Raw genomic sequence first — 55,625 nt, 5'->3', positions numbered from 1 at the left:
TCCGCAATCTACTAGCCCGTGCAGTTGATAGTCGAATTCCGAGCTGAATTCCGGCTGCCGATGCCGATAGCTGCTGCTTTCCGCTTGCCCCGAAGCAGACGGAACTGCCAGGTAGATTGCTTGGCGTTGGGGTTCTTCGGGAACGTCCTCCGGTCGAAGCCTGCAGCTAAGAACCGGTTAAAAGCAACAAAGGTGCAGTTCCAACCTTGCGGGGAACTACACCTTTGAAGAAAGTCTCTTAGCGAGCCTGGATGTTGGTTGCCTGTGGGCCCTTTGGACCAGCTTCCAGGGTGTACTCAACAGTCTGGCCCTCTTCGAGGCTACGGAAACCGAAGCTCTGGATTGCGCTGTAGTGTGCGAAGACGTCAGCCGATCCATCCGAAGGAGCGATGAAGCCGAAGCCCTTTTCAGCGTTGAACCATTTCACGGTGCCAGTGGCCATAGTGTTATATCCTTATTTATTGATTGGCCACGATGTGGCCTGGTTGCCGATCCGAAGTTCCGAATCGGAAAATTTAGGGGTTACCTCGCGCAGAGCTGCCGAGAACGATTCGCCTGCCGTCGATACGGAGAATCGAATACTGATTTTGCCGGTATCGGCCAAAACGGGGGTCGCTGCACTTGCTTAAACATCGTCGGATTCCAGGCTGCTAACGGGTAATGACCCCACGCTAGCGGAGTAGAACAAGGAATCCACAGAAAAGTGACGTACGGAGTCGTCGAGATGTTTTATCTGCAGTGAAGAAGAGAAGATGAAGAATTCGTTTCGATAGGAGCTCATTCGATCTGAAGATCGATGAACCGATTTGTAAAGCACAGACGATTTGTTGGCTGTGCTACAAATCCTACTGCTAACAATTACTGGCGGGGACTCACACCTGCAACCGTTGAGGTAACAAATCAAGCGTACCATTGATCGCTGGTCCGTGGGGCGTGATGCGTGATACTTGGGCGTTTTGGCAATGCAAATCGTTGCATCGACATTCGTTATTTGCTTGTTGACTAGTGTTTTAGTAAATATTATTTTTCCGGAAAATTGATGCGGGCTATTTTCATGCTCACCCTGCGGCCCTGGCTCTACCCCGTTTGGGCCGGTGCCCGAAGGGGTAGAGCCAGCAGTTACGGATTCGCTTGCGCCTGGACCTTAGCTAGCTGATGTCCGAGCAGATCCGCATTTATGGCTGCTCCGGCGATCGTTCCGGCTGCGGCTGCTGCCATGACCATCGCACCTAGGTTGCTGGCATTCCCTGCCGCATAAACCCCTGGCAGGGCTGTGGCACCCATTTCATTGACCTGGATGAAGGTGCCAAGCGGGTGCTCGGCAAGCTGTCCGCCGAGCTTCAGATAGAGCGAGGCTTGTGCGTTCATTCGGCTTGCTACGACCAGAGCTTGAGCGCTGATCTTCTGGCCGTCTGCCAGTGTGACTGAATCCAGAGTCCCTTGGGTATCGAAATCGATTGCTTTCACTGGCTGCTCAACCACCGGTATTCCCAATGCGGCAAGTGTCGCGCGATTTTCATCATTCAATGCATCCGGGGTGTGGTTGACGAAGGTGATCTTCGAGCTGAGCTGGCTGAACATCATTGCTTGGTGCGTGCTCATGGGGCCGATTCCGAGTACCAGGATCTCCTGGTCACGCACTTCCCAGCCGTGGCAGTATGCGCAATGGATCGCGGTATCACCCCATGCTTGGGCCAGCCCCGGAATCGACGGCAAATCATCAATGAGGCCCGTTGCCAGCACGATTCTTTCGGCACTAAAGGTATTCCCTGCAGCAGAGACGCTGAATCCGGTGTCCAGCGAACCGGTGAGGTTCTCCACCCCGCCTTCGATGATCCGCGCACCATAGCCAATCGCTTCCTGCCGTCCGCGGGCCAGGAGGTCCAGCGGGTTGATGCCCTCGTTTCCCAGAACGTTGTGGGCATGCTGCGCTGCCGCGTTTCGCGGATTTCCCTCGTCGATGACCAGGACGGTACGCCGTGAGCGGCCCAATGTGACTGCGGCCGCGAGCCCGGCACTGCCGCCGCCGATAATGATCGCTTCGAAATGTTCCATGATTCCTCTCCCTGCTATTTGTGATGTTGTGTCCACGGTATCGACGTTTTGCGCTGTGGGGTGTACCGTTTTGCGCATGACGCAAGAATTTGAAGTTGACCAAGTCATCCGCCAGCGCATAAGAACGTTGCGGCAGAACCTAGGCTGGTCGTTGGAATCGTTGGCGAGCAAGGCTTCCCTGAGCGTTTCCACGCTCAGCAGGATTGAAACGGGAGGCCGGCGTATTGCCCTTGACCAGCTGGTTCCAATAGCCAAGGCACTGAATACCAGCTTGGATGAGCTCGTATCGACCTCTGAAGCCGAGATTATTATCCGCCCGGAGCCGATTTCGATGCCCGGGATAACCATGTGGAAGCTGTCCACCGATGACGCAGTTAACGGGGTGAATGTGTCGAAAATGCGTTTCGACCCTTCGCAGGCGCCTGCTCCCACCGAGCTGCGTATTCATCCGGGCAAGGAATGGTTCACAGTGCTCCTCGGAGAAATCCAGCTAAAGCTAGGAGATCGCACCTATCACGTGAAGGCGGGGCAATCTGCGCAGTTCGACACAATGACTCCTCATGCCCTGTGGGCGGTCAATGGCATTGCCGAGGTGCTCGGAATCATGGATCATGCAGGCCAACGAGCCCATGAGCACGACACAGCCAGCTAGTTTAGTGATTTCAATTACTCTTGGATAACCTGAGGGCAGAGTATTGAACACTGCGAGGCCAGGAGGGCAACGATGACGCACCAGCTCAACGAGGAGCTTGAACAGGTCCTAGCTGATGGCAATTTCTATTTCGAAGCACTCGGTGAAGGTCGCTATCGATCGTCGTGGCATTCCCAAGGTGCGTGGAATCCCCAGGAGCAGCACATGGGTCCTGCCTCTGGAATCTTGGCCTACGCCTTGGAAAATTTCCAGCCTCGTGAAGACATGCGCATCGCACGGATCAGCTATGAGATCCATGGCCTTATTCACGCCGGAGAATTCGAGATCTCAACGCGAATGGTCCGTCCCGGCCGGACGATCGAATTGATCGAGGCCGAAATGACGGCCAAGGGCCGCACCAGCATCGTTGCGCGCGCATGGCGGGTGATTACGGGTGACACCAGTGCTGTTGCAGGGGTTGAAGACAAGGAAATCCCAGGCCCAGAGGCCTGCGCGGTGCGCGAAATCAGTGAGCAGTGGCCCGGCGGCTACATCAAATCCATCGAGATGCGCGCCAATGATGAGCTGCGGCCGGGTCGAGGTTTTGCGTGGCTGCGTACTCCTCATGACCTCGTCGACACAGGAGACGCCACAGCGTTGTCCAGCTTGGTGGGAATGATCGACACGGCAAACGGTGTGGTGCCGCGCGTGGATCCGGGGGAAGGAACCTGGATCTACCCGAACGTGGATCTGCAGATCCACATGTACCGCAAGCCCGAGGGCAAGTGGCTGGGCCTGGATGTCCAGCAGAGCTTCGGCACTGACGGCATCGGCCTGACCTCAACGGTATTGCACGATGAAGCAGGCCCTTTCGGCCGTGCTGAACAGATCCTGACGGTCCGTTCGCGCTAGCTCGATGCGCCGGTTGAAAGCTTGGCCAGCAGCTTCTTGAGCTCAGGCTTGGACTTCAGCGTGAACTGGCGCTGGCGGTACTTTTCCCGGTCTGCACCGTGGGCCCGGAAAAGTGCATAGCCGCGCTTGACCAAGAACAGGACCGGTTTCCGGCGCTGTGCTACATCGCGCACGAACCGTCGAAGAGCAGTTACCAATGCCGGTTCGTCCACGTAATACGCTTGGACGTTAATGCCCTTGGCGCGCAGCGGCTCAAGAATTTCGTAGAGGAAGATGCCTTCGGCGACAATCGGCCCGTCTGCGCAAGCGATTTCACGATGCCCGTTGTAGCTCGAGGTCGTGATCGAGTAGTTAGGGACCCGAGTGGTACCAAGGTAGAGCAAATCATCGATAGCCTGCAGTGCGGCTTCCTGATTCCAGGTAGCCGAATTGTCCCAATCGATTTCGCCGTAACCGGTACGGGGGAAATCAACGGGATTCCCGTCTTCGCTGATCTGGCGGTAGAACTCGTCCAGCGGCAGGTGGGGTCGGCCGAATTTCGACGCGAGATAGGACTTGCCGGAGCCGGACGGTCCGCCGATCAGGATGACAGGGGTAGAAGAATTTGGCACGCCTTTTATTATGGCCCAGAAACCTCGGCCATCGGCAATCGGATGCTGTGACATCTGCTCCGCCTGGAGCGAATTGCTGAATTAGACTCAGATTTATGAGTTTGTGGAACCCCCAGTCAGATGCGCCGTTATCTGTGGAAATCGAAAATCCTAGCGGAGACCCGGCTGTTGACCTAGAACGTGGAGTGCAACTGCTGCGCAGCGTCCAATCTGGCGAAAGCGGCGCGCTGCTACGGCTCTATCGTCCGGACCCGACCCTGGCCTTCGGCCAGCGCGATGTGCGGCTAGAGGGCTATGAGGCGGCTCGTGACGTAGCGCAGCAGCAAGGCTTTGCTCCCTTGGTGCGCAAAGCTGGAGGCCGGGCCGCCGCGTATCACCGGGGTACATTGATCGTTGATCATATTGAGCCCGAAGCCGAGGCGGTGATGCGCCAGCAGAATCGCTTCGAGGTCTTCGCGAGGGTGTATGCCAACGCTTTCCAGCGCCTTGGCGTGAATGCGCAAGTCGGGCCAATCCCGGGGGAGTATTGCCCGGGAGATCATTCGGTGCATGGCCTCCCTGATGGGAAATCGCCGCGCAACTATCCAGTGAAGCTGGTAGGCACAGCTCAGCGTGTGGTTTCCGGGGCATGGCTGTTCTCTTCGGTCTTTGTTGTCGAGGATTCCGCGCCGTTGCGGCAAGTCCTCGATGGGGTCTACCAAGCAATGGGCATTCCAATGGATCCCACGACGGTAGGCGCGGCTAATGATCTGCTCGCCGCTGTCACCACCGAAGCATTTATTTCAGCGCTGCTCGACGAATATGGCGAGCACGCCACGCTGCAAGGCATCTAGCACAGCTTAAAAAAGAATCGGCACCCGATACGGGTGCCGATTTTGGTTCGCGGCCGGATCTAGGCGCCGACTCGCTCAACAACCTCGTCAATGCGCGGGTTGGTGGCTGCGGTGCCGTCCGGGAAGATCAGGGTTGGCACGGTTTGGTTGCCGTTGTTGAACGCCTCGACGATCTCTGCGGTGCCTTCGACTTCTTCGATATTCACCTCGGTGTATGCGACACCCTTCTGGTCCATCAGGCGCTTGAGGTTGCGGCAGTAGCCGCACCAGCTGGTGGTGAACATGGTGACTCCGCCGGCAGCGGGAACGTACTGGTCAAGCTTCAATTCGTTGCTCATACATGGTGTAACGGCAATGATGTTTACTTTGTTCCCGGAGGGGTAGAAAAAGTTCGCTGGATTCTTTTGCTCCGCTCGCTAGACTGGGGAGCAGATTTTCCTTGATGCCGGTTCTAAGGGGTAGGCGATGTGCGGACGATATGTGATGGCCAAAGCCATCGGCGATCTGGTGGCAGAGGCCGAGGCGGAAGCGGACGCCAATCTGGAACTGCGCCAGTCCTGGAACATTGCTCCGACTACCGACGTGCCGGTTGTGCTCGAGCGGCTGATCGACGATGAGCTGCACCGCCAGATCCATGTAGCACGGTGGGGGCTGGTGCCAGGATGGGCCAAGGAGCTCGCGGTCGGGGTGCGCGCCTTCAATGCGCGCAGCGAGACGGCCAGCACCAAGCCGACCTTCCGTTCGGCGGTGAAGAAGCGCCGTGCCGTCGTCCCAGTGGAAGGGTATTACGAATGGAAAAAGGAAGGCAGCAAAAAGCGCCCCTTCTACGTGCATCGCGAGGATGGAAAGCTGATCTTCTTCGCCGGCCTCTACGAATGGTGGAAGGACCAGGACGGGTCCTGGATTCTTTCCACCTCGATCATGACCATGGATTCACCTTCGGCGGAAGAGCCTGGGGTGCTCGGCGAACTTGCGGGCCTGCATGATCGCCTGCCCATTCCGTTGGGCAAGGAGATGATGGGCCGGTGGATGAACCCTGCCGAGGAAGACGGTGAAGGGCTGATCGAGCAGATTCGCGCCGAAGCTTTCGATGTGGCTTCCCAATGGACTATGCATGAGGTCGATACCGCTGTTGGCAATGTGCGCAATAATTCGCCGGAGCTGATTGCGGCGCACAGCAACTCGCTGTTTTAGCCGCGGATGGCTGAGCCGCTGGGCTTGGACCCGAGCCGGAACCCCAGGTAGCTGCTGGCCAGCAGGGTTCCTGCCACAAGTCCCAGCTCGCCCATGACGTGGGCTGCGCTGTCAGGAACGAATGCTGCTTCGCTCAGCGGGGCATAGGCGAACCAGCCGAAGGTTCGAACCTGGTTGTAGTCCCATAGCAGTGCTCCGATGCCACCTGCTGCCAACAGCAGCCCGGCGATCAGGAACCAGGCCTTGAACCGAGCGAGCTGGCGAAGCGATAAGCCGCCGGCAATCCCCAGCGCGCCAACGCCGAGCAAAGCCAGCACCCAACCGAGAACTTCGGCGGGACCCGGGCCAAAGTAGATTTCAGAGTCTTCGACCAGCGGTACATAGGATCCAGAGTAGAAAACTACTTCTTGTTGACTGTCCCACCACAGCACGACGATGCCGACGATGATGAATACTGCTGCGCCCAGGAATAAGGCAGTGGCGGACTTGTAGCGTTTATCTGAAGGCATGTATTTAATCTTGCCATCACCAGATGTTTTGCGCATCAACTTTAAACACGAGCGGCAGCCGGCTCTAAAGGCCTGCTGCCGCTCGATGCGTGGTGCTTAGTGACCGCGCTTGATCCATTCATCCAGGTTCGGCGCTTCTGCACCGATGGAGGTGGCATCGCCGTGGCCGGTATTGACCACGGTTTCAGCTGGCAGGACCAGCAGCTTGGTGCGGATCGACTCGACGATCGTCTCGAAGCTGGAGTAGCTGCGACCGGTAGCACCCGGGCCGCCGTTGAACAGGGTGTCGCCGCTGAACAGTACACCGAGGTCTTCAGCGTAGAAGCAGGTTGAGCCCGGAGAGTGCCCCGGGGTGTGCAGGGCGGTCAGCGTGGTGCCGGCGATGGTGAATGAATCGCCTTCGCTGATTTCTGCGTCCACATCGCGCTCGGGGTAGACAGCTTCCCAGAGCATGCGGTCTTCCGGGTTCAAGAACAGCGGTGCATCCACGGCGTCGGCGAATTCGCCAGCCGCGCGGATGTGGTCATCGTGCCCGTGGGTAAGCAGCACGGCCATGACTTCTCGATCGCCCACAGCTTCGCGGATCTTGGCTACATCATGTGCCGGGTCGATGACCATCACCTCGGAATCATCGCCGACGATCCAGACGTTGTTATCGACATCCCACGTCCCGCCATCCAGGGAGAAGGTGCCGGAAGTGACGACGTTCTCGATGCGGGCGGCCACTAGAGCTCCACCACCGAACGAAGCACGGTGCCTTCATGCATCTTGGTGAACGCGTCTTCGATTTCATCGATCGTGATGCGTTCGGTGACAAAGGCATCCAGATCCAGGCGGCCGAGCTTGTACTGCTCGACGAGCATCGGGAAGTCGTGGCTCGGCAGGCAGTCGCCGTACCACGAGCTCTTCAGCGAGCCGCCGCGGCCGAAGACATCGAGCAGCGGCAGCTCGAGCTTCATCTCCGGAGTTGGCACGCCTACCAATACGACGCGGCCAGCAAGATCGCGGGCGTAGAAGGCCTGCTTGTAGGTTTCCGGGCGGCCCACCGCGTCGATGACGACGTCGGCGCCGAAGCCGCCGGTCAGCGCCTGGATGGCTTCCACGGCGTCGACCTTGGAGGAATCCACGGTGTGGGTGGCGCCGAACTTCTTGGCGCCTTCCAGCTTGTCCGGGTTCACGTCCACCGCGATGATGGTTGTTGCGCCGGCCAGCTGCGCGCCGGCGATGGCAGCAGCGCCCACGCCACCGCAACCGATCACTGCGACGGACTCGCCGCGCTTGATCTCGCCGGTATTGATCGCTGCCCCGATGCCGGCCATGACACCGCAACCGAGCAGGCCTACTGCGGCCGGGTCGGCTTCTTCATCCACGATGGTGCACTGGCCGGAGTGGACCAGGGTCTTTTCGGCGAAGGACCCGATGCCCAGCGCTGGGGAAAGCTCGGTGCCATCTTCCAGGGTCATCTTCTGGGTGGCATTGAAGGTGTTGAAGCAGTACTTCGGCTCGCCCTTGGCGCAAGCGCGGCACTGGCCGCAGACTGCACGCCAGTTCAGGATCACGCGGTCGCCGACCTTGACGTTGGTGACGTTCTCGCCGATCTGGCTGACTACTGCGGTGGACTCGTGGCCCAGCAGGTACGGGTACTCGTCGCCAATTCCGCCGAGCTTGTAGTGCAGGTCGGTGTGGCAGACACCGGTGGTGAGCACATCGACAACTACTTCTCCGGGACCCGGATCCGGAACGATGATGTCTACGACCTCTACGGGTGCGTCCTTGACGCGGGAAATAACGGCTTTGACCTTATGGGACATGGGATTTAGCTCCTGGAACGATTGGCTAGTGCTCTCTCGATGCTATCGGTGTCTCAGGTGCTAATCGAGCATTCGAGACACAATGACGCAGGCAGTTTCGCGCAGAGCCAATTTGTGCAGGTTGATCACGGGTTGCCCCCGGAATGGATGTGACGGGGCAGGAGTGCTGCATCCAGCTCAAACACCGCTGAGCAGGAGGACAGCGCCTAGGCCGGAACCCAGTGCTCGCGCGGCATTGGCCCTGATCCACCGTGGCTCATATTTCGCCCAAGCCAACGAATTCTGCTCCAGTCGCCGATTGAGCGGAACATTGACCCCGATGGTGAGCAGGGCACCGCTAAGCACTAGTGCCGCTCCGATCGATATGCGGATATTTTCGTGGACGATGGAGAGGGCAAGGCATCCGGTGCTGGCGAGCAAGCCGAGGAAGAACAAGCTCAGGAATGGGGGCCGTTGGGCGTATCTGTTCACGTGGACCATGAACGTGCTTGCGGAGCGATCATCCATTCGCGCTAGCGCAGGGAAGACCACGAGGGTGAAGGAAACGTAGAATCCGGCAATGATCAAGCCGGTGGCAATTGTCAGAAGCGGCAGGAAAATAGTAAGCAACGGCAGGTTCATGATTTCATTCAACAGATGTTGGGCTGGATTTTGAATGCTCAAGGCTCGACAATGCATACGCAATCGTCCAGAGTGGTGGCGTGAGACCCGATGCATTTTTCCCTTCTGGCCCACGGGCTCGTGAAGCCTTCATTCTCCGCATGTGCATGGAGGGCCAGTGGAGTGTTGCTGTTCGCGATCATTGCCCGCTGACGATTTTGGCGGTGCGTTCGGGATCCTGCAGGGTGCAACGAGGACAAAAGTCCGTGGTGGCGCGGCAAGGGGAACTGGTCGTCATTTGCGGATCAGCCTCCTATGAGGTTCGCTCGGCCAGCGCACAGACCCTTCCGGGCGCGGCGCCTTGTAATTATGCCATTGCCCCGGGCCAGCAATGCCTGGGGCCATCGGGCCGAGCCATGGTCCAAGAGTTGCGCCATGGGGTGCGTGCATGGGGCAATTCGCCTAATGGCCCCGACCAGCTACTGGTTGGCACCTTCACTACGACCAGCGCTGTCGCTGATCTTGTCTGCGAGGGTACCGATCTGGCAGTTATCGATGACGACGCGGCGTGGCGATGGGCTGAACTGCTGGCGACCGAAGTCGAAAGTGCGGGTCCCGCCCAGCAGGTGGTATTGGACCGGCTGCTGGATATTCTGGCGATCTGCGCCTTGCAGCACTTGCCGGGAACCAGGGTGCTTCGCTCGGCGGCGCCAGGCATTGGGGTGGCGGTGGGGGCGATGTGGGCGCAACCAGCGCAAGCGTGGAGCGTGGAGGGGCTGGCCAGAACAGCTGCGATGTCCCGTTCGGCTTTTTCGCCAGCCTTCCGCCAGGCCATGGGCACCGCACCCATGGGGTACCTCACCAAATTGCGTCTGGCATTGGCTCATGATGCGCTGCTCGCCAGCGATGCACCGCTGTCGCAGATTGCCCGGGATGTCGGATATTCTTCACCCTTTGCGCTCAGCGCTGCCTTTCGCAGGGCTTATTCAACCAGTCCGTCGGCGCTGAGATCCGCTGCACTTGGCTAACCCAAACTGTCGGTCGCGCTGACTAGTGTAACTGTCATTCGAACACGTGTTCGAATAGAATGGTTCTACTAAGTAAGGAGTGCACACGTGGGGATGTTCACCGAGTCGATCGAGGTTACTCGTGCAGCTGATGGAATGCCGTTGCGCGTGAGCTGGCAAGGGCAGGGCTATCGCTTGGTGGCCGAGCCTCAGCGCTGGTTCGAACGCCGCAAATGGTGGGATGAAAACCTGCGGATTCCTCGCGGCGCCGGTGCGGGGATTGCCGACTATGAGATGTGGCGCCTGCAACTGGTCGCGGTGCGCGGATCCCGGCAAGTGCACAGCGTTGATGTGAGTTTTGATGCGCAAACCGAACGGTGGCGTCTGGTGCGTGTGCATGAGTCGCTGGCCCGCAGCGCCTAATTCCCCTGCAGGGGAACATATATTCGAAGGACCTCCATGAGCTTCACCCACCTGAACGTCAGTTCTTCCTATAGCGCCCACTACGGAGTCTCGCACCCAAAGCGGCTGGCCCAAGCGGCCAAAGCGCAGGGTGCCCAGATGCTCGCGCTGACTGACCGGGATGGGCTCTATGGAACGGTCAAGCATGTGGCGGCCTGCATGGCAGAAGGGCTGCACCCGATTCTCGGGGTGAACCTTGCCGTGCTCGATAACCACGGAGAAACCCAAGGGCGGATTGTCCTGCTGGCCCGTGGGCGCTGCAATGGCGCAGGGTATGCGGCGCTGTGCCGAGCCATCACCCTCGCGCACAGCACTGCGCACGGGGTTCCGGGGCTGAAAACCGAGCAGCTGGCACACCTGGGTGCTGCCGGGAACCTGATGATTCTGCTCGGCGGCGAATCAGACGTGGCCCGCGCAATCCTCAAGGGAAGCTACGCCCAAGCCCGGGCACTGCTTGCCAGCTGGAAGAAGCGGTTGGGAAAGATGCTGCGAGTGGAAATCACCACGCACCTCTCCAGCCCTGGATCGCGCTACAGCCTCGGTGAAGCAGCCCGCTTGCTGCGCTACGCCCAGGAGCGGGGGATCAGGGCCGTGCTCACCAACGCCGTGCGCTACGTGGACCCCGATGGAGCGGTTACCGCAGACATCCTGGACTCGGCGCGCGCCCTGCATAGCCTGAAGAACCTGGACTCCTGCCAACCCAATGGCCAAGGGTGGCTGAAAACCCCGCCCCAGATGCGCCAGCTGGCCAAGGAGATCGGCCAAGCCACAGAAAGGAGCTGGGCGCAGCAGCTTTTGCGGGAAACTGAAGCGCTCGCCGAATGGGCAGCGGCAGACCCGGTAGCCGATCTTGGATGGAAGCAGCCGGTGATCCCCGAAGCGAAGATCATCGGCCTGCACCGTCCGGCCATGCAAGAACTCACCGAGCGAGTCCATGCAGCGGTGCCTGGGCTCTTGCCGCACGCCAATCCCAGCCTCATTGAAAGACAGCTGGCTCTGGAACTTGGGGTGATCGACCGGCTGGACTTCGCCGGGTATTTCCTGACCGTCGCCGAAACCGTCAAGCTGATCACCGGCATGGGAATCCGCGTGGCCGCCCGCGGCTCCGGTGCTTCCTCGCTGGTGAACTACCTGCTGGGCATCAGCCAGGTGAACCCGCTGGCCCACGACCTGGTGTTCGAACGCTTCCTCTCCGATACCCGCACCACCCTGCCGGATATCGACATCGACGTGGAATCCGCACGCCGCCACGAGATCTACCGCGAGATCTTCTCCAGCTTCGGGGAAGAGCGCGTCAGCCTGATGAGCATGCAGAACGCCTACCGTGCGCGCGGCGCGGTCCGTGATGCAGGAGCCGCCCTCGGGGTAGAGCAGGAGCAGGTGGATGAGATCGCGAAGCAGCTCTGGCGCTTCTCCGCATCCTCTTTCCGCGAAGCGCTCACCGAGAAGCCGGAGCTGGCCGCATTGGCAGAACGCATTACCGATGACACCCAGCTCGATATCCTCATCGACGCTACCGAGCGCCTGGACCGGCTGCCCCGGCATATCTCCATGCACCCCTGCGGGGTGATCCTCTCCGACGCGAGCCTGCTGGACCGCACCCCGGTCCAGCCCTCGGGCATCGGACTGCAGATGAGCCAGTTCGACAAGCATGACATGGACCTGATGGGCTTGATCAAGCTCGACGTGCTCGGTGTGCGCATGCAATCAGCCATCGCCTACACGCTCGAGGAGATCGCCCGCATGCACCCGGATAAGCAAGCGGCCGCCCGCGCCGGAGGGCACGCCGACGACAGCTATATCTCCGCTACTGGAGCGATAGACCTGTCCAGGGTGCCACTGGATGACGAACCAACTTTCGAATTGATCCGCTCCACCCATACGCTGGGCTGCTTCCAGATCGAATCCCCGGGGCAGCGCGAACTGATCGGCAAGCTCGCGCCCCGCGAATTCAACGACCTGATCATCGATATTTCCCTGTTCCGCCCGGGTCCCATGCAGTCGAATATGGTCAAGCCCTACCTGGAGCACCGCCACGGATTCGCCCCTGCCCAATACCTGCACGAGGATCTGATTCCGGCGCTCGCCGAAACCCACGGGGTGACCGTCTTCCATGAACAGGTGCTGCGCATGCTTGATGTGCTCACCGGATGCGGATTGGGCATGGCCGATGTCTACCGGCGCCTGCTGGGCAACCCGGAGAAGGAACCAGCCGTAGAACGTTATGTGCGCGCTGAAGCGGCCAAGCGCGGTTATAGCCAGGAAACCATTGACCAAGTCTGGGAGGTGCTCTCCGGCTTCGGCTCCTTCGGATTCTGCAAGGCCCACGGGGCTGCCTTTGCCGTACCCACCTACCACTCAGCCTGGCTCAAGGCGCACCACCCCGAAGCTTTCCTTGCCGGGATCTGGGAGCACGACCCGGGCATGTACCCCAAGCGGCTGCTGGTTGCCGAAGCACGCAGAATGGGCGTTCCCATCCTTCCGCTGGATATCAACCGATCCACCGGGCACTACCGAGTCGAACGAATATTCGAATCCGCTCCAGCGAAAGTTCCTGTGGTGCCCCGCGCACCCAGCTCGCTGCGCCCTGGGCGCTATGGAATCCGTCTGGCCTTCCGCGATATCCACCAGATGAGCGAACGCGAAGTACAACGCCTGGTCGCAGGCCAGCCCTATGAGCACCTCGCCGATGTCCGCGCCCGCGCAGGACTCTCGCGACGCACCTACCAGAACCTTGCAGCACTCGGAGTGTTCGATTCCCTATTGGCCGGGACCTCCCGTGCCGACACGATCGCCCACACGCAATCCATGGCGCACAGCTCCCTTCCGGCCAAATACCGGCCGGGACCCGGGCAACTTGCCCTGGATCTGGGGCAGATCGAATATATCGACCAGACCGGCAAAGCACTGGATCCCGCGGAAGTAGTACGTACCGAATTGGACCTCATGCATCTGGACGCCAGCGAGCATCTGATCACCTCGTACCGCCAACGGCTGGCGCACCTGCCCATTACGCAGGCAGCCGAGCTGCTGCACCTGCGCAACGGAACCGAAGTTCTGGTCGCCGGAGTACGGGTGGCCACTCAGACTCCTCCCATGCGCGGAGGCAAGCGTGTGGTCTTCATTTCCGTGGATGATGGGACTGGCTGCATCGACGCCACCTTCTTCGATGACACGCAGCAGCGCACAGCGCCCTTGCTCTTCTCCACACGCATGCTGCTCATCCACGGGGTCACACGCCGTACCGGACCGCGCGGCATCTCCCTCCAAGCGCTGAACGCCTGGGACCTGCATCAGCCGGAGACCCTGCCTGCTGCAGGCTACCTCGCGGAGCTCACCCGGCCGCAACCAAACTATCGGCCAAACCTCGGCGAGGGAGCACGCAAGATCGAAAGTGTCGGGGAACTTGCCAAACGGATGGAAGCTGAAGGCCTGGACCAGAGAGGGGCCTGATGAGCTAGTTCGCTGACAGGGTTTACCTAACAGATACATCGGGTCCAATAGGAGAGATACCTGATGTGAGGGGAGAACGGGCGTAAGCGCAGATGATTGGTGGCTCACTGCAGCTGCACTATCCCAAACAGTTTGGAACGTGCTCGAAGGCAAAGATCCGCAAAGAGGAATTCGTGACTACGACTTCATCTACTTCGATGAAGATACGTCCTGGGAGGCCGAAGATGCGCTCATTCGTGGAGCCAAAGTACTCTTCAAGGGCATGGACGCAGAAATCGAAGTACGCAACGGAGCATGCGTCCAACTTTGGTACGAAGAGCCCTTTGGGGCGCCGGCTATTCCATTCCTCAGCGTCACGGACGCCATCGACCATTTCGCAGCGAAGGCCTGCTGCTTTGCAGGCACTAGTGATGAGCCTGGGCAAATTAGCACCTATGAACACTGGCCTGAACGGGAGGCATCAAGGAAGATCACTGAAAACTGATAATTCTCAAACCGAGGAAACATGCCCATCGGCGTCGACGACAAATGATGGGTTGTGCACAAAATCCCAGCGGAAGCCATCCGGATCAGCCACACAAGCACTCTTGCCACCCCACGGCTGCACCGTCGGTTCGGTGACAGAAGTCGCTCCCGCATCCAGCGCTCGCCGGTAGTGTCGGTCCACTTCTGCGTCAGAGTGCACGTTGTGTCCCAGTGAGATCGGTGGCGCCAGCTGGCTATGCCCGACGTCGCCGTACTCGCTGGGTATCTGCTTCACATCCCAGAGGGCGAGCATCAAGCCATAGCCGGCACGGACAAAAGCGATTTCCGGGTGGGCTGGCTGAACCAGCTCAAACCCCAGGCCCTCGGTGTAGAACTTCGTGGAAGCACCGACATCGCGCACTCCGAGGGTAATGGCACTGATGACAGGTGGGGCCGGTTTGTTCATATTCCTAGGGTAGGAGGGGTTGAAAATGAAAGCCATGGGTTAGCGGATCTTCCAAGACTTTTCCTGCCTCCTTATAGATAGATCCATTGCTCGTTGCGCAGCGCTTGATACCTCGCCTGGGCAACTGCATCGTCGGCTTGGTGCGTCAACGCAGAAGCATGGCGGTATCTTTTTTCGCTGCTGAAGATTCGCTTCCGGGCTGATCGCTTGAGCCGGGAATCGCTGGGCGACGTGGGATCGGAATTCACTTTGGATACTCCTATTCGGTGGAGGCCGTTGGGGCGGGGGATTGTTGAGGGGCGGATGCGCTGGTGAGTTCGGGCGATGCCGCCATCCAATGCTCAGGACGGGGTATGCGCCGTACCTGCGGTGAGAGCCAGGCCAAGACTGCTGCTAAGGAAACGAATGCCCCGAAAAATATCAGCGTTGGTCCCATGCCGACCGATTCCAGACCAAATCCGGTAAGCAGCGGAGATAAGGGCAAAGCGGCCAGTGCCATAAAGGTGATTAGGGAATTAGCGCGCCCAGACATTTGCTTCGGAATGGAGGCCATGAAGTATCCACCCACCGCAGCGTTGAGAGCTGGAACGCTGAGGAAGCTGATCATCAGCATGGTCCCCATCCAGAGCAGGTTCGTATTAAACCCGATGAGCAGCATGGCTACACCCAAAATGGTGAGACAGGTGCAGGTCAGTAAACCACTGCGGAATTTATCGATGAGCTTCGTTGCGACCAACGATCCGAGCAGCATTCCAACGCCCATGAAGGTAGAAGTTAACCCGATAACCCAGGGTTCTTCGGAACGCTGTTGAAGTCCGTAGATCAGCGTTGTCATCAGCCCGTTGACGCCGATGTTGACGACCGTAATCAAAATCAGCAGAGCGCGCAGCTGTGGCCGGGAAAAGCACCAGTGCATGCCTGCCAGAATTCCGTGGGCCACTTCCTCTTCGGAATCATTGCTGGTGCCATTGGAATCTTGCCCAGATAGCTTGGCTGCCCGCAATGGACGACGCAGTGCAAATCCACTGGCCGCAGCGATCAGATTCAGGACACTGACGATGAGCAGGGCAATGCCACCGCCTAATCCCAGAAGCACGCCGCCCAGGGGAGCGGAGCCGAGCATCAGCACCGAGTCGCGGCCTTGATTCGCCGCCATCGCGCGGCCGAGCTGTTTGGGGTGTACAAGATCCTTTAGGGCGGCATTAGTTGTCGACCCAAAGTACCCGCCGCGCAGTTCCATAAGGATGTGGGCAAGGCATAAGGAGGCAACCGGCAGTGAACCGACGCTGCTGCCCAGGGCCATGGCTGCCGTGATTGCAGCACCGGCGAAACTTCCTATGAGAATCATCCGAGCCTTGTCGGTACGATCCGCCATGGCTCCGCCGGCCAAATTTACGCTCGCCCGTGCTGCCATTCCCACTGCGGCCAGGGTTCCGGCCAAAACCGGGGACCCCGTAGCGGACAGCAAGATCAAAGGAAAGATGAACCCGTAAATACTGCCCGACAGCAAAGCCGTTGAGTCCGCCAGCAGCCACATCCGGTAGTTGCGCTGCACGCGCAAAGGCGGCAAAGGCTCCGTGATAATCGCTGTGGTGCCTGATGGATCGTTGGCCTGGATGCTGGTCATGGCACCAACTATAGATTCGCAAATAAAGTTGCGCAATAGAATTTGCGCAACTTTATTTGTGGGATTGCTATGCTGTGCTTATGAGCAACCATGAGCCACCCGTCACATTCACCACCCCCATGCTCAAGGCCATCGCAAACCCCTTGCGTCGGCAAATCCTTGACGCGCTTTCGGCAATGGAAACCGCACGCGCGGCAGACCTCGCGCAGGCTCTTGGCGTACCCGCGAACAAGGTCAGTTTCCATCTGCGTGAGCTGGCCAAAGCCGACATGATCGTTGAAGTTCCGGAACTGGCGCGCGATAGGCGTGACCGCGTATGGAAACCTGCGGCACGCGGCTATACGACCGGCAAAGTGGGAGAGCGCCCGGAGGACCAGACCGGGACGGCTATGGATGCCTACCTCAGCCAAGTGGTCCATGACGAGCAACGCCGCCTGCAAGCGACGCTTCGGCATGCAGAAAGGCACTATCGCGGCGAAGAGACCGGGGAGATTAAAGCGCAGATGCAAACGAGCAACCTGATGCTTACCCAAGATGAATGCGACGAACTCATGCGTCGCATGGAAGAAGTGATTCCGGCTTTCCGCGAGGATCTGAAAAACGGTAAAGTCACCAGTTCGCAGCCCGCGGGCGATCGTGAAATCTGGCATGTCATGAGCCTGTTCAACGCAGATTCGCTGTTGAACGAGTCACAAGAGGGCGATCAATCTTCGTAAAACCCGAGGTAAACGCACGCTGAGGTGGGGTCCTGAACTAAACTGGATTCTGGCTGGCTGTGGCCAAGGTATGCCACAAGCTATGAAGCCATCACAGATTGAAAGGTAGAACCCGATCTCATGAGCGAGCAGCTGACTCTCACCATTGACGGCGAGCAGGTACAGGTGGACGCGGGAACGACCGGTCTGCAGCATTTTGCCAACGATAAAGACGTGGTTGTCATGCACGTCGATGGCGTATTGCGCGACCTGGCCCGCGAACTGGAAGCCGGAACCACTGTCACCCGCGTAACCATCAATGATCCAGAAGGATTGGAGGTGCTGCGCCACTCGACCGCCCACGTGATGGCCCAGGCTGTGCAGCAGCTGCGCCCGGACTCCAAGCTGGGAATCGGCCCCTACATCACCGACGGTTTCTACTTCGACTTCGATGTCGAGGACCCATTCACCCCAGAAGACTTGAAGCAGCTGGAAAAGATGATGCAGAAGATCATCAACCAGAACCAGCTCTTTGTCCGCCGCGAAGTTTCCCCGGAGGAAGCCAAGGCTGAAATGGCCAACGAGCCATACAAGTGCGAGCTGTTGGCCAAGGCCGACTCCGCCGACACTTCCGGCGAAGGCGTCACCGTTGAGGTGGCCGCTGGCGAAACCACCATCTACGACAACGTGGACCGCAAGTCCGGCGACACTGTCTGGAAGGACCTGTGCCGCGGACCGCACCTGCCGAACACCAAGCTGATCAAGAACGCCTACGCGCTGACTCGCTCGGCTGCCGCCTACTGGCTGGGCAGCGAGAAGAACAAGCAGCTGCAGCGCATCTACGGCACCGCATGGCCAACCAAGGACGACCTGAAGGCCTACCAGGAGCGCCTGGCCGAAGCTGAGCGCCGCGACCACCGCAAGCTCGGTGCCGAACTGGACCTGTTCTCGTTCCCCGATGAGCTGGGCTCGGGCCTGCCGGTGTTCCACCCCAAGGGCGGCATCATCAAGCGCGAGATGGAAGACTACGTGCGCGACCGCCACGTCGAAGAAGGCTTCCAGTACGTGGGCACCCCGCACATCTCCAAGGATGGGCTGTTCCACACTTCGGGCCACCTGCCGTACTACGCGGACACCATGTTCCCGGCGCTGCACATCGATGAAGAGCGCGATGAAGATGGCAACATCACCAAGCAGGGCCAGGAATACCGCCTGAAGGCCATGAACTGCCCGATGCACAACCTGATCTTCCGCGGCCGCGGACGTTCATACCGTGAATTGCCGCTGCGCCTATTCGAATTCGGCCACGTCTACCGCTACGAGAAGTCCGGCGTGGTCCACGGCCTGACCCGCGTGCGCGGTTTCTCCCAGGACGACAGCCACTCCTACGTCACCAAGGAGCAGGCACCGGCCGAGGTTGAGCACCTGCTGAACTTCATGCTCTCGCTGTTGCGCGACTTCGGCATGGACGACTTCTACCTGGAGCTGTCCACCCGTGATCCGGAGTCGGACAAGTTCATCGGCTCGGATGAGCAGTGGGATGAAGCTACGGCCGTGCTGGAGCGCGTCGCCACCGAATCCGGCGTCGAACTTGTTGCCGACCCAGGCGGAGCCGCATTCTACGGTCCGAAGATCTCGGTCCAGGCCAAGGATGCCATCGGCCGTACCTGGCAGATGGGCACCGTGCAGTACGACTTCAACCAGCCAGCGCGCTTCGGTTTGGAGTACCAGGCTGCCGACGGTTCCCGCCAGGAACCAGTGATGATCCACGCTGCGAAGTTCGGTTCCATCGAGCGCTTCCTGGGCGTGCTCACCGAGCACTACGCAGGTGCCTTCCCCGCATGGCTCTCGCCGGTACAGGTTCGCGCGATCCCAGTGGCCGAGGCTTTCAACGACTACCTCGGTGAAGTTGTTGCCAAGCTCAAGGCGCAGGGTGTCCGCGTGGAACTGGATGACTCGACGGATCGCTTCCCGAAGAAGATCCGCAACGCGTCCAAGGACAAGGTTCCATTCGTGCTCATCGCCGGTGGCGAAGATGCCGATGCAAACGCCGTGTCCTTCCGCTTCCGCGATGGCAGCCAGGAGAACCAGGTTCCAGTCGACGATGCGGTAGCCCGCATCGTTGAAGCCATCAAGAGCCGCGACAACAACAACTAGTTCGGATAGGGAGTCCACCAAGCATGCAGGAACAAGCAGACCGGTCCGTCACCGACGACTTTGAACTCGCCGGAGTGCCGGATTCGTTCCAGCGCCTGTGGACTCCCTACCGGATGGCTTATATCAAGGGCGGACAGGACCAGGTCAAGGATGAGGCCAGTTGCCCATTCTGCGCCGGTCCTGGGCGTACCGACGAAGAAGCGCTGATCGTGCACCGTGGCAAAACCTGCTACGTGATCCTGAATCTGTTCCCGTACAACCCGGGCCACCTGCTCGTGTGCCCGTACCGCCATGTGCCCAACTACACCGATATCACGGTGGAGGAAACGGCCGAAATGGCAGCGTTGGCGCAGCAGTCAATGCGCGTGCTGCGCAAGGTCTCCAACCCCGCCGGTTTCAACCTGGGCATGAACCAGGGCGAAGCCGGGGGAGCAGGCATCGCCGCGCACCTGCATCAGCACATCGTGCCGCGCTGGAACGGGGATGGGAACTTCTTCCCTATCATCGCGCAGACCAAGGCGATCCCGCAGACCTTGTCCGAGGTTCGCAGTGCCATTGCCGAAGCGTGGGACAGCGAAACCCCGAACTAGGCAATAGCTGGTACTTGGGCCCGGCAGAACATGGAAATGTTCTGTCGGGCCCAACGTCATTTAATGCAAAAGCCACGATGTTGGCCTGCTGCAATGCAAGACCAAATAGACTGTTGCGGCATGTTGGAGCAACTTCTTTCTGAAATGAGCATCATTGAATATTCCCAGGTCCCCTGAACCAATCGGCACCATCGAAGAAATCCGCGACTGGATTATTAGTGGATCCGAGCATGAAATGCGTTTCGCCATCCAAGGTGCAGCCCGCTACTCAATCGGCATGATTGATCAGCTGCTTGAAGACCTGTGCTACGAGCATGATGCAAACTGCGACAGGTTCCTGCGCGGTTGGCTCGATACCCTGGATCCGCTGGAACGGCTCGCGGCGGCTGTGGCCACCGAGCACCACTACCAATTGAGCCTAGTTGCGATCTCGCAAGCGGCGGACCGGGCATTGGTGCAGGTGATGGAGTCAGTTAAACCGGCAATCGAGGACCTTGCCAAAAATTTTGAATCCGTCCATCAGCGTGCCAGCGACCCGGACCCCTCCTACACCAAACACTTCACTCCGCGATTGCTGGCATATGCGCAGCAATTGCGCTCCGTAGCCGAAGATATCAACGGCGACGTTCCGCTGGTGCAATTTATGTCTGAGGAAGTGGCGCGCATTGAAGCAGCTAATCCTGAAGGCTACGGTCAGCCAGCAAAATATCAAGTGTCGGATGCAATAGCGTCACGCCAAATATTCACCGGCAAAAAGCACTCTGACTAGTTGTTTAGTAGAGATTGCCAATGTTACGCACTAACTCGTAACTGATGGATAAATCTACTATCTGCCAATTATGACGCAACACGCGAGGTAATAAAGCAAAGCGATCCTACGATTACTGGCGTACCACCTCGCTTATATCCCCGAAATTCTGGGGCAAAAACGAGTCACCGCAGTGTCGAAAGGAACCCCTCCTCACCATGTCTACGAACAACCAGAACTCCGTCGTCGGTTCGGACCGCGTCAAGCGCGGCATGGCCGAAATGCTCAAGGGCGGCGTCATCATGGACGTAGTCACCCCAGAGCAGGCACGCATCGCTGAAGATGCAGGTGCCGTGGCCGTCATGGCTCTGGAGCGCGTTCCTGCGGACATCCGTGCCCAAGGCGGCGTCTCGCGCATGAGCGACCCGGACATGATCGACGGCATCATCGCCGAGGTCTCCATCCCGGTAATGGCCAAGGCGCGCATCGGCCACTTTGTCGAGGCGCAGATCCTGCAGTCCCTCGGCGTCGACTACATCGACGAGTCCGAGGTCCTTTCGCCAGCAGATTACGAGAACCACATCGATAAGTGGCCTTTTACCGTTCCATTCGTTTGCGGTGCCACCAACCTCGGTGAGGCATTGCGCCGAATCAACGAAGGTGCCGCAATGATCCGCTCGAAGGGCGAAGCCGGCACCGGCGATGTTTCGAACGCCACCGGGCACATGCGCAAGATCCGTGCAGAGATCGCCAAGCTGGCCGCATTGCCGGAAGATGAGCTGTACGTGGCCGCCAAGGAGCTGCAGGCACCGTATGAGCTGGTCAAGGAAATCGCGCAGACCGGCAAGCTGCCGGTAGTGCTGTTCACCGCTGGCGGCATCGCCACCCCGGCCGACGCTGCGATGATGATGCAGCTGGGCGCCGACGGCGTGTTCGTCGGCTCGGGTATCTTCAAGTCCGGCAACCCAGTGCAGCGCGCCGAGGCCATCGTGAAGGCAACCACCTTCTTCGACAACCCGGACGAGCTGGCTAAGATCTCCCGCGGTCTGGGCGAAGCAATGGTCGGCATCAACGTCGCCGACGTGCCAGTGCCTCACCGCCTTTCGGAGCGCGGCTGGTAAGCCCTGAAGTATCAGACAATTCGGGCCCACGTCACCGAGAATTTGGTGGCGTGGGTCTTTGTTTTTAGAGGTCGATTTGGGGCTGGTGCCGTGGACTAAGATTGAGAAGTGCTCCGTCACGGCCAGAGTTGGAGACCACAACCATACGATAGAGGTCATGACGTTAGGCAAGATTGAGCGCGGCGCGGATGGCCATGACACCTCGCATGTTAATGGATGTAACTACTCTTCCAGGCCTGGCGTAGTTGGAATCGTTTGTTGAAATGCTCATCGACTAGTGTCCGCACCAGGCCCCGGCCCCGAAGAAAATCAAAAAGCGCCGAAAGAACATCCAAAGAAGTCTTGAAGAGTCAATCGCTCAGTTCCTAGCGACACGCGCGGAATTGTCGGATGAAGCTCATAGGCAGATCGCCAAAATTCTCTTTCGCGATCGAGCAAAGGACCGGCATGTACTTCGAGGTCTTGATGATGCCCCGCATTATCCCCAGATTGATTGAGCAGCCTCGAGCAAAAAAGACCGCCTGAAATATTCTGCTCAGCAGGGAGGTAAGCCTGTTTAGGCGTATTACCATCGAATTGAAGTCACTGCCCGTCGCGCTACTTACGAGCAATTACAGTTCAGTGTGGCTGATTGCAATACGGGCAGCAACTCCGACCTAGTTGATGGGGGACCCTTGGGTTTCAGAATGCGGAAGTCTTTCAAGATCGCGCCCGGCGTGCGGATGAACGTTTCGACGAAGAGCCTCGGGCTCTCCGCCGGTGTGAAAGGCGCTCGGATCAGCGCCAATAGTTCTGGTCGGGTCACCAGGACGGTCGGAATCCCCGGAACGGGGATCTCTCATGTGAAAACCGTCCAAGCCGGCGGGCGCTCACGTGCCAGCAAGGCCTCCTCCAGTACCACCGCCGCCGCTCGTACCACACAGGCCCTGGCTAAACCGAAGAAGCCCAAGCCTGGGCTCTTTGCTCCGGCATGGGAGAAGAAGCTGTACAAGCAAGTCGAGGGCGCTGCGAACTCTGCGATGCTCCAGCAAATTGGCAAGGACCATCCAGAAGCAGCTCCGTCGGTAGCAATGGTTGAACTACACCGAGTCTGCCTACCAGCCAGCGATGCCGAGCGATCGCGAGCGATTCTTGACTGGCTGTGGACTGAAGGCTATGACCCAGCAACGGATAAGTTCTTCATCTCCCATGTGGCCGACGGCGAGGTCACAGTCCCGATTGCGACGGGCGTCACCGTCACATTGCCGTTGGAGCGTCAAACGCTAGGCCTCATTCTGGCAGAGTTGGAACAGGACGCAGGCAATGCAGACCGAGCCATCAGCATCGTCGAAGGCCTTGAACCCACTACCGTGGCGGCGGTGTCACTCGCGGAACTCTACGCTGAGACTGACCGGTGGGAAGAGATCATTAACATGACGGACGGGCTCACGAACGATGATGAGCCGTCCACTTACCTGTTGATCCAACGAGGCACCGCGCTGCGGGAACAAGGCTTCTACGAGGCCGCGCGTACTGCTTTTAAAGAGGCACTTCGTATGAGGTCGCGCCCAGCGGAGCTGCGGCACCTGGCGCTGGTGGGGCGAGGGATGAGCTACGCCGCGGATGGGAAGAAGGCCTTGGCCCGTAAAGACTATGAGCGCGTCCTAGCGGAGAACTCTACGTATTCTGGCTTGATGGACCTTCTGACGCAGGTAGCGAACTAAGTTGAATTGACTGACGGTTCCAAGCGGGATGCTGTGTCGACTCGTTCCAAGGTTCGACCGGAGCAGTCAGATCATTGCAGAATGGGCAATGTGAACCCTCGCTGCGGTCGTTGGTGATGCCAGCATGGGTGCAGAGAGCGACTCAACCACCGACCGGGGACACCCTGTGCACACTCGAACGCCTATAAGTTCTCGTGTACGAGAGCCATGGCAGACAAATTTCAATCAACCCGACCTCAGCGCCGCAGTACTCGGATCCCAGTGGCCATCCGTCGACGCGCCTGTCGACAATCGGCTTGCCATCGACAGGCTCGTCGCTTCTGTGGGCATAGAAGAGATCTGAGCAAGGGTACTAGCGAGTCGTATCCAAGAAAAATATCCTTGCGTCGCACATAGCTCACATACAAAGTAGCCAGTGGATCAGGATTCCAGACTAGGCCGGACACCGCTCAATCTTGCACACGGCATCAACGTCGCCGACGTGCCAGTGCCTCACCGCCTTTCGGAGCGCGGCTGGTAGGAACTGCGCTGAGCAGCTGATGACGAGGCCGAAGAAGTGGACAGATCAGTCCATTTCTTCGGCCTCGCTGCTTCTGTGCTGCCGGTAGTGATGCAGGGGCCCGATACGGCACGAGACTGCGATCTAGCCTTTGCCTCCAAGTGTTCTTCCCAGCCAGCATGAATCAACTGATTCCAGGTGGTGCGTTTACGAGCAGCAATCCGTCTCCGGCTCCGCCCAACCAGATTCGCTGCCTGGAATCGCGAGTATCTTGGCGCAACCAGATCACTTACTGCTCGACCGGAGCCGGTGGGACATTGATGGCGACCTGCTAGTGGTGCAGCCCTGGAGCAGGCATGCCGGTAGCGAAGTGCACCCGGAGCCGTGAGCAATTTTCCTGTGGCAGACTATGTGCCATGAGCGAGATTACCTTCGATGCCGCCGTCACTCTCAATGGATACTTGGCCGACGAGAACCATAGCCTGCAATGGCTCTTTGATGTTCCGGGGTCCCAAGAGCCTGATCCGGAACTATTGCCTGAAAACGTTGGTGTGCATGTCGAAGGCGCGAACACCTATATGTGGATGATCGAGAATGAACAGCTCATGGAAAATCCGCAAAAGTGGCATGAATACTATCCGGGGGTCAAGACCTATGTCTTCACTTCGAGGGAGTTGCCCATTCCAGAAGGGGCTGATGTGCAGCTGCTGAACGGGCCAGTTGCGCAGTTCTTGCCGGCAATTCGTGACAGCGCAGGGGAGAAGAATGTTTGGGTACTTGGCGGCGGTGAACTGCTGGGGCAATTCCTGGATGCCGATGCCCTCGATGTCTTGGCATTGACTATCGCCCCGGCCGCGCTATCGTCGGGTGCGCCCGTATTGCCACGAACTATTTCCAGCGAACGCCTCGAACTGGTTGAAGCGCGGCAAGCCGGACCTTTCGCCCGGCTTGTCTTTCGAGTCAACAAATCGCGGTAAGGCCATTCGAGAAAGCCCAGCCGGTCACGGAACGTCCCGTGACCGGCTGAGCTTTCTCGTTATCAGTGGCTGGCTACTGGTTCCAGGAGCGCAGAACCATATGGCGTCCTCGTCCCAGCAGCTTCAGGCCGTTCGCACTGAAGAAATCGGCACTAGACGGAGTCGCCGCTGCCAATAGCTCCTGAGGTACCTCATCGTCTGGCGGCGACAGCGGATTGATCATTGATCGCGACAGGCCATGAAGCAAGGCAGTGCCAACGCCATGGCGGCGATGTTCCTTGCCTACGGCCAAGGAATGCACCATGAGCTGGCCGTTCAGGCCCTGCTGGGCAAAGCCCCGGCCCACGATCTCTCCCTCGTCGGTACGAGCCAAGGCATGCTCGACGCGGCGCAATGCCGGATGCCCGCTGGAGAGCTGGGTGCTGGTCTCGCGCCAAAGGTTCGTCACGTTCAGCTCGGCCGCATCAGCTCCCGTGGCCTCAGGCACGTTATTGCCCAAACGGATCTTGCCGGTCCAACGATCCATTGGAATGGCCAATGGGCCAGCATGCCAGGAAACCTGGGCATTATCGGAGAAACCGGTCGCCCTCAGCTCATCTGCGTGGGCGCCTGAGTTAACCCAAGCTTCCACGCGCCGGGCGCCGAGCCGATGGCCTTCGGCTAGCGCCGGACGCAGGCCCGCCTGTTCTGGCTGTTCGGGGAACAGCAGGATCAGCCGCTTGCGTACTGGCTGCCATGCCCATGAGCATCCGTGGGTGGTAAAGATCTTGCCGCCGGTGGCGACTGCAAGTGCCTGATGCCAGTGGCTTAGTGCTTCCTGTGCGGAGGCAATAGTGGTCATTATTCTGCGTTCACCAATCCTCGACGGCGCAACAACGGTTCAACCAATGCGGTGCGGCCGCGGAATAATTCGTAGGACTCAAGGGGATCGCGCGTATTGCCGCGCGAAAGCAGTTCCTCACGGAACCGATTACCATTTTCGCGCATTAAGCCCCCATTTTCCTCGAACCACTGCACAGTGTCGGCATCGAGCACCTCACTCCAGATGTAGGAGTAGTAGCCAGCGGAGTATCCATTGGCGAAAATGTGCTGGAAATAACCGGTGCGGTAGCGAGGCGGAATCATTGCGGAGTCGAAGCCGGCGCCCTGAAGCACGTCCTGTTCGAACTGCAGCGGATCCTCGATAACAGTCCCGGCGCTGATGGTGTGCCAGGCCCAATCAAGGACACTGGCGGCAAGGTACTCAGTGGTTGCAAAACCCTGGCCCCATAGCGAAGCCGCGCGGATCTTCTCGATCAGCGCATCGTCCAATACTTCGCCGCTCTGGTGGTGGATAGCATAACCGGATACGACATCCTCGTGGAGCATCCACATCTCGTTGACCTGCGATGGGAACTCCACGAAATCGCGGGGGACCGAGGTGCCAGAAAGCGAAGCGTACTTTCCGCTGGAGAACATCCCGTGCAGCGCATGGCCGAACTCGTGAAACAGAGTATTTGCCTCATCCATGGACAGCAGAACCGGATCACCCGGCGCAGGCGCGGTGATGTTCAAGGTGTTGGTGACGATTGGCCGCTCGTCCAGGAACGAAGCGGCATCGCGCAGGCTGGTCATCCATGCACCGCCCTTCTTGGTATTCCTGGTCAGGTAGTCGCCGGTGTAGAGCGCCAGCGGCTTGCCATCGGCGTCGAAAACTTCGAAGACGCGAACATCCTGGTGGTAGGTGGGAAGGTCGAACCGCTCGCTGAAGGTAATGCCAAACAGCTTGGTAGCGGTCGCGAAGACCCCATCGACCAGGACCCGGTCTAATTCGAAGTAGTTGCGCAGTGCCTCGGAATCCACCGAGTACTCCTCACGCAAGACCTGGTTGGAGAAGTATTTCCAATCCCACGCGTTGATTTCGGCACCGGCGATCTTGCCCAGCACCTGGGCTTCCTGGCGGGCATTTGCGGTGGCGGCCTTTGTTAGCTCGGCCAGCCGTTCTTCCACCGCAGCGGTGGAAGGTGCAGTGGCCTGGGCGAGCACGGTTTCTGCATGGTTGGCGAATCCGAGCAGAGCGGCGCGTTCAGCGCGAAGCTGTGCCATTTCGGCGGCCACATGGATGGTCGCGTTTTCCTCGGTGCCACGGCTGATCGAGGCATTGAACACCTTGCGGCGGGACTGGCTTGACGCGAGCGACTCCAGGACCGGTTGCTGGGTAGGCGAAACCAGCGTCAGCAAGTATCCCGATGCGTGGCCTGCTTGCTTGGCGGCTTGCGCAGCGGACTCGATCGCTTGGCTGGAAAGACCTGCGAGTTCCTCATCATCGTCGAAGTGCACAGCGTGGGCATTCTGATTTTCCAGGACGAGGTCAGCGAACTGCGTGGAAAGCTCAGCGAGTTTGGCGTTCAGTGCTTTCAACTGGTCCTTTTCGACGTCGCCCAAGCCTGCGCCGGCCAACTGGAAATTCTTCAGCGTTTGCTCGGCTAGACGGGCATCTTCACCCTGGAGACCCTCATAACTAAAAGCTTGTAGACGCAAGTACAAGGTTTGGTTTAGGTAAATCTCATCTTCTTGCCTAGTCCAGATCGAAGAAATCTCCGACTGAATCGCCCGCAGATCTTCGGTGCCGTGGGCGGAAATCACTGAGAAATACGTCATGAGCGCACGGCGCAGGGTCTGCCCGCTGGCTTCCAGCGCCAAGAAAGTGTTCTCAAAAGTGGGAGCCTGGGCATCGTCGATGATGCGCTGCAGCTCCTCACGCTGTTCGGCTGCGCCGAGCCGGACTGCCTCCAGGTAATGCTCAGCGGTGAGCTGGTCGAAGGCTGGCCATTGGTAGGGCCTGGTACTGGGAGTCAGAAGCGGGTTTTGCATAGGCCTAGGTTTTCATGGCAAACGTGATTTAGCTTGCATTTACACCCCAGATGCCCAGCTGAGCTAGGCTCGATGCATGCCCCAACGTGCACTGCCTGCATTTCTTCCGCTGAGCTCAACGCTGCTGGCCGCATTGCTGATTGGCGGTTGCTCTGCAGTCCCAAGCGATCACGCAGAACCAGCAACCCCGCAGCCTTCCGTCCAGGCCAGCGTTCCTGCCTCGCCGGAACCGGCTCCGAGTTCAGCCATAGCGGATGCCTCGGCCGCACCTTCGGCGCCCGAAGAGCTATCGCTGATGGTTACCGGCGATGTACTGCTGCATCCGCAGCTATTGGATGAAGCGAAGCAAGCGGCTGGAGCGGAAACGGGCAACGGCGGCGACTACGATTTCAGCCCCTTGCTTGCGGGCCTGGCACCCTATGTCCAGGACGCAGATGTGGCGCTATGCAATCTGGAAACACCGATTGGTGTCCCTCCGTATTCGGGGTATCCGCGGTTCACGGTCCCAGATCGAATCCTGGCCGACCTCGGCGCTATTGGCTACGACGGATGCACCACTGCCACCAATCACACGGTAGATGCCGGGACGGCCGGAGTAGAGCGAACGCTGGACGCTCTGGAAGCGAATGGGCTTTTCGCGACCGGCTCCTACCGCAGTGAAAAAGAATCCGAGAAGCCATCGATCCTGGACATGGAAGGCGTGAAGCTCGGTGTAGTAACCAGCACCTATTCGCTCAATGGCTTGCCGGAAGAAGCTGACTGGCAAGTCGATACCGGGGTGGATGCGCAGCAACTGATCGCCAGGGGCAAGGCAACGCGCATGGCGGGAGCGGACATCGTCGTGGCTGCCGTGCACGATGGGGCTGAATACAGCACCGAACCGACAGCGTCCCAGAAAAGGCTCGGTCGAGCCTTGGCAGAGTCCGGTGTCTTCGATTTCATCTACATGCACCACACCCACTCGGTATTGCCCATTGAGAAGCACGACGGAACCTGGATCGTCTACGGTTTGGGCAATTCCGTGGCAAAACACGCCACACCAACCATTCTCAACCGCGAAGGCATCAGCGTAAAGGCAACGTTTACCCAGGGAGCGCCCGGCGAATGGGATGTCAGCGAATTGCGGTGGGTACCGCACCAGCTCTCAAATGAACCTGTGGCCTGGTGCCAAGTCTTCGATGCTGCTGGATGCATACGGGAAGATGAAGCAAAAGCCTCCTTGAAGCGCAGCGAGGCCACAGTGAATGCCTATGGCGCATTCGACGACGGACTTCGAGAGTGGACGCTGGACTGACCTAGCGCAATGGCCAAGGTGCCCACACGCGGCTTGAGGGAAGAATTGCGCGTGCTCTGGCTAGCCGTGCCGGCGATATGTCTTCGAGGCCGCGGGACTGCTCGCCGAATCCTGTCCCGTCAACGTCGAAACAGTGCACGAGGCGGTCCATGCCTCGATCCAGGAACTCGCCGAATCCTCCGGACGCGGCGGCACTCACCTGGATCTCGAGTTCCTCAAGGATTTCTGGGACAACTTCGTCGCATCCATCGCAGCCGCACGGCGGAAATGTCGCGCGGTACAACGCGCCGAGCTCCAGGTGCACCGCGGGAAACGTGGTGAAGACCATGCCCAGTGGCGCGCAGCGCGAATCCATCGGAAATACGCGAACAGAGCGCACCACATGGCCCGGTTGAATCCGCATTTGCCTGGCCAGCCCGGGATCTTCGAAGCAACGCACCTCGAACTGCTCGCGCAGCCAATCCAGCAACGCCTGGGCTACCTGCGGCACCGGGGCGAAACGTTGCACATGGGAGGTCAGCGAATAGCTGTCCGCTGGAGGCAGCCCATCCCAACGCTGGCCATAGGGGATCAGCGCACCGTGCTCGTCGAAGTAATCCGCCACTTCGATATCTGGGCGCTGGTAGCCGTGAAGCATGTTTGGGTTCTCCGTTTCTGCCGCATACAGGTATTGCGGGAATTCAGTGCCCGAACTCATCCGAATCGGTGAAGGGGCCAGCACCAGTATCCATGGCATTGATGGCGGCCATTTCCGCCTGGGTGAGCTGGAAGTCGAAAATGTCCAGGTTCTCGCTCTGCCGCCGCTGGTCTGCCGATTTCGGTGCCGCTGCCCGCCCGGACTGGACATGCCAGCGCAGGGTCACCTGCGCGCTGCTCTTCCCATGCGCTTGGGCGATCCGGACCAGGGCAGGATGTGAAAGGAGTCCAGATTTCTTGCGTCCGAGCGGGGAATAGGCTTCGGTCCGAACGCCATGCTCGGTGTTGAAACCTTGCCAATCGACGCTTTGCCGTTCAGGATCAACCTGGATCTGGTTCAGCGCCGGCACGAGCCCCGAATCCAGGACGTTCTGCAGCTGGTAGGGCTTGAAGTTCGAGACTCCCGCAGCCCGGATCTTGCCCTCGTCTACTAGTTTGCCCAGCTCAGTGAAGGCTTCGACATAGGTGTTCTGCTGGGGGTTGGGCCAGTGGATCAAGAACAGATCCACATACTCAAGACCCAAGCGGTCCAGGGAGTTCTCCAACGCCTGGCGCACGCCTTGGGTCGAATGCCATTGCTTGTTGAATTTGGTGGTTACGAAAATTTCATCGCGATGAAGCCGGCTCTGTGCCAGGGCCTTGCCCACGGCGTCCTCATTCTCGTAGTTCTCCGCTGTATCAATGCGGCGGTAGCCCACGTCGAGGGCGGACAGCACCGCTGCGGCCGCCTCTTGTCCACGCATGGGCCACGTGCCCAAACCGATCGAGGGCATGTTCACGCCACCGGCAAGTTCGAGGGAAGAAATATCAGCAATCATGTCCTTGAACCTACCAAGTTCCACCACTTGCCGGGAGGCGGCGTCGAAGAATCCGCGACACACCGGGAAACAAAACAGGCGCACGGCGTCTCTGGGTTTAACGTTATTTCGGCGCATTTTTCGTGCTGCCAACCACTGAACACCATGAAGGTTAGAACCATGCCGAAAATAGGCGTCCTCGCTCTGCAAGGGGATTTCCGCGAACATCTGGCCTCTTTGGAACGGCTCGGGCAGCGCACGCACATGGTGCGCACCGTCGTCGATTTGGAGCAGGTTGACGCGCTGGTGATTCCCGGCGGCGAGTCCTCGGTGATTGACCGGCTGTCCCGCAACTACGGGCTAGCTGGTCCCATCAAGGAGCGCATCGCAGCAGGCATGCCAGCCTACGGCTCCTGCGCCGGAATGATCATGCTGGCCGATCGCATCGAGAACCCTGCAATCTCGCGAGATGGCGCGGTACAGCAAAGCTTCGGCGGCATCGACATGACGGTCAAGCGCAACGCGTTCGGGCGCCAGATCGACTCATTCGAGCACCAGCTGGACTTCAACGGGCAAAATCTCGAAGCGGTGTTCATCCGCGCACCGGAAGCCGTGCAAATTGGCCCGGACGTGCAAGTGATCAGCACCGTTCAAGCGGGGACGGATCACGAACAGGGTAGAATTGTTGCAGTACGCCAGGGAAAATTGTTGGCAACCAGCTTTCACCCGGAAGTCACCGGCAGCACCGCTATCCACCAATTTTTCATCAATCTCACGCGAGGAGACGCTTAAAGCATGTCAGGCCACTCCAAATGGGCAACTACCAAGCACAAGAAGGCCGCGATCGACGCCAAGCGCGCCAAGGCCTTCGCAAAATTCATCAAGGGCATTGAAGTTGCCGCCCGTGCCGGCGGCGCCGACATGGCCGGCAACCCGGCACTGGAACTTGCTGTCAGCAAGGCCAAGAAGAACTCCGTGCCGATCAACAACATCGACCGCGCCGTCAAGCGCGGCGCAGGCCTGACCGGCGAGGTCGTCGACTACACCGAGATCATCTATGAAGCACGCGGCCCGCAGGGCTCGGCCCTGCTGATCGAGTGCCTGACCGACAACAAGAACCGTGCAGCCTCCGAGGTGCGCGTGGGCATCACCCGCAACGGCGGCACCATCGCCGACCCGGGTTCGGTCGCCTACCTGTTCAACCGCCAGGGCGTTGTCCGCCTGCCCAAGGGCGAGTTGACCGAAGACGACCTGCTGATGGTCGTGCTGGACGCCGGTGCCGACGAGATCATGGACGAGGACGAGAACTTCGCCATCGTCTGCGATCCTTCGGACCTGCGCGCTGTGGCCACTGCACTGGATGAAGCGGACATCGCCTACGAGTCCGACGAAATGGAATTCATTCCATCGATGAAGGTCGACCTGGACGTTGATGGAGCTCGCAAGTTCCTCAAGCTCTACGACGCGCTGGAAGAACTGGATGATGTCCAGGGCATCTACACCAACGCTGATCTGTCCGACGAGGTTCGCGCCGCGCTGGACGAAGAGCAGTAAGGCTTGGCCTTACGTGTTGTTGGCGTCGATCCCGGCCTGACCCGTTGCGGTCTTGCCGTGGTCGACGTCGCTGCAAACAGGCAAGTTTCGCTGGTGGACGTCACCGTCGCCGGCACCCCTCCGGGCACTCCGCTCGATGCCCGGCTCTTGAAGATCGCCAACGCCATCGACGAATGGCTGGATCTTCATCAGCCCGATGTGCTCGCCTTGGAACGCGTGTTCGCTTCGGCGAACGTCTCCACGGTCATCGGCACCGCGCAGGTCACCGGTGTTGTCATCACCGCGGCAGCGCGACGCGGGATACCCGTGGCCCTGCACACGCCGACCGAGGTCAAGGCGGCGGTTACCGGTTCGGGACAGGCCACCAAGGCGGCGATCGGCAAGATGGTTGCCAAGATCTGCCGGCTCGATGAACCGCCTAAGCCTGCCGACGCCGCTGATGCGGTGGCTTTGGCGATTACCCACGGTTGGCGCGGTGCGGCCACCGGCTCGAATGCCTCGGCCTCCGCGGCTAATGCCGGTGGTTCGTCGCAGCTGACCGGTGCGCAGCAGGCGTGGATTGCCGCCGAGGCGTCGGCCAAGCGCCGCGCAGTGCGCCGCTAGCCGGCCAGCACGGCAGCGGCCTCGACCCACCGGGGAACGCGGCGGATCGATATTCGTAGGTATCTTCGATAAACTGGGTTCGATCGAACATATATCCCAAGGAGTGGCATGATCAGCTCATTGACCGGCACCGTGCAGGCGGTAGCCCTGAACACCGCGGTAATTGACGTTAACGGCTTCGGGATGCTGGTCAATGCCACCCCCGGGACGCTGTCCACCCTGCAGGCAGGACGCGAGGCTACGGTATTCACCTCCATGGTGGTCCGCGAGGATTCGATGACCCTCTTCGGCTTCGCTACCGCTGAGGAACGCGATGTCTTCGAGGTCCTGGTTTCCGTATCGGGCATCGGGCCACGCACCGGCTTGGCCATCTTGGCGGTGCACTCTCCGGAGGAAGTCCGCATCGCGGCGAACACCAAGGACACCGCCGCTTTCACCAAGGTATCGGGCATTGGCCCCAAGGGCGCGAGCCGCATCGTGCTGGAACTGAACGGCAAGCTGATCCCGACTGGCGCGCCAGCGGCCCCGGTTTCTGGCGGCGGCAACGCGAGCGTCTGGGAACCGCAGGTGATCGAGGCGCTGACCGGCCTGGGCTGGAGCGAAAAGGATGCAACCAGCACCCTGAAATCGCTGTCCAAGGCTGATCCAGATGTCGTTGCCACCGGCAACGTCGCAGAAATCTTGCGTGCTGCACTGCGCAGCATGTCCAGCGGAACCCGCGCCTAAGCGGTCTGCGAGAGGATCAACTGATCATGAATGACTCTACCGGGCTCACGAATGCCGGCAGCGAACCCGAGGAACGGGTAATCGAAGCGGCCCTGCGCCCGCGGAACCTCGACGACTTCGTGGGCCAATCCCGAGTGCGCCAGCAGCTCTCGCTGGTGCTTGAAGCAGCGAAAATCCGCGAACGCACCGCGGACCACGTTCTGCTCTCTGGCCCGCCGGGCCTGGGCAAGACCACCTTGTCGATGATTATCGCCGCCGAGATGAACGCGCCATTGCGCATTTCCTCCGGCCCAGCGATCCAACACGCCGGTGACTTGGCCGCGATCCTCTCGTCGTTGACCGAAGGCGAGGTGCTGTTCCTCGATGAAATCCACCGCATGTCCCGGCCGGCCGAGGAAATGCTCTACATGGCCATGGAAGACTTCCGCGTAGATATCATCGTCGGAAAGGGCGCCGGCGCCACGGCCATTCCGCTGGAGCTTCCGCCCTTCACCCTCGTTGGCGCAACCACGCGCGCCGGACTATTGCCCGGCCCGTTGCGTGACCGCTTCGGCTTCACTGGCCATCTGGAGTTCTACGCGGTCAAGGAGCTTGAACTGGTTTTGCGCCGTTCGGCCATGATGCTTGATCTGAGCGTCACTTCGGCCGCGTTCACCGAGATCGCCGGACGCTCCCGCGGTACGCCCCGTATCGCCAACCGCCTGCTGCGTCGCGTGCGTGACTGGGCGCTGGTGCATAAGCTCGAAGAGATCGATGCCCAAGCGGCCGAGGCCGCCTTGGATATGTACGAGGTCGATGCACGTGGCCTTGATCGCCTGGACCGGGGTGTGCTCGAAGCCTTGTGCACCAAATTCGGCGGGGGACCGGTGGGGCTATCGACCCTGGCCATCGCCGTGGGTGAAGAAACCGAAACCGTCGAGACCGTCGCAGAGCCATACCTGGTGCGCGAAGGGCTGATGGGCCGGACCCCGCGCGGTCGTATTGCCATGCCCGGGGCCTGGGCGCATCTGGGCTTGGCGATGCCAAAGGATGCGATCTTCGCCAGTGCGCAAAGCTATGAAAACGATGAGGATTAGGCAGGCATTACTTCACTGCCCGCGTAAATGGTCTGCCGGTTCACCGTGACGCATTAGACTAAAGACGCCCGACCTATGCCCGTTTCGGGGCGAGGTGGGGCGTCTTTGCTGTATTACGCCAGAAATAGCCGCAACAGCATCCCAGAACTTCAGATCAAATCGCAACAATTCGTTAGCAGGTAAATACGTGAATCCCCTCGTAATCGCTCAGGCCGCTGGTGGCGGCTTCAACCCTTCGCTGATCCTGATGGTCGCGCTGTTCGCAGTGCTGATCTTCATGATGTTCCGTGGCCGCAAGAAGCAGTCCGCCCAGCAGGAGAAGCTGAAGAACAACACCGTGCCAGGCGCCAAGGTGATGACCAACTCGGGTATCTTCGGCACCGTCGTCGGCGTTGACGCAGAGGATCGCGTCCAGGTCGAGGTCGCACCGGGCGTAGTGCTGAACCTGCACCGCCAGGCCATTGCCACCTTCCTGGACAAGGATGCAGCAACCCCGGCCGTGGCCGACGGCGCAGCAGAATCCGCCAGCACCACCGAAACCCCGGAAGAGTCCCTGCGTCGCCTGAACGATGAGGGCAAGGACGAGCGCAACGCCTAAGTCCCGGGCAGCATAGCGGTGGCCTGAAGGCTAAGCCACCCAAACCAGAAAGCACAATAGATGTCATCAATCAGACCTGTTAAGCAGGCGCGCAAAGCGTTGCTATGGTTGCTGATCGTCTTCATCATCGCAACTGGCGTGTTGATAGCCGGTGCAGCGAACGGTAAAACCGGATGGGGACCGAAGCTCGCCCTCGACCTCGAAGGCGGTACCGAGATGATCCTGGCCCCTCGGGTCCAGGGCGACGAAGCAATCAACCAAGAACAACTGGACCAAGCGGTGGAGATCATCCGCCAGCGTGTGGACGGTTCCGGTGTTACCGAATCGGAAATCACCACCCAGTCCGGTCGCAACGTTGTGGTCTCGATGCCCGGCACCCCGGACCAGACCACTCGCGATTTGATCCAGGCCTCGGCCAACATGGAGTTCCGCCCGGTGCTGATCACCGGCAGCTACGCAGCCACCCCTGAGGAAGATCGCACTCCCAAGGAAGAACTGCCAAAGCCTGAGGGCAAGCCAGAGAACCCATCGGACACCAACTGGATCACCGCAGAGCTCTTCCAGGAGTTTGAAGGCTACGACTGCGAAACCGAGCTCAAGGACCGCGGCGGGGACGCTGCGGACCCAGCCAAGCCAATGATCTCCTGCGATACGGACATGGGCGTCAAGTACATCCTTGGCCCACAGGAAATCTCCGGCGACAAGATCAAGGACGCATACGCGCAGCTCGCTCGCGGCGTCAACGGTTCGGTCACCGGCGAATGGGTTGTCGTGATCGAGTTCAATGCCGAAGGCACCAAGATCTTCGCCGACACCACGCAGCGTCTGATTGCCCTGCAGGGTTCGCAGAACCAGTTCGCGATCGTGCTTGATGGCGAGACCATCTCGGCGCCAACCACCAATGCGGTGATCTCCGATGGCCGTCCGCAGATTTCCGGTGGCTTCACCCAGGACACCTCGCAGGCGCTGGCCGAGCAGCTGAAGTACGGCGCACTGCCAATCAGCTTCGACATCCAGTCAGAGCGCCAGGTTTCTGCAACGCTGGGTGCTGACCAGCTGACCGCGGGCCTCATTGCCGGTGTTATCGGCCTGGTCCTGGTATTTATCTACTCGCTGTTCCAGTACCGCGCCCTGGGCTTGGTGACCATCGCTTCGCTGCTCGTCGCCGGTGTGCTGACCTACCTCTGCCTGGTCCTGCTTGGCTGGGGCATGAACTACCGCCTGTCGCTGGCGGGCGTGGCTGGCTTGATCGTAGCGATCGGCCTGATCGCGGACTCGTTCATCGTGTACTTCGAGCGTGTTCGAGATGAGCTGCGCGAAGGCCGGCCATTGGCAAGCGCCGTGGATATCGGCTGGAAGCGTGCCAAGCGCACCATTCTGGCCTCCAAGGCCGTGAACGTGTTGGCTGCAGTAGTGCTCTACATCGTTGCCGTGGGCAACGTGCGAGGCTTCGCCTTCACCTTGGGCCTGACCGCAATCGTTGACCTCGTGGTCGTGTACGGACTGACCCATCCAACCTTGGTCCTGCTGGCACGCACCAAGTTCTTCGCCAACGGCCACCCGCTCTCGGGCATGGATCCATCGTTGCTTGGCGTCAAGCCGCTGTACCAAGGTGCAGGCAAGGTTCGCCGCTTCGATGAAAACGTTGTGGCAAACCGCGGCAAGAAGAATGCGAAGGCCTCGGCTGAGGCCGCCAAGCGCATGACGATTGCCGAGCGTCGCCGTGCACAGGCCGAACAGCCAGCCAGCACGCAGGCCAAGGCCCAGGAGGAGAACAATGAATAAGCTAGTCACTTGGGGCAACGAGCTCTACACCGGCAAGCGTTCCTACCCGTTCACCTCCAAGTACCGGTTGTGGTTCCTGATCGCCGGTATTCTGGTGATGCTGTCGATCCTGCTTCCAGTGGTCAAGGGCGGCTTCAACCTGGGCATCGACTTCCGCGGTGGTTCTGAATTCACCGTTTCGGATGTGCAGAACACTGATATCTCGATTGGTGAAAAAACTGTTAGCTCGGTGGCTTCGGGTTCCGAGGCAACGGTCACCAACATTGCTCCGGGCACCATGCGCGTGCAGACTGAGCGTTTGAGCGATGACCAGACCTTGGCCATCGCCGGCCAGCTCGCGGAGAACTACGGCGTCTCCAGCGATGAAGTTACCAGTAACTTCATCGGCCCAACCTGGGGTGAAGACGTTTCGCGCCAGGCACTGGTTGGCTTGGTAGTCTTCGTGGTCCTGGTGGGCTTGCTGATGGCTGCCTACTTCCGAACCTGGAAGATGTCGCTGGCAGCGATCGTCGGACTGATTACCGTGGTGATCGTGACTGCGGGCATCTACTCGCTGTCCGGTTTCGAAATCACGCCCAGCGCGATCATCGGCTTCCTGACCATTCTGAGCTACTCGCTGTATGACACCGTGGTGGTTTTCGACAAGGTCCGCGAAAACACCAAGGACTACACCCAGCAGTCCAAGCGCACCTTCGAGCAGCTGGTGAACCTCGCTGTGAACCAGACCCTGGTTCGCTCGATCAACACCTCGGTCGTTGCCGTGCTTCCAGTGGCCGCGATCCTATTCATCGGCTCCTACCTGCTGGGTGCCGGTACGCTCAAGGACCTGTCCTTGGCGCTGTTCGTCGGTATCATCGTCTCGGCCCTGTCGACCTTGTTCGTGCAGGCGCCAATGTTCCATTGGCTCCGCCACAAGGACGACGACGTGGTAGCGCACGATAAGAAGATGGCTGCTGCCTAAACCGATCCGAAGATCTGAATTTGGTGCTCCCAGCATTTGCTGGGGGCACCAATTCGCTTAAGCGGGAAGATGCGTAATTAGTTGTCACCGCCCGAACGTGCTATAACGTTTGAACTAAAGAAGGTGTTTTTTCAGTGCACGGCTACCAGTGATCTGGTGGCCCGGAACTACCGTTGGATTCCGTCGGGCTTCACGCAGGCTCGGGAAAGAATCCAACGGCAACGGGAAGGAGCGGGGCATGGCGAATACGCCTAACCTGAACAATTCGAAACGACGCTCTATCTCTCGTTTGGTGCGCTTTGCTGGCCGGGGGAGCACCCCGAGCACATCGCCGACCCTTGAACCGCTATTGCGCACGGTCAAGTCCAAGCATCCGAAGGCGGATCTGGACCTGCTGGTCCACGCCTACGAGGTCGCCGAAAAGTACCATGAAGGCCAGAAGCGCAAGAGCGGCGACCCGTACATAACGCACCCGGTCGCCGTCGCCACGATCCTGGCGGAGATGGGGATGACCGGCTCGATTCTTGCCGCCGCCTTGCTGCACGACACCGTTGAAGACACCGATTACTCCCTGGAGTCGGTTAAGAAGGAATTCTCCGAGGAAATCGCCATGCTGGTCGATGGCGTGACCAAGCTGGACAAGGTCACCTATGGCGATGCGGCCCCGGCAGAGACCGTGCGCAAAATGGTCGTGGCCATGTCCCGCGACATCCGCGTGCTGCTGATCAAGCTGGCCGACCGCCTGCACAATGCCCGTACCTGGCGCTACGTATCCCCGGAATCTTCCTCGCGCAAGGCGAAGGAAACCCTGGAGATCTTCGCACCGCTGGCACACCGTCTGGGCATGAACACCGTCAAGTGGGAGCTGGAGGACCTGTCCTTCGCTGCCTTGCACCCGAAGGTCTACCAGGAGATCGTCCGCATGGTGGGCGATCGCACTCCGGAACGTGAAAAGTACCTCTCCTCGATCCGCCAGACCCTTTCGGGCGATCTCGGCGACGTCGCCATCCATGCCTCGGTTTCCGGACGGCCAAAGCACTACTACTCGATCTACCAGAAGATGATCGTGCGCGGCAAGGACTTCGACGATATCCATGACCTCATGGGCGTGCGCATCCTGGTGGATACCGTCAAGGACTGCTACGGCGCCCTGGGCGTCGTGCACGCGGAGTGGAATCCACTGCCTAACCGCTTCAAGGACTACATTGCGATCCCGAAGCTGAACCTCTACCAGTCGCTGCACACCACGGTGATGGGTCCTGAAGGCAAGCCGGTAGAGATCCAGATCCGCACCCACGATATGCACGTACGCGCCGAATACGGCGTAGCAGCGCACTTCCAGTACAAGCATGGGCAGACCGATAACTCCATGCTTTCGCCGGAACAGAATATGGATTGGCTGCGTTCCTTGATGGAGTGGCAGGCGGATACCGCCGACTCCGAAGAGTTCCTGGACGGCCTTCGCTACACGATCAGCTCCGCTGAAGTCTATGTGTTCACCCCCAAGGGCGACATCATGTCCTTGCCGGTTGGTGCCACACCGGTGGATTTCGCCTACTCGATCCACACCGACGTCGGCCACCGCACCATCGGCTCCCGCGTCAATGGCAAGCTCGTCCCACTGCATACCGAGCTCAAGCAGGGCGATGTGGTGGAGGTCTTCACCTCGAAGGCCGAAGGCGCTGGCCCATCCCAGGATTGGCAGAACTTTGTCCGCTCGCCTCGTGCCAAGGCAAAGATCCGCGGTTACTTCTCCAAGGAACGCCGCGAGGAGGCCATCGAAAAGGGCAAGGAGCTGCTGACCAAGGAACTGCGTCGCAACCAGCTGCCATTGCAGAAATTGATGACTCACGACCTGCTCACGGCGGTAGCCAACGAACTGCACCACACGGACATTTCGGCCCTGTACCAGTCCGTGGGTGACGGCCATACCAGTGCACAGAACGTCATTGAGCATTTAACGGCCCTGATTGGCCCTCCAGAAGCCGAACAGGTCGATGAGGAAGCGGTAGTCCGCCCAATGGCTCCCAGCCCGGCTACGGGCAACGACGCCGGCGTGATCGTCGAGGGCCTGGGGGATGTGCTGGTGAAGCTGGCGCGTTGCTGCACCCCAGTGCCGCCAGATGAAATCCAGGGTTTCGTAACCCGTGGCGCCGGAGTCTCGGTGCACCGCACCGACTGCCTGAATCTGACGCAGCTCGCCGAGCAGCCGGATCGACTGGTCAATGTCACGTGGGCCACCAAGCACCATGGCGTGTTCCTGGTGGAGATCCAGGTCGAAGCATTGGACCGCAAGTCGCTGCTCTCCGACGTCACCCGGATCCTCTCCGAAAGCCACTTGAACATCCTTTCGGCCAGTGTGCAGACAAGCAAGGACCGTGTGGCAATCTCCCGTTTCTCCTTCGAAATGGGCGACCCCAAGTTCCTGAGCCACGTGCTGAACCAAGTACGCCGCATCGATGGCGTCTACGATGTCTACCGCACCACCGCAGGGTCCCGCCGCTAATAGCGCGGTGCACCCCGCGGCGGCAGCCTAGGCCGCTTGCGCCGTATCGGAGAAGGACTGGACCAGGCGCAGGGCTCGGGATCGCTCGGGTGAGGGAACCTCGGATGCCAGGGCTTGTTTGATGGCGTCCAAAGTCAGGTAGGGATCTGCCAGGGCCGCGACTGTGCCCAGAACGCGGCTGGCAATGGGCAATGGATCGTATTTCGCGCAGTCGCAGGCGCTGCGCAATGCGGTGGTCACCCTGATGCGGCTGCGGAACACCATGTCCGTATCCGGCACCTGCATTTGGGCGAATTCCGCCCTCAGCCCGTGCCCGGGGTAGAACGGCCGATGGTAGCTCTTGGCGTAGATGCACAATGTGGACACTGACGGCAAGAGCCCATGGATCCAGGCTGCAGTTTGGCGAGCTAGCACCGCATCGCGGGCCAGCTCGCGGCCACAGGCGAAACCCGCAATCCGTGCCCGCACCGACGCGTTGACTCGGATGCTGCTGGGCAAAAAATAATCACCGAGGACCTCGAGCAGCAGGCCGTTGTGGGCCATGGCGTGCAGCTCGTTGCGGGTGAACATCTCACCAGCGATCCACAGGTCCCCGGGAATGCGCAACGCGGCGGCGCGAGGTCCGGTAGCTGGGGAATTTCTCGTTTCCATAGAGCTACTGAACCAGTTCGCGCCGCCGCGTTGGCGGTGTGCAAGCGATCTGTGGATTACTTACTGGAAGTCGGCAGCCGACTTCTCCAAGGTGCTCAGCCACATGCGGCGTGCATCCAGGGCCTCCTGGGCTGTCGCGATCTGCTTGGCGTTGCCCTTGGCCTGTGCTGCTGCCAGATCATCTTCCAAGGCGGAGATGGTGTCCTGCAGCTGCGAGAGCATCGAGTTGGAGCGGGCCTTGGTCTCCGGGTTGGAACGGCGCCACTGCTCGTCCTCGGCCCCCTTGACCGCGTCCTCGACCTGGCGCAGAGCCGACTCGATGCGCTGCAGGTCATTGCGCGGCACCTTGCCGGCAGCTTCCCAACGGGTGCGGATCGAATCCAGCTTGTTCTTGGCAACAGCCAGATCCTTGATGGGAAGCAGCGCGCGCGCTTCTTCCAGCAGGGCTTCCTTCACCACGAGGTTCTGGGAGTACTCTTCATCGATCTTGGCGTTGGCCGCGGCGCGGGCCTGGAAGAAGACATCCTGGGCGGCGCGGAAGCGGCTCCAGAGCTGGTCGTCGTCCTTGCGCGAGGCACGGCGCGACTTCTTCCACTCGTCCATGAGCTTGCGGTACTCGGCGGCGGTAGCGGTCCAGTCGGTGGACCCCTGCAGCACCTCGGCGCGAGCGATCAGCTCTTCCTTCACTTCCTTGGCGGCCGCGTTGGTTGAATCCAGCTGCGAGAAGTAGGCCCGGCGATGGCGGTCGAAGGTGGTGCGGGCGGAGCGGAATCGCTTCCACAGCGCGTCTTCGGTGGACCGTGGCAGGCGCACCGAGGACCGCTGCGAACCCTTCCAGGCGTCGAACAGCTCGTTCATCGCCGCCGAAGCGGTCTTCCACTGGATCTGCTCCGGGCGCTTGCCGGCCAGCTCTTCAGCCTGTTCGACGATGGCTTCGCGGGCAGCGAGCTGTTCCGCGCGAGCTTCGTCGTTGGCCTTGCGCTGTTCGCTGGTCAATGCCTCGACGGCTACGCGGGCATTCTCGAGGCGCGTTTCCAGCGCCGGGATGTCGCCGACCATATGGCGTTCGGCAACGGTGGCCGAGAGCGCCTGCACAGCCTTGCTGAGCTCGCCGGCCGGGGCCTTGGCAACGACGCGCTGCTCCAGGAGCATCAGCTGCGAGAGCGCGTCGTCGTATTTGCGCACGAAGTAGCCCAGGGCTTCGTCCTGGGTTGCGTCGGGGTATTGGCCCACTGGGAATTCGGCGCCGTCAATGATCACGAAGACGTGGCCGTCCTCGGTAACACGGGCGAACTTTGCCGCTTCGTCGAGGGGAGTGGTATGTGCGACGCTTGGCGCTACAACCGGCTTTGCGGCAGGCTTCTGGGCCTGTGGCAATGGGGTCTTCTGGCTGTCGTCGGATTGCTGACTGGTGGTCACCGCTGAAACTCTTTCACTTTACGAGCACTTGCTTTAGCCAACTCTACCTGTGACCTCCGCTTCTTAGTAAGCCGACGTGCACAGGTTTCTCGGGTTTCGGGCTATAAGATGGGTAGGTAGCCCAATTTGCACTAAGGAGTTTCATGGCACGCAAGGCCTCACTATCAGGTTTCCCGGAATGGCTTCCCGCCGAACGGGCAGTTGAACAGCATGTGCTCGATACCTTGCGCCACGTCTTCGAACTGCATGGATTCGCCAACATCGAGACCCGTGCGGTGGAAACCCGAGCGCAACTTCTGCGCAAGGGCGAAATCGACAAAGAAGTCTACGGACTGTCCCGGCTGGCCGCGGAGGATGAGAAGAACGATCCCAACGCGTTGGCCCTGCACTTCGACCTCACCGTGCCTTTCGCACGCTACGTGGTGGAGAACGCAGGCCACCTGGCCTTCCCCTTCCGCCGCTACCAGATGCAGAAGGTCTGGCGTGGCGAACGCCCGCAGGATGGCCGCTTCCGCGAATTCACCCAGGCCGACATCGATGTCGTGGGCGATGGCACCTTGCCCTTCAGCTACGACGTGGAGCTGGCGCTGACCATTGCTGACGCGCTGTCCGCCCTGCCGATCGGCGATTTCCGCCTGCGGGTGAATAACCGCAAGCTGGCCGAGGGCTTCTACCGCGGCCTGGGCCTGGAAGATCCGGATGCAGTCCTGCGCGCCATCGACAAGCTGGAAAAGATCGGCGATGACGCCGTCGCCAAGATCCTGGTCGAAGAAGTCGGCGCCACCGCGCAGCAGGCCGCCGCCGCCCTGGCCCTGGCCAAGATCCGCACCATGGACACGTCCTTCGTGGAGCAGGTCCGCGCACTGGGCGTCAGCCACGAACTGCTGGAAACCGGCTTGGATGAGCTCTCGCAGGTCATCGATGCCGCATCCAAGCGCGCACCGGGCAAGGTCATGGCCGATTTGTCCATCGCCCGCGGGCTGGACTACTACACCGGCACCGTGTACGAAACCGTGCTGGTGGGCCACGAATCCCTGGGTTCGATCTGCTCGGGCGGGCGCTACGAATCGCTGGCTTCCAAGGGCAAGAAGAACTACCCGGGTGTGGGCTTGTCCATCGGCGTCACCCGCCTGGTCTCGCGCATCCTTGCAGAAGAGTCCGTGACCGCAAGCCGTTCGGTGCCTTCGGTGGTATATGTCACCTTGGCCAACGACGAGTCCTGGCACGAAGCGCAGGATGTAGCCTCGCAGCTGCGCGAGCGCGGCATCGCCTGCGAGGTAGCAGCCAGCGCGGAGAAGTTCGGCAAGCAGATCAAATTCGCTGATCGACGCGGGATTCCGTTCGTCTGGTTCACCCATGCCGATGGCGCCCACGAGGTCAAGGACATCCGTTCCGGCGAGCAGGTCGCCGCGGATCCGTCCACCTGGATGCCGGCCGAAGCGGACCTGAAGATCGCCATCAGCTAGTTCTCGGGCTTGATCGCCCGCCCGCGCACCAATCACGGTGCACTAAACTTCATGGGAAGAAACTTTCCCAACCGACCGAAAGGATCGTAGTGCTACGCACTCATCAGCTGGGCGTCTTGAACGCCGAGCACATTGGACAGCAGGTCACACTCACCGGTTGGGTCGCGCGTCGCCGCGACCACGGTGGTGTCGCCTTCCTGGATTTGCGTGATGCTTCGGGCGTGGCCCAGGTCGTCGTGCGCGATGAAGAGGACTTCCATCCGCTGCGCAATGAGTTCGTGCTGCAGATTCTCGGCACCGTCGAGCGCCGCCCGGAGGGCAACGAGAACCCGAACCTGCCTACCGGGCAGATCGAGGTCATCGCTGAGACCGTGACCGTGCTGAACACCGCAGCCCCGCTGCCATTCCAGGTCGACGAGCACGTCGAGGTCGGCGAGGAAGCGCGCCTGCGCCACCGCTACCTGGACCTGCGCCGCCCGACCCCGGCCCGCAACATCCGCCTGCGCTCCGAGGCCAACCGCGTGGCACGCAACCTGCTGCACGACCAGGGCTACATCGAGATCGAAACCCCGACGCTGACCCGCTCCACCCCGGAAGGCGCCCGCGACTTCGTCGTGCCGGCCCGCCTGACCCCGGGCAGCTGGTACGCCTTGCCCCAGTCCCCGCAGCTGTTCAAGCAGCTGCTGCAGGTCGGCGGCTTCGAGAAGTACTACCAGATCGCCCGCTGCTACCGCGATGAGGACTTCCGCGCGGACCGCCAGCCGGAGTTCACCCAGCTGGACATCGAAGCATCGTTCGTCGAGGAAGATGACATCATCGAGCTCGGCGAAAAGCTGGTCACCGAACTGTGGAACCTGATCGACGTGCAGGTCCCGACCCCGATCCGCCGCATGGCGTACTCGGAGGCCATGGCCAAGTACGGTTCGGACAAGCCGGATCTGCGCTTCGGCCTGGAACTGACCGAAATGACCGAGTACTTCGCGAACACCTCCTTCAAGGTCTTCCAGTCCGAGTACGTCGGCGCCGTGGTCATGCCTGGCGGCGCATCGCAGCCGCGACGCACCCTGGATGCCTGGCAGGAATTCGCCAAGCAGCGCGGTGCCAAGGGCCTTGCCTACGTGCTGATCAAGGAAGATGGCGAGCTGGCTGGCCCAGTGGCCAAGAACCTGTCCGACGAAGAGAAGGCCGGACTGGCCGCAGCTACCGGCGCAGCCGCCGGAGACTGCATCTTCTTCTCCGCCGGCAAGAAGAACGAATCCCGCGCACTGCTCGGTTCGGTCCGTGTCGAGATCGGCCACCGCACCGGCCTGATCAAGGAAGGCGACTGGGCCTTCGTCTGGATCGTCGACGCACCGATGTTCGAAGCTGCCTCCGACGCTGTCGCTTCGGGTGACGTGGCCGTGGGCGCTGGCGCTTGGACCGCTGTGCACCACGCGTTCACCAGCCCCAAGCCGGAGTTCATGGACACCTTCGACACCGATCCTGCATCGGCCCTGTCCTACGCCTACGACATTGTCTGCAACGGCAACGAAATCGGCGGCGGTTCGATCCGTATCCACCAGCGCGACGTCCAGGAACGCGTCTTCAAGCTCATGGGCGTAACCCAGGAGCAGGCTGACACCCAGTTCGGCTTCCTGCTCGAGGGCTTCAAGTACGGCGCCCCACCGCATGGCGGCATCGCCCTGGGTTGGGACCGCGTGCTGCAGCTGCTGACCAACTCGGAGTCCATCCGCGACGTCATCGCCTTCCCGAAGACCGGTGGCGGTTTCGATCCGCTGACCGCGGCTCCTGCACCAATCACCCCGCAGCAGCGCAAGGAAGCAGGCATCGACTTCAAGCCTGAGAAGAAGAAGGCCGAAGAGACCGAAGCCAAGTAGGCTCACGCAGCTTCGCAATGCCGGATGGAACGCTTGAATGCGTTCCATCCGGCTTCTTTTTAACCTGGAATTAGCTCTTTTGGTGGACTATGAGTATTTTTAATACTAGGTTTGTTTTTGACTTAGTTTGCAGAACCAGTTCTCACGACCACTTTGGAGCGATACGTGCCAGCAGAAGAACCACACGATATCATCGAACGTTACCCAGAAGCGGACCAGGAATGGGCTAAAACCTTTTTCGCTTCAATGGTGTGGAACGACCTCACCAATGCGCAGGTGGCGCTCGAACTGGACCGCACCCTGAGCATGGTTCGCGATAGCGGGCAGCGGGCCGAGGAACTCTTTGGCCATTCGGGCGAATATGGTGCGACGCGGGCTCAATGTCTATTGACGCCAGAGCAGCGCGCGGACGCGGAACTTCCCGTCGAATCAAGTACTGCGCTATTGGCGGTTGTTGGGATGCTTGTTGGCCTGCTGTGCACTGGATTTGGAATCTGGATTGGGTTCCGCGATGGGTGGACCTCGAGTTCGTGGCACTACTGGCAGCTTTCTGCTCTAACTGCCGGGGCAGGGATCGCACTATCGGGATACCTGTGGTGGTTTAACCGATTGAAGGGGAAATTCGGCCTGTCCTGGATACTGGGACCGGTAGGTATCCTCGTGTCGGTTGGAGCTGCCGCTCTAATCGTGCAGATAGGAGGAAGCAATAATCTGCTGCCCCTGCCAAATTGGTTAGCTCCAATTCTTGGCGCAGCGCTGGTGGTTGCTTGCTTCTATCTGATGCCTGCCTATAAAGCGCAGAAAGCCGCTGGCGGGCAACAAATCCTTCTCGGCACCGACGAGTGGTTCGCGGAAACCACCAGACTGCTGCGCGGACGCTACGGCATGAGTCACAAGGAAGCCAACGAGTCGCTGAGTACTGCGCGAGAACATCTCGATGATGCGGCGACCCGAGGCGAAAAAGCTGACCCAAACCTTGAATTCGGAACGCCCAATGAATTCGTGATTGGGCTGGCAGTGAACACCGAAAAGGCGCTCAAGCGTCGTTGGCTTCTACGCCGCATGGCCACCTTGGCCGTAGTCGCTTTATTCGCGGTCGGCGCGGTCGCTGGCCTGATGGATCCAGCGCGAAATGGCGGGGATATTTTCTTTGGGGTCGCAGTGCTGGTGTTTGCCGCGGTGAGCGTTTACGAGCTGCGTCCGGCTGACCGCAAGGCCTACGTCCAAGAGAAGCTCAAGGGACGAGCAGCCAATGCCCGGGCACTGCAGGAGCGCGACGATGACTAAGCCCGAAGGCTTTCCGGGTAGCTGGCAACGCGCCATGTTGCCGATGCTCTTACTCGCCGAACTCTCGGCTGGCCAGGCCCACGGTTATGCACTGGCGAAATCCCTGCAGGAACGCGGTTTCGGGCCGATCAAGGGAGCCACGCTCTACCCCGCATTGGCCAAACTCGAGGCCTCGGGTTTTGTTGAAACCCGCTGGGAAGAAGGCCAAGGTGGCCCGGGGCGAAAGGTCTACGAACTCTCCGCCACCGGCCGGGTGGAACTAGCCGAGCAACGAGCCAGCTTCGAACAACTGACCCAACTGGTACAAAGCACCGGCCGCTAGGGGAGGTCTGCCGAGTCTACGATCATCGTGAACGGTCCGGTATTGGTCAGCGAGACATTCATCATCGCGCCAAATACACCGGTCTGAACGCTCGCACCCAATTTGCGCAGGTGCTCCACGAAGTAGTCGTACAGAGGTTCGCTGATAGGACCGGGTGCCGCATTGGACCAGGATGGGCGGCGGCCCTTGCGCACCGAACCGTACAGGGTGAACTGGCTGATCACTAGCAGTGGTGCATTCACCCCGGCTGCGGAGGTTTCATCCTCCATGATCCGCAGCTGCCAGATCTTTTCGGCCACCTTGCGTGCGATCGCCTGATCATCCTCATGGGTCACCCCAAGTAGGATCACCAAACCGGGGGAGTCGAGCTGGCCGGTAATCTGCCCTTCAACCTCAACATGGGCGGTGGAAGCGACCTGGACGACAGCGCGCATATGGCGGACCTTTCAAAAGACGGTGGGGCTTCCAGAATATCGGTAGGCTTAGGGGGTGAGCGATTTGTTCGATTCCCTGTCCGATGAGCCACGCGATGCGCGTGAGCCCCAAGTCAACCGGCCCCGTCCGCCACTGGCGGTGCGCATGCGCCCGAAGACCTTGGATGAGCTCGTCGGCCAACAACACCTGCTAGGCCCGGGTTCACCCTTGCGGCAGCTGGCCGAAAACCCTGAAACCGGGTTGGCTGGACCTGCCAGTGTGATCCTCTATGGCCCTCCGGGAATTGGCAAAACCACCATCGCCCACGTGATCGCCCGCGCCACCGACCGCAAATTCGTGGAACTTTCGGCCATCACCGCCGGTGTCAAAGATGTCCGGCGAGTCATCGAACAGGCCAAGGATGACCGCGATCTGCGCGGGATTACCACCGTGCTCTTCCTCGATGAGATCCACCGCTTCAACAAGGCCCAGCAGGACGCACTGCTGCCCGGCGTGGAAAACCGTGTCGTCGTCCTGGTAGCTGCGACGACGGAAAATCCCTCCTTCTCGGTGATCTCGCCGCTGCTTTCGCGCTCTTTGCTGCTGACCTTGCGTCCGCTGACCGACGGCGACCTGTCCACCTTGCTCGAGCGCGCTGTGGCCGACGAGCGGGGTTTCGACGGCCAGGTGCTCCTCAAGGAGGAGCAGCGCGACGCCATTGTCCGCCTGGCCCAGGGTGATGCCCGACGCTCGCTGACCGTGCTGGAAGCAGCCGGCGCGGTGGCTTGGAACGCCGCGGGCGCCGGCATCGATCCACCGGTGCTGATTACGGACGACCATGTGCAGCTGGCCATGGACCAGGCGGTCCAGCGCTACGACAAGGATGGCGACCAGCACTACGACATCATCTCCGCGTTCATCAAGTCCGTCCGCGGTTCGGATGTGGACGCGGCCCTGCACTACCTGGCGCGAATGCTCTCTGCGGGGGAGGACCCCCGGTTCATTGCCCGCCGCCTGATGATCTCGGCCTCGGAGGATATCGGCATGGCCGATCCCACCGCACTTCCCGTTGCCGTAGCAGCCGCCCAATCGGTGCAGCTCACCGGCATGCCGGAAGCACGGATCATGCTCGGGCAGGCAACGGTTCATCTGGCTACGGCCCCGAAGTCCAACGCCTCGTACAATGCGATCAACGCCGCCCTGGCCGACGTATCCGAAGGCAAGGGATCGCTGGTTCCCGACCACCTGCGTGACGCGCACTATCCCGGCGCCAAGCAGCTGGGCCATGGCGTGGGCTACATCTACGCCCATGATGCTCCGCACTCCATCGCAACCCAGCAGTACCTGCCCGATGATCTGGTGGGCACCGACTACTACACGCCGACCAATAACGGTGCGGAAAAAACCATAGGGTCCCGCCTGTCCCGTTTGCGTGAAATTATCCGGGGCAAGGATCCGCAGCGCTCCAAGGGCAAGCGCTGATTGTGCGCTAGGCCTCAGAGAAAGCTGCTGCCGTTTCGTGTAAACTTGATCTTTGGCTGGCAAGCCTTGTCCCGCATTCGAGTCATCGAGCGTGGAGGCAGGGTTGAAGTGAAGCAGGGACGCGACGCCCACACACTCTCCCACCTGGAGGCCAGTAGATACCGTCGCTAATCGAAAGGGACACATTATGGCTAACGCCCGTGCCCGCCGCACCGTACGCCTTTCGCGTGCGCTCGGCCTTGCATTGACTCCAAAAGCTGAAAAGTACATGGAGCGCCGTCCATACGGTCCAGGCCAGCACGGCCGCGCCCGTAAGAAGCAGGACAGCGACTACGCAGTACGTCTGCGCGAAAAGCAGCGTTTGCGTGCCCAGTACGGCATCCGCGAAGCTCAGATGCTGAGCGCCTTCAAGGAAGCTAAGCGCCTCGGCGGCGAAACCGGCGGTAACCTGCTGGCTCTGCTCGAGTCCCGTCTGGATGCCCTGGTTCTGCGTGCAGGCTTTGCCCGCACCATCCAGCAGGCCCGCCAGATGGTTGTTCACCGCCACATCCTGGTCAACGGCCAGCGTGTAGACCGTCCGTCCTTCAAGGTACAGCCGGGTCAGCTGATCCACGTACACGAGAAGAGCGAGAAGATGGTTCCATTCCAGATGGCTGCAGCAGGTGAGCACTCGAAGGTGCTGCCAGCCGCTCCTGCTTACCTGGACGTAAAGCTGGAAGCCCTCCAGGCTACCTTCGTGCGCACCCCAGAGCGCACCGAAATCCCAGTGACCTGCGAAGAGAACCTCGTGGTCGAGTACTACGCACGCTAAAACTAGAACCCTTATGAAATAAGGGATCCAGCTTAGCTGTAGCGGTTTTGTGGCGGTCTAGCCTTGCTAGGCCGCCACAACTGTATCTGCAACAGCTGCCATAGCCGACCCATCACTATCCCACATATGTGCATAAGTGCGCAGTGTCTCGTTGGCATCCTTATGCCCCAGGCGTGCCGCTACGGCCACCGGAGAGAAGCCGTGGGATATCAGGACGCTCGCATGGTAATGGCGCAGCTGGTGCCACCCTGGGCCGATCTCCGGCAAGCTCTTACGGGCTTTCACCCACACCGCCTCGTACTTCCAGACCTGCACCACACCGGCATCGTGGAATAACCGTCCTTCAGGTCCGGCCGCGTTGCAGAGCTTCAGCAGGGTGTCACGAAGTATCGGCCCGAAGCTCACGCTCCGCCGCGAAGATTTCGTTTTCAACGGCCCCCGGGACAGGCCTCCGTGGCGCCGGCTCGTGTCCTGCAACGTCAACCGGATCACGCTGTTCGGAAAATCAATATCCTGCTTCGACAGTCCGAAGAGCTCGCTCGGGCGCAACCCGGTGGAGGCGCCGACACGCATCGCTGTTGCGTATGGTTCCGGGACGCTCTGTATCAGCTTTTCGAGGGTTTCCTTGCTGAACTGGAAGGTCTTGCTCTCCACTGGCGGTAGGCTGATCTTCACGCAGGGAGACTCGCGGACGATCCGCTGGAACACTGCCTCTTTGAACATCTGCCGCGTATAGGTGTAGTAGAGACGTGCAGTGGATGCTGCCAGACCGTCAACCACCCAACCGTTGATGGCTGCCTGGATATCCTCACGCATAATTTCAGTCAGGTATTTCCCTTCGAACGTTGGCAGGATCCGTTTGCGGCCGGCGGAGTCGATCATGCGCAGCGAGCTGGCCCGTTGGTGTGTTTGTTGCTCGCGCCATTTATCCCAGAAGTCCTTGAACAGCATGTCGGCTTTGAGCCCGTGGGGATTCAACGTGTGGTCGGTTGTTTTGCTGTCCAACCATGCTTGTGCTGCGTCTTTGTAGTCGAATGAGCGTTTCGTTTCTTTTCCGGTGCCGTCGGTCCATACGGCTTGCCAGCGTTTGCCGGTGCCGTATCTGCTGGTCCTGGTTCGGTCTTTGCGGTGCCATAGGTCGACTATTCTGCCGGTGGCCATGGGTGGTTCTCCTGTTTTTGGGTGCGCTTTAGTAGGCGCATGTATGCGTGGGTGTCTCGGGGCAGCACGTCGAGTTCGTGGGCCAGTGGTGTGGCTGTGTTGTAGATGCGGGTTGCCGCGGCCCATTGGGTGGGGTGGATCAGCCAGGAGGCTGAGAGTTCCTCTGCTGCGCGTTCCTGGCGTGGGTGGTGCCCTGTGTGGCCTAGGAGAGCGTGGGCGGTCTCGTGGGATAGCGTGGAGCGCCGCTGGATTGGTGCGAGGCGTGGGCGGAGGAAGATCGTGTGGGTGAGCAGGTCATACGCTCCCCAGAGCTGGTCAGGAAGGTCAGTTTCTACGATGCGTGGCTTGAGCCGCGCAAGAACTACTTCGAACATATGTTCGAATATAAGGGTAGAGCCCGACAGTTAGAAAATCGTCAACGAATTATTATTCGGGAAGCTGCTCCGGGTCAACGCCCTTTTCGCCCTTGTCAGCGGCCATGCGCTCGGCCGGGAACAGCTCATGAACATCTGCCGTCGGGGCGTTAGCTCCGTCGCTGGCAATGATGGACTGCTCCTGCCACCAGAGCATGTTATCTGCCGTCTCACGCAGAACGCGCTGGGAAGCTTCTGGCAGGTTGCCGGCACCCTGGAGGGTCAAGTTCGACGTGTCCGTCTCCACCGGCAGGCCAAGAGATGAAGCATAGGCGGTGACTACGTCGATTACGCGAACGCCGAGTCCTCGCGCCAGTCCTAGGATGACGGCATTCTCTTTGGGCCAACTCAGTACCGGGCGGTTGATCAGGCGGTCAAGATTGGCGCGTGTCGGTACGCCGCCGCAGGCTTTGGAAAGGGATTCGAGGCTACGGTCTCCGCGCTTGTTGAGGATCAGTTCGCGAATGCCTTGGTTTGGGTTCGTGTTCATGATTTGAATCCTCTGTGGGTTACGGGTTGCGCGCCATCGGACGCTTGTTCTACCTGATAACCCCTAATTCTGCCGTAGTTACCCCTTGGTGATAACCAATTAACCCCCGTATTTCTGCGGTTCTGCATGATCTAACCGAAAATCTTGCTACCACCGCTTGCATTAGTGATAACCAGTAGTTCATACTATTGCTATCAGCAGTTGCAAGAAGTGATAACTAGAAAGGTTTTCAAATGTCCCCATTCAGAACAAAGCGCAAGTGGCAGGAGGGAACCTACATGCGATTATCATCCGCTCAGAGGCTCCGGACTTTTATCTACACCAAAGAGGATATGGACGCCTATCGAAATGGGATGCCAATAGATCCCCGGAAAATCACGCAACGCTCGCTCGCTCGCCGTGCTGAAATCAGCCAAGCGTTCATCAGCCAGCTCGCATCCGGCAAGAAAGTCAGCTGCAAACCCGAAACCGCAGAACGCATCGCGGAGGTCATCGGCGTAGACGTGACTGTACTTTTCGACCCCGGAAAAGTAACTACTAGTTGCGCAGCTTAGCCCTGGTAGTTGCACCAAATAACTAACGAAAGGACACGCCGGTGACTGCACAACCAATGGCACTCGAAGATCTGAACTGGCGCGAAGACGCACTGGACATCGTTGAACGCTGGGCCACGCAGGGCCGGCGGTTCACAGCAGACGACCTCCGCACCGAAATGAAACGGCCAGCACCACACAAGAACATGGTCGGCGCCATCTTCACCACGGCCCAACGCCGCGGATGGATCACCAAGAACGCCAACGCCACCAGCCGGATGAAATCCCGCAACGGCGGACACCAATACGAATGGATCGGAAAGACCTGGAGGGATCACCTTGGCTAAACCAAACTCAGACCCACTGCTCACAGTCCCGGAAACCGCTGAACGACTCCGTTCGCATCCGGAAACAGTCCGCCAGATGCTCCGCCGAGGCGACCTGGTGGGTATGAAGTTCTCGTCGGCTAACCGGCACGGCACATGGAAGGTTCGTGAGTCCAGCATCGAACGGTTCTTGCGCCGGCAGGAGCGCGCAGCATGAGCCGGTGGATGGAACGCAACGGTTTGAAGCTCACCAGTTTGGGGGAGCGTGTCGTGGTCAGTTTGGCCGGTTTGGGAATCGTCGCCCTGTGCGGGGTGGCGTTCCTGTTCGAAGCATTCATCAACACTCAGATTGGGGCATAGGTCATGTCGCTCGTATTCAACGAAGCATCCCACCGCTACAGGCTCGATGGAAAACCAGTCAGTGGTGCCACCACCATTTTGGGTGGCGGTATCCCGAAGCCTGCTTTGGTTTGGTGGGCGCCGGGCGTGGTCGCCAAGTTCGTTACCGATCCGGACAACGCAGGGAAGGTTGCCGAACTGTTGGCCGGCGACCGGGATCAGTCCATCAAGTTCCTGCAGCTGCTTCCGAACCAGGAACGCGACAGCGCTGCCGAGCGTGGCACTGAGGTGCACGACCTCGCGGAGAAGCTCGCCACCACCGGTGAAGTTGACGCGCCAGAGGATCTGGTCGGGTTCATCGAAGGGTACTTGGACTTCCTTGACCGCTGGCAGATCACCCCCGTCTTGGTGGAAGTGGTGCTGGGAAATCGTGAGCACTGGTATTCGGGCAAGGTCGACCTTTTGGCTACGTCGCCACTGCTCATGTCCCAGGCGGACATCGATGCCGGCAAGTTGATACAGATCGACCTGAAAACGTCCAAGGGCGTGTACATGGAGACCGCTCTGCAGACCGCCGCGTACTCCCGGGCCGAGTTCTACATGGATGGCACCAAGGAAATCCCGATGCCGGAGGTAGTCGCGACCTACGTCGCCCACGTCACCCCAATGGACCGTGAGGGCATCAACGCCAGGTATGACGGTTCACCGTTGGGCACCAGCCTTTACCCGCTGGCTACGTCGCCGGCGGAGATCGATGAACACTTCCAGCAGTTCCTGCACGCCAAGGCAGTCCATGAGGACGCGAAAGTGCGGGGCAAGCAGAAGCTCGAACCAATCAACCCACCAACCGAAATGCAGGTAGCAGCATGAGCGCCTACAAGTTCGAGGACGAACACCGCGGTGACGAGATCGCCTTCTACTACGACGAAGACGCTATCGCGATCGACATGTATCCAACTGACCGAAGTGCGATGTACGGGAAGCTCCACAAGCGCGACCGACCAGATCTTGAAGTCATCATCCCAGTCGAGAACGCCGAAACCCTGGTCACTGTCTTGCAGGACATGATCACCGAAATCCGGGCACGCCAAACTCGCGCCGCCTAACCACCAGAAGGAGTCAAACAATGAGCATCCAACCGTTCAACCCCGCAGGCGAAGTCGCCACCCCGACCAACCTCCCAACCAGCACTGGCAGCATCCAGCTCGCCGAATGGGCCGCCGAGCTGGGCGCCGCGCACCAGCTCGGAACAGCCCTGTGCAAGACCGCATTCGTCCCCAAAGATTTCATGGGGAAGCCGGAAGCCGCAGCAGCTGCGATCCTCGCCGGCAAGAGCCTCGGCCTTGACCCGATGAACGCACTGTCGAACATCTTCGTTGTCCACGGCCGCCCAGCATTGTACGCCCGGACGATGACCGCGCTGGTCATGGCTCAGGGACACGAAGTGGTCCGCACGGAAGCCACCCCAGAATCCGTGACTGTCGCCGGCCGCCGCAAGGGGCAGGAACGCTGGCAGGAATTCACCTGGACTATTGGCCGCGCCAAGACCGCCGGGTACACGTCGAATAGCAAGTACCAGTCCGACCCGATTGCCATGCTGACCGCGAAGGCGCAGGCGGAAGCTTGCCGAACCATCGCACCAGACGTGCTTGCTGGTATGCCGTACAGCGCCGAAGAAATGGAGCTGGAAGACATGGGGGAGAAGCCAGCAGCTGCCGAAGCTCCCGTGAAGACTCGCAAGCTCACCCGCAAGCCTGCAGAGAAGAACGCAGAGGCCGCGGAACGCCCGGCGCGTCCCGCCCCGGCCCAGGCCCCGGAGCCGGTTGCGGATGAAGCCACCGGCGAGATCCAAGACGACGGCCCGGCCGTGGTACTGGAAACCGACTGGGAAGCCGAACTTGCCGAGGCCAGCACCAGCCGGGATGCACTGCTCACCCTCTGGAACCGTGCCGTGGCCGAGGGTGCGCCGCAGGAAATGGTGTCCCGCATCGTCGATGCCGGATCCAAGTTCGCCTAACCAAAACACCTAGCCAAACCTGGCGGGTGCCCTGTCTTGGGG

57 protein-coding genes and 2 pseudogenes are annotated in these 55,625 nt (G+C 60.1%); 39 read left to right on the top strand and 20 right to left on the bottom strand.

Annotated features, from left to right (window positions below; genetic code table 11):
* Positions 1-238: 238 nt before the first annotated feature.
* Positions 239-442, bottom strand: coding sequence for a cold-shock protein (locus ACIP6G_RS06435; RefSeq protein ID WP_013349123.1), 204 nt, complete (start codon positions 440-442; stop codon positions 239-241).
* A 677-nt stretch (positions 443-1,119) separates the two neighbouring features.
* Entirely contained in the window at positions 1,120-2,055 is a 936-nt protein-coding gene (locus tag ACIP6G_RS06430) for an NAD(P)/FAD-dependent oxidoreductase (RefSeq protein WP_400289275.1), read from the bottom strand.
* Between the two features lie 76 nt (positions 2,056-2,131).
* Here ACIP6G_RS06430 and ACIP6G_RS06425 point away from each other — a divergent pair, with 76 nt between their 5' ends.
* Entirely contained in the window at positions 2,132-2,707 is a 576-nt protein-coding gene (locus tag ACIP6G_RS06425) for a helix-turn-helix domain-containing protein (protein WP_332595150.1), read from the top strand.
* 72 nt (positions 2,708-2,779) lie between these two features.
* Positions 2,780-3,598: a thioesterase family protein gene (locus ACIP6G_RS06420; protein WP_105658249.1), complete on the top strand. Its 819-nt coding sequence runs from the start codon at positions 2,780-2,782 to the stop codon at positions 3,596-3,598.
* Here the strand turns inward: ACIP6G_RS06420 and ACIP6G_RS06415 are convergent.
* Positions 3,595-4,209, bottom strand: coding sequence for a uridine kinase (locus tag ACIP6G_RS06415; protein WP_400289273.1), 615 nt, complete (start codon positions 4,207-4,209; stop codon positions 3,595-3,597). The two genes, ACIP6G_RS06420 and ACIP6G_RS06415, sit on opposite strands and share 4 nt — an antisense overlap.
* A gap of 95 nt (positions 4,210-4,304) precedes the next feature.
* Between ACIP6G_RS06415 and ACIP6G_RS06410 the strand changes: the two genes are divergently transcribed.
* A complete protein-coding gene (locus ACIP6G_RS06410; protein ID WP_400289271.1) occupies positions 4,305-5,042 on the top strand; it encodes a biotin/lipoate A/B protein ligase family protein in 738 nt (245 codons plus the stop codon).
* A 59-nt stretch (positions 5,043-5,101) separates the two neighbouring features.
* On the opposite strand, the gene ACIP6G_RS06405 is transcribed toward ACIP6G_RS06410, so the two are convergent.
* Positions 5,102-5,380: a glutaredoxin domain-containing protein gene (locus ACIP6G_RS06405; protein ID WP_105658252.1), complete on the bottom strand. Its 279-nt coding sequence runs from the start codon at positions 5,378-5,380 to the stop codon at positions 5,102-5,104.
* A gap of 127 nt (positions 5,381-5,507) precedes the next feature.
* On the opposite strand from ACIP6G_RS06405, the gene ACIP6G_RS06400 reads away from it, so the two are divergent.
* Positions 5,508-6,236, top strand: a complete 729-nt coding sequence (locus tag ACIP6G_RS06400; protein WP_105658253.1) for an SOS response-associated peptidase — start codon at positions 5,508-5,510, stop codon at positions 6,234-6,236.
* Here the strand turns inward: ACIP6G_RS06400 and ACIP6G_RS06395 are convergent.
* The 4 genes from ACIP6G_RS06395 to ACIP6G_RS06380 all read right to left on the bottom strand — a co-directional run bounded on the left by ACIP6G_RS06395 (position 6,233) and on the right by ACIP6G_RS06380 (position 9,177).
* On the bottom strand, positions 6,233-6,745 hold the full coding sequence (locus ACIP6G_RS06395; RefSeq protein WP_332727676.1) for a hypothetical protein: 513 nt from the start codon (positions 6,743-6,745) through the stop codon (positions 6,233-6,235). The genes ACIP6G_RS06400 and ACIP6G_RS06395 overlap by 4 nt on opposite strands.
* Before the next feature lie 96 nt (positions 6,746-6,841).
* A complete protein-coding gene (locus ACIP6G_RS06390; protein WP_105658255.1) occupies positions 6,842-7,471 on the bottom strand; it encodes an MBL fold metallo-hydrolase in 630 nt (209 codons plus the stop codon).
* Positions 7,471-8,556 carry an S-(hydroxymethyl)mycothiol dehydrogenase gene (locus ACIP6G_RS06385; RefSeq protein WP_105658256.1) on the bottom strand — a complete coding sequence of 362 codons (1,086 nt, stop codon included), beginning with the start codon at positions 8,554-8,556 and terminating at the stop codon, positions 7,471-7,473. Before ACIP6G_RS06385 ends, ACIP6G_RS06390 begins: the two co-directional genes overlap by 1 nt.
* Positions 8,557-8,733: 177 nt before the next feature.
* Positions 8,734-9,177, bottom strand: a complete 444-nt coding sequence (locus tag ACIP6G_RS06380; RefSeq protein WP_400289268.1) for an anthrone oxygenase family protein — start codon at positions 9,175-9,177, stop codon at positions 8,734-8,736.
* A gap of 80 nt (positions 9,178-9,257) precedes the next feature.
* On the opposite strand from ACIP6G_RS06380, the gene ACIP6G_RS06375 reads away from it, so the two are divergent.
* From ACIP6G_RS06375 to ACIP6G_RS06360, 4 genes and pseudogenes are all read left to right on the top strand, one after another.
* Positions 9,258-10,184, top strand: a complete 927-nt coding sequence (locus ACIP6G_RS06375) for an AraC family transcriptional regulator (protein ID WP_400289267.1) — start codon at positions 9,258-9,260, stop codon at positions 10,182-10,184.
* Positions 10,185-10,277: 93 nt separating this feature from the next.
* A complete protein-coding gene (locus ACIP6G_RS06370) occupies positions 10,278-10,586 on the top strand; it encodes a hypothetical protein (RefSeq protein WP_286134296.1) in 309 nt (102 codons plus the stop codon).
* Positions 10,587-10,622: 36 nt separating this feature from the next.
* A complete protein-coding gene (locus ACIP6G_RS06365) occupies positions 10,623-14,078 on the top strand; it encodes a DNA polymerase III subunit alpha (RefSeq protein WP_400289265.1) in 3,456 nt (1,151 codons plus the stop codon).
* 103 nt (positions 14,079-14,181) lie between these two features.
* Positions 14,182-14,562, top strand: a pseudogene (locus ACIP6G_RS06360) (nucleotidyltransferase family protein); the annotation flags it as partial.
* 6 nt (positions 14,563-14,568) lie between these two features.
* Here the strand turns inward: ACIP6G_RS06360 and ACIP6G_RS06355 are convergent.
* Positions 14,569-15,009 (bottom strand): VOC family protein, encoded by a 441-nt coding sequence (locus tag ACIP6G_RS06355; protein WP_400289263.1) that lies wholly within the window; start codon positions 15,007-15,009, stop codon positions 14,569-14,571.
* A gap of 259 nt (positions 15,010-15,268) precedes the next feature.
* Positions 15,269-16,636: an MFS transporter gene (locus ACIP6G_RS06350; RefSeq protein WP_400289261.1), complete on the bottom strand. Its 1,368-nt coding sequence runs from the start codon at positions 16,634-16,636 to the stop codon at positions 15,269-15,271.
* An 80-nt stretch (positions 16,637-16,716) separates the two neighbouring features.
* On the opposite strand from ACIP6G_RS06350, the gene ACIP6G_RS06345 reads away from it, so the two are divergent.
* The 8 genes and pseudogenes from ACIP6G_RS06345 (at position 16,717) to ACIP6G_RS06310 (ending at position 25,126) form a co-directional block, all read left to right on the top strand.
* The gene (locus ACIP6G_RS06345; RefSeq protein ID WP_400289259.1) at positions 16,717-17,352 is read left to right on the top strand and encodes a winged helix-turn-helix domain-containing protein; all 636 of its coding nucleotides are present in this window, start codon (positions 16,717-16,719) and stop codon (positions 17,350-17,352) included.
* Between the two features lie 120 nt (positions 17,353-17,472).
* Positions 17,473-19,488, top strand: a complete 2,016-nt coding sequence (gene thrS / locus ACIP6G_RS06340) for a threonine--tRNA ligase (protein WP_105658264.1) — start codon at positions 17,473-17,475, stop codon at positions 19,486-19,488.
* Between the two features lie 23 nt (positions 19,489-19,511).
* Entirely contained in the window at positions 19,512-20,078 is a 567-nt protein-coding gene (locus ACIP6G_RS06335; RefSeq protein WP_105661379.1) for an HIT domain-containing protein, read from the top strand.
* 154 nt (positions 20,079-20,232) lie between these two features.
* Positions 20,233-20,847, top strand: a complete 615-nt coding sequence (locus ACIP6G_RS06330; RefSeq protein WP_400289257.1) for a hypothetical protein — start codon at positions 20,233-20,235, stop codon at positions 20,845-20,847.
* Between the two features lie 197 nt (positions 20,848-21,044).
* Positions 21,045-21,947 (top strand): pyridoxal 5'-phosphate synthase lyase subunit PdxS, encoded by a 903-nt coding sequence (gene pdxS, locus ACIP6G_RS06325; RefSeq protein ID WP_105658267.1) that lies wholly within the window; start codon positions 21,045-21,047, stop codon positions 21,945-21,947.
* Between the two features lie 686 nt (positions 21,948-22,633).
* Positions 22,634-22,774: pseudogene (locus ACIP6G_RS06320) on the top strand (DUF4236 domain-containing protein); the annotation flags it as partial.
* A 15-nt stretch (positions 22,775-22,789) separates the two neighbouring features.
* Positions 22,790-23,650 (top strand): tetratricopeptide repeat protein, encoded by an 861-nt coding sequence (locus tag ACIP6G_RS06315; RefSeq protein ID WP_400289357.1) that lies wholly within the window; start codon positions 22,790-22,792, stop codon positions 23,648-23,650.
* 855 nt (positions 23,651-24,505) lie between these two features.
* Positions 24,506-25,126, top strand: coding sequence for a dihydrofolate reductase family protein (locus tag ACIP6G_RS06310; RefSeq protein ID WP_400289256.1), 621 nt, complete (start codon positions 24,506-24,508; stop codon positions 25,124-25,126).
* A gap of 73 nt (positions 25,127-25,199) precedes the next feature.
* Here ACIP6G_RS06310 and ACIP6G_RS06305 read toward each other — a convergent pair whose 3' ends face one another.
* Together ACIP6G_RS06305 and ACIP6G_RS06300 are read right to left on the bottom strand one after the other, a co-directional pair.
* Positions 25,200-25,967, bottom strand: coding sequence for a GNAT family N-acetyltransferase (locus tag ACIP6G_RS06305; protein ID WP_105661377.1), 768 nt, complete (start codon positions 25,965-25,967; stop codon positions 25,200-25,202).
* Positions 25,967-27,979: a M3 family metallopeptidase gene (locus tag ACIP6G_RS06300; RefSeq protein ID WP_400289254.1), complete on the bottom strand. Its 2,013-nt coding sequence runs from the start codon at positions 27,977-27,979 to the stop codon at positions 25,967-25,969. Before ACIP6G_RS06300 ends, ACIP6G_RS06305 begins: the two co-directional genes overlap by 1 nt.
* Positions 27,980-28,055: 76 nt before the next feature.
* On the opposite strand from ACIP6G_RS06300, the gene ACIP6G_RS06295 reads away from it, so the two are divergent.
* Positions 28,056-29,273 (top strand): CapA family protein, encoded by a 1,218-nt coding sequence (locus ACIP6G_RS06295; RefSeq protein ID WP_400289252.1) that lies wholly within the window; start codon positions 28,056-28,058, stop codon positions 29,271-29,273.
* A gap of 1 nt (position 29,274) precedes the next feature.
* Here the strand turns inward: ACIP6G_RS06295 and ACIP6G_RS06290 are convergent, their stop codons facing one another.
* Together ACIP6G_RS06290 and ACIP6G_RS06285 are read right to left on the bottom strand one after the other, a co-directional pair.
* Positions 29,275-29,970: a DUF6226 family protein gene (locus ACIP6G_RS06290; protein WP_400289251.1), complete on the bottom strand. Its 696-nt coding sequence runs from the start codon at positions 29,968-29,970 to the stop codon at positions 29,275-29,277.
* Complete coding sequence (locus tag ACIP6G_RS06285; protein ID WP_400289249.1) at positions 29,954-30,787, bottom strand: aldo/keto reductase; 834 nt, start codon at positions 30,785-30,787, stop codon at positions 29,954-29,956. The genes ACIP6G_RS06290 and ACIP6G_RS06285 overlap by 17 nt, the downstream gene beginning before the upstream one ends.
* Before the next feature lie 159 nt (positions 30,788-30,946).
* On the opposite strand from ACIP6G_RS06285, the gene pdxT reads away from it, so the two are divergent.
* The 9 genes from pdxT (at position 30,947) to ACIP6G_RS06240 (ending at position 40,575) form a co-directional block, all read left to right on the top strand.
* The gene (gene pdxT / locus ACIP6G_RS06280; protein ID WP_105661372.1) at positions 30,947-31,558 is read left to right on the top strand and encodes a pyridoxal 5'-phosphate synthase glutaminase subunit PdxT; all 612 of its coding nucleotides are present in this window, start codon (positions 30,947-30,949) and stop codon (positions 31,556-31,558) included.
* Positions 31,559-31,561: 3 nt separating this feature from the next.
* Positions 31,562-32,320 (top strand): YebC/PmpR family DNA-binding transcriptional regulator, encoded by a 759-nt coding sequence (locus ACIP6G_RS06275; RefSeq protein ID WP_400289246.1) that lies wholly within the window; start codon positions 31,562-31,564, stop codon positions 32,318-32,320.
* 3 nt (positions 32,321-32,323) lie between these two features.
* Positions 32,324-32,923, top strand: coding sequence for a crossover junction endodeoxyribonuclease RuvC (gene ruvC / locus ACIP6G_RS06270; RefSeq protein WP_105658276.1), 600 nt, complete (start codon positions 32,324-32,326; stop codon positions 32,921-32,923).
* Between the two features lie 108 nt (positions 32,924-33,031).
* Positions 33,032-33,649: a Holliday junction branch migration protein RuvA gene (gene ruvA / locus ACIP6G_RS06265; RefSeq protein WP_105658277.1), complete on the top strand. Its 618-nt coding sequence runs from the start codon at positions 33,032-33,034 to the stop codon at positions 33,647-33,649.
* 26 nt (positions 33,650-33,675) lie between these two features.
* Positions 33,676-34,725 (top strand): Holliday junction branch migration DNA helicase RuvB, encoded by a 1,050-nt coding sequence (gene ruvB / locus ACIP6G_RS06260; protein ID WP_105661370.1) that lies wholly within the window; start codon positions 33,676-33,678, stop codon positions 34,723-34,725.
* 187 nt (positions 34,726-34,912) lie between these two features.
* Positions 34,913-35,323 (top strand): preprotein translocase subunit YajC, encoded by a 411-nt coding sequence (gene yajC, locus ACIP6G_RS06255; protein WP_105658279.1) that lies wholly within the window; start codon positions 34,913-34,915, stop codon positions 35,321-35,323.
* 60 nt (positions 35,324-35,383) lie between these two features.
* Complete coding sequence (gene secD, locus ACIP6G_RS06250) at positions 35,384-37,108, top strand: protein translocase subunit SecD (protein WP_400289244.1); 1,725 nt, start codon at positions 35,384-35,386, stop codon at positions 37,106-37,108.
* Positions 37,101-38,069: a protein translocase subunit SecF gene (gene secF, locus ACIP6G_RS06245; protein WP_105658281.1), complete on the top strand. Its 969-nt coding sequence runs from the start codon at positions 37,101-37,103 to the stop codon at positions 38,067-38,069. The genes secD and secF overlap by 8 nt, the downstream gene beginning before the upstream one ends.
* 238 nt (positions 38,070-38,307) lie before the next feature.
* Positions 38,308-40,575, top strand: a complete 2,268-nt coding sequence (locus tag ACIP6G_RS06240; protein ID WP_105658282.1) for a bifunctional (p)ppGpp synthetase/guanosine-3',5'-bis(diphosphate) 3'-pyrophosphohydrolase — start codon at positions 38,308-38,310, stop codon at positions 40,573-40,575.
* A gap of 27 nt (positions 40,576-40,602) precedes the next feature.
* Here the strand turns inward: ACIP6G_RS06240 and ACIP6G_RS06235 are convergent, their stop codons facing one another.
* Together ACIP6G_RS06235 and ACIP6G_RS06230 are read right to left on the bottom strand one after the other, a co-directional pair.
* Positions 40,603-41,226, bottom strand: a complete 624-nt coding sequence (locus ACIP6G_RS06235) for a hypothetical protein (protein ID WP_400289242.1) — start codon at positions 41,224-41,226, stop codon at positions 40,603-40,605.
* A gap of 60 nt (positions 41,227-41,286) precedes the next feature.
* Positions 41,287-42,645 carry a DUF349 domain-containing protein gene (locus ACIP6G_RS06230; protein WP_133833327.1) on the bottom strand — a complete coding sequence of 453 codons (1,359 nt, stop codon included), beginning with the start codon at positions 42,643-42,645 and terminating at the stop codon, positions 41,287-41,289.
* A gap of 143 nt (positions 42,646-42,788) precedes the next feature.
* Between ACIP6G_RS06230 and hisS the strand changes: the two genes are divergently transcribed.
* The 4 genes from hisS to ACIP6G_RS06210 all read left to right on the top strand — a co-directional run bounded on the left by hisS (position 42,789) and on the right by ACIP6G_RS06210 (position 47,597).
* Positions 42,789-44,111, top strand: a complete 1,323-nt coding sequence (gene hisS, locus ACIP6G_RS06225; RefSeq protein WP_400289240.1) for a histidine--tRNA ligase — start codon at positions 42,789-42,791, stop codon at positions 44,109-44,111.
* 89 nt (positions 44,112-44,200) lie between these two features.
* Entirely contained in the window at positions 44,201-45,988 is a 1,788-nt protein-coding gene (aspS, locus tag ACIP6G_RS06220; RefSeq protein ID WP_105658286.1) for an aspartate--tRNA ligase, read from the top strand.
* 165 nt (positions 45,989-46,153) lie between these two features.
* Positions 46,154-47,275 (top strand): hypothetical protein, encoded by a 1,122-nt coding sequence (locus tag ACIP6G_RS06215; protein ID WP_400289238.1) that lies wholly within the window; start codon positions 46,154-46,156, stop codon positions 47,273-47,275.
* A complete protein-coding gene (locus tag ACIP6G_RS06210; protein ID WP_255164399.1) occupies positions 47,268-47,597 on the top strand; it encodes a PadR family transcriptional regulator in 330 nt (109 codons plus the stop codon). Before ACIP6G_RS06215 ends, ACIP6G_RS06210 begins: the two co-directional genes overlap by 8 nt.
* Here ACIP6G_RS06210 and dtd read toward each other — a convergent pair.
* Positions 47,594-48,031: a D-aminoacyl-tRNA deacylase gene (gene dtd / locus ACIP6G_RS06205; RefSeq protein ID WP_400289236.1), complete on the bottom strand. Its 438-nt coding sequence runs from the start codon at positions 48,029-48,031 to the stop codon at positions 47,594-47,596. The genes ACIP6G_RS06210 and dtd overlap by 4 nt on opposite strands.
* A gap of 55 nt (positions 48,032-48,086) precedes the next feature.
* Between dtd and ACIP6G_RS06200 the strand changes: the two genes are divergently transcribed.
* On the top strand, positions 48,087-49,493 hold the full coding sequence (locus tag ACIP6G_RS06200; protein ID WP_400289235.1) for a replication-associated recombination protein A: 1,407 nt from the start codon (positions 48,087-48,089) through the stop codon (positions 49,491-49,493).
* 184 nt (positions 49,494-49,677) lie between these two features.
* The gene (gene rpsD, locus ACIP6G_RS06195) at positions 49,678-50,304 is read left to right on the top strand and encodes a 30S ribosomal protein S4 (RefSeq protein WP_105658291.1); all 627 of its coding nucleotides are present in this window, start codon (positions 49,678-49,680) and stop codon (positions 50,302-50,304) included.
* Positions 50,305-50,370: 66 nt separating this feature from the next.
* Here the strand turns inward: rpsD and ACIP6G_RS06190 are convergent, their stop codons facing one another.
* From ACIP6G_RS06190 to ACIP6G_RS06180, 3 genes are read right to left on the bottom strand one after another with little or no spacing between them, the layout of a single operon-like run.
* Positions 50,371-51,465: a tyrosine-type recombinase/integrase gene (locus tag ACIP6G_RS06190; RefSeq protein WP_400289233.1), complete on the bottom strand. Its 1,095-nt coding sequence runs from the start codon at positions 51,463-51,465 to the stop codon at positions 50,371-50,373.
* On the bottom strand, positions 51,447-51,839 hold the full coding sequence (locus ACIP6G_RS06185; RefSeq protein WP_400289232.1) for an ImmA/IrrE family metallo-endopeptidase: 393 nt from the start codon (positions 51,837-51,839) through the stop codon (positions 51,447-51,449). Before ACIP6G_RS06185 ends, ACIP6G_RS06190 begins: the two co-directional genes overlap by 19 nt.
* A 52-nt stretch (positions 51,840-51,891) precedes the next feature.
* Complete coding sequence (locus ACIP6G_RS06180) at positions 51,892-52,368, bottom strand: hypothetical protein (protein WP_400289231.1); 477 nt, start codon at positions 52,366-52,368, stop codon at positions 51,892-51,894.
* 353 nt (positions 52,369-52,721) lie between these two features.
* Here ACIP6G_RS06180 and ACIP6G_RS06175 point away from each other — a divergent pair, with 353 nt between their 5' ends.
* The 7 genes from ACIP6G_RS06175 to ACIP6G_RS06145 are packed head-to-tail and all read left to right on the top strand — an operon-like array spanning position 52,722 to position 55,583.
* Positions 52,722-52,922 carry a helix-turn-helix domain-containing protein gene (locus tag ACIP6G_RS06175; RefSeq protein WP_400289229.1) on the top strand — a complete coding sequence of 67 codons (201 nt, stop codon included), beginning with the start codon at positions 52,722-52,724 and terminating at the stop codon, positions 52,920-52,922.
* Positions 52,923-52,963: 41 nt separating this feature from the next.
* Positions 52,964-53,248, top strand: coding sequence for a hypothetical protein (locus tag ACIP6G_RS06170; protein WP_400289227.1), 285 nt, complete (start codon positions 52,964-52,966; stop codon positions 53,246-53,248).
* Positions 53,241-53,444 (top strand): helix-turn-helix domain-containing protein, encoded by a 204-nt coding sequence (locus tag ACIP6G_RS06165; protein WP_400289224.1) that lies wholly within the window; start codon positions 53,241-53,243, stop codon positions 53,442-53,444. Before ACIP6G_RS06170 ends, ACIP6G_RS06165 begins: the two co-directional genes overlap by 8 nt.
* On the top strand, positions 53,441-53,587 hold the full coding sequence (locus ACIP6G_RS06160; protein WP_400289222.1) for a hypothetical protein: 147 nt from the start codon (positions 53,441-53,443) through the stop codon (positions 53,585-53,587). The genes ACIP6G_RS06165 and ACIP6G_RS06160 overlap by 4 nt, the downstream gene beginning before the upstream one ends.
* A 3-nt stretch (positions 53,588-53,590) precedes the next feature.
* A complete protein-coding gene (locus ACIP6G_RS06155; RefSeq protein ID WP_400289221.1) occupies positions 53,591-54,436 on the top strand; it encodes a hypothetical protein in 846 nt (281 codons plus the stop codon).
* Positions 54,433-54,672, top strand: coding sequence for a hypothetical protein (locus ACIP6G_RS06150; protein WP_400289219.1), 240 nt, complete (start codon positions 54,433-54,435; stop codon positions 54,670-54,672). The genes ACIP6G_RS06155 and ACIP6G_RS06150 overlap by 4 nt, the downstream gene beginning before the upstream one ends.
* 20 nt (positions 54,673-54,692) lie before the next feature.
* A complete protein-coding gene (locus ACIP6G_RS06145) occupies positions 54,693-55,583 on the top strand; it encodes a hypothetical protein (protein ID WP_400289217.1) in 891 nt (296 codons plus the stop codon).
* Positions 55,584-55,625: the final 42 nt, after the last annotated feature.

It is taken from the genome of Glutamicibacter sp. NPDC088483 (genome assembly GCF_044753145.1).
GTDB lineage: Bacteria > Actinomycetota > Actinomycetes > Actinomycetales > Micrococcaceae > Glutamicibacter.
The sequence above is the reverse complement of the archived record's forward strand: the minus strand, read 5'-3'. Positions and strand labels throughout refer to the sequence as shown.

Excerpts from the sequence above, each read along its gene's own strand:
- secF (WP_105658281.1), top strand. The coding sequence starts at position 37,101 with ATGAATAAGCTAGTCACTTGGGGCAACGAGCTCTACACCGGCAAGCGT.
- ACIP6G_RS06310 (WP_400289256.1), top strand. The coding sequence starts at position 24,506 with ATGCCGGTAGCGAAGTGCACCCGGAGCCGTGAGCAATTTTCCTGTGGC.
- ACIP6G_RS06435 (WP_013349123.1), bottom strand. The coding sequence starts at position 442 with ATGGCCACTGGCACCGTGAAATGGTTCAACGCTGAAAAGGGCTTCGGC.
- ACIP6G_RS06370 (WP_286134296.1), top strand. The coding sequence starts at position 10,278 with ATGTTCACCGAGTCGATCGAGGTTACTCGTGCAGCTGATGGAATGCCG.
- ACIP6G_RS06395 (WP_332727676.1), bottom strand. The coding sequence starts at position 6,745 with ATGCCTTCAGATAAACGCTACAAGTCCGCCACTGCCTTATTCCTGGGC.
- ACIP6G_RS06180 (WP_400289231.1), bottom strand. The coding sequence starts at position 52,368 with ATGAACACGAACCCAAACCAAGGCATTCGCGAACTGATCCTCAACAAG.
- ACIP6G_RS06380 (WP_400289268.1), bottom strand. The coding sequence starts at position 9,177 with ATGAACCTGCCGTTGCTTACTATTTTCCTGCCGCTTCTGACAATTGCC.
- ACIP6G_RS06350 (WP_400289261.1), bottom strand. The coding sequence starts at position 16,636 with ATGACCAGCATCCAGGCCAACGATCCATCAGGCACCACAGCGATTATC.
- ACIP6G_RS06365 (WP_400289265.1), top strand. The coding sequence starts at position 10,623 with ATGAGCTTCACCCACCTGAACGTCAGTTCTTCCTATAGCGCCCACTAC.
- ACIP6G_RS06400 (WP_105658253.1), top strand. The coding sequence starts at position 5,508 with ATGTGCGGACGATATGTGATGGCCAAAGCCATCGGCGATCTGGTGGCA.
- ACIP6G_RS06240 (WP_105658282.1), top strand. The coding sequence starts at position 38,308 with ATGGCGAATACGCCTAACCTGAACAATTCGAAACGACGCTCTATCTCT.
- ACIP6G_RS06410 (WP_400289271.1), top strand. The coding sequence starts at position 4,305 with ATGAGTTTGTGGAACCCCCAGTCAGATGCGCCGTTATCTGTGGAAATC.
- thrS (WP_105658264.1), top strand. The coding sequence starts at position 17,473 with ATGAGCGAGCAGCTGACTCTCACCATTGACGGCGAGCAGGTACAGGTG.
- ACIP6G_RS06235 (WP_400289242.1), bottom strand. The coding sequence starts at position 41,226 with ATGGAAACGAGAAATTCCCCAGCTACCGGACCTCGCGCCGCCGCGTTG.
- ACIP6G_RS06405 (WP_105658252.1), bottom strand. The coding sequence starts at position 5,380 with ATGAGCAACGAATTGAAGCTTGACCAGTACGTTCCCGCTGCCGGCGGA.
- dtd (WP_400289236.1), bottom strand. The coding sequence starts at position 48,031 with ATGCGCGCTGTCGTCCAGGTCGCTTCCACCGCCCATGTTGAGGTTGAA.
- ACIP6G_RS06335 (WP_105661379.1), top strand. The coding sequence starts at position 19,512 with ATGCAGGAACAAGCAGACCGGTCCGTCACCGACGACTTTGAACTCGCC.
- ruvB (WP_105661370.1), top strand. The coding sequence starts at position 33,676 with ATGAATGACTCTACCGGGCTCACGAATGCCGGCAGCGAACCCGAGGAA.
- ACIP6G_RS06175 (WP_400289229.1), top strand. The coding sequence starts at position 52,722 with ATGCCAATAGATCCCCGGAAAATCACGCAACGCTCGCTCGCTCGCCGT.
- ACIP6G_RS06190 (WP_400289233.1), bottom strand. The coding sequence starts at position 51,465 with ATGGCCACCGGCAGAATAGTCGACCTATGGCACCGCAAAGACCGAACC.
- secD (WP_400289244.1), top strand. The coding sequence starts at position 35,384 with ATGTCATCAATCAGACCTGTTAAGCAGGCGCGCAAAGCGTTGCTATGG.
- ACIP6G_RS06150 (WP_400289219.1), top strand. The coding sequence starts at position 54,433 with ATGAGCGCCTACAAGTTCGAGGACGAACACCGCGGTGACGAGATCGCC.
- pdxT (WP_105661372.1), top strand. The coding sequence starts at position 30,947 with ATGCCGAAAATAGGCGTCCTCGCTCTGCAAGGGGATTTCCGCGAACAT.
- ACIP6G_RS06155 (WP_400289221.1), top strand. The coding sequence starts at position 53,591 with ATGTCGCTCGTATTCAACGAAGCATCCCACCGCTACAGGCTCGATGGA.
- ACIP6G_RS06185 (WP_400289232.1), bottom strand. The coding sequence starts at position 51,839 with ATGTTCGAAGTAGTTCTTGCGCGGCTCAAGCCACGCATCGTAGAAACT.
- ACIP6G_RS06305 (WP_105661377.1), bottom strand. The coding sequence starts at position 25,967 with ATGACCACTATTGCCTCCGCACAGGAAGCACTAAGCCACTGGCATCAG.
- ACIP6G_RS06210 (WP_255164399.1), top strand. The coding sequence starts at position 47,268 with ATGACTAAGCCCGAAGGCTTTCCGGGTAGCTGGCAACGCGCCATGTTG.
- ACIP6G_RS06430 (WP_400289275.1), bottom strand. The coding sequence starts at position 2,055 with ATGGAACATTTCGAAGCGATCATTATCGGCGGCGGCAGTGCCGGGCTC.
- ACIP6G_RS06285 (WP_400289249.1), bottom strand. The coding sequence starts at position 30,787 with ATGATTGCTGATATTTCTTCCCTCGAACTTGCCGGTGGCGTGAACATG.
- ACIP6G_RS06295 (WP_400289252.1), top strand. The coding sequence starts at position 28,056 with ATGCCCCAACGTGCACTGCCTGCATTTCTTCCGCTGAGCTCAACGCTG.
- ACIP6G_RS06300 (WP_400289254.1), bottom strand. The coding sequence starts at position 27,979 with ATGCAAAACCCGCTTCTGACTCCCAGTACCAGGCCCTACCAATGGCCA.
- ACIP6G_RS06145 (WP_400289217.1), top strand. The coding sequence starts at position 54,693 with ATGAGCATCCAACCGTTCAACCCCGCAGGCGAAGTCGCCACCCCGACC.
- ACIP6G_RS06425 (WP_332595150.1), top strand. The coding sequence starts at position 2,132 with ATGACGCAAGAATTTGAAGTTGACCAAGTCATCCGCCAGCGCATAAGA.
- ACIP6G_RS06290 (WP_400289251.1), bottom strand. The coding sequence starts at position 29,970 with ATGAGTTCGGGCACTGAATTCCCGCAATACCTGTATGCGGCAGAAACG.
- ACIP6G_RS06160 (WP_400289222.1), top strand. The coding sequence starts at position 53,441 with ATGAGCCGGTGGATGGAACGCAACGGTTTGAAGCTCACCAGTTTGGGG.
- ACIP6G_RS06355 (WP_400289263.1), bottom strand. The coding sequence starts at position 15,009 with ATGAACAAACCGGCCCCACCTGTCATCAGTGCCATTACCCTCGGAGTG.
- hisS (WP_400289240.1), top strand. The coding sequence starts at position 42,789 with ATGGCACGCAAGGCCTCACTATCAGGTTTCCCGGAATGGCTTCCCGCC.
- ACIP6G_RS06420 (WP_105658249.1), top strand. The coding sequence starts at position 2,780 with ATGACGCACCAGCTCAACGAGGAGCTTGAACAGGTCCTAGCTGATGGC.
- ruvA (WP_105658277.1), top strand. The coding sequence starts at position 33,032 with ATGATCAGCTCATTGACCGGCACCGTGCAGGCGGTAGCCCTGAACACC.
- pdxS (WP_105658267.1), top strand. The coding sequence starts at position 21,045 with ATGTCTACGAACAACCAGAACTCCGTCGTCGGTTCGGACCGCGTCAAG.
- ACIP6G_RS06275 (WP_400289246.1), top strand. The coding sequence starts at position 31,562 with ATGTCAGGCCACTCCAAATGGGCAACTACCAAGCACAAGAAGGCCGCG.
- ACIP6G_RS06385 (WP_105658256.1), bottom strand. The coding sequence starts at position 8,556 with ATGTCCCATAAGGTCAAAGCCGTTATTTCCCGCGTCAAGGACGCACCC.
- ACIP6G_RS06345 (WP_400289259.1), top strand. The coding sequence starts at position 16,717 with ATGAGCAACCATGAGCCACCCGTCACATTCACCACCCCCATGCTCAAG.